The organism is Neorhizobium sp. JUb45 (assembly GCF_004343585.1).
Lineage (GTDB): Bacteria > Pseudomonadota > Alphaproteobacteria > Rhizobiales > Rhizobiaceae > Neorhizobium.
The window spans coordinates 56,258-111,772 of record NZ_SLYW01000006.1 but is presented as its reverse complement, the minus strand read 5'-3'; the positions used below and the strand labels follow the sequence as shown (position 1 = coordinate 111,772).

Here is a 55,515-nt window from a genome sequence, read left to right as displayed (position 1 = left end):
GCAGAATAGGGGATTTCGCGGCGTCCGAAGCCGGCACGATCCGGCAGACCGGGATGAGCACCGATGCCGACACCGTTGGCCTTGGCGAGCCGCAACATACGGGCCATGGTTTCCGGATCGCCGCCATGGAAACCGCAGGCGATATTGGCCGAGGAGACGACTTTCATCATCGCCTCGTCATCGCACAGGCTATAGGGACCAAACCCCTCGCCCATGTCGGAATTGAGATCGATCTTCATTCCATCCTCCCTCAGTTCAGCACCTGCAATGCGCCGCAAACCAGGCGCGCGGTCCGGCGGACATCATCGATGAAAGCTGCTACAGCCTTTTCGACCTCCGCCGCCTGAGCATGCGTCGCGCGGACAAAACGCAGGCGGCTGCCGATACGCGCTTGGCCAAGACGCCAAAGGTCGACCTCGATCACGCCGGCAATTTTTGGATAACCGCCGGCCGTATTGGCATCGGCCATCTGGATGATCGCCTCGCCACTCGGCGGCACCTGAACGACACCGGATACCACGCCGTGAGACCGCATTTCGACTGGCGTCGTTGGCTTGATCGCGTCACCCATCAGGCGATAACCGGTGCGGTCGCTTTGCGTGGAAATCTTCCAGGTCTGCGACCAGAAACGCTCGGCATCCTCTCCGAACAACCCATATTCCCCCGCCGGAATGGCGCGGATGACAAGCGCACCGTCTTCATGGGCAGGATAGACATCGGCAAGCGCAAAGGCGGGATCGACGACAGAGATGCCTGCGGCGGGAAGGTTAAGGGGACTGGAGACCTCCCCCGTTTGCAGAGTGTCACCCGCAATCAGAAAACGTCCCTCTCTGCCGCCAAAAGCACCGCGAAGCGAGGTGCTGCGCGAACCCATTACCGGTGCAACATCGATACCGCCGGCAATGCAGATATAGGCACGAGTGCCAACGCGCGGCTGGCCAAGCTCCAGCACCTGCCCGGCCTCGACCGAAAGCGCACACCAGGGTTGGACCGTACGCCCATCGAGCGAAGCGCCACAATCGGCCCCGGTCACGACAAAAACCGTCGCTTTCGAAAAGCGCAGCTTGAACGGATAGGTCTGGATTTCGAGCGCGGCCGCGCCAGCTTCGTTGCCAAGCAAGCTGTTGCCGATTTTCAGTGCCAGCGGGTCCATGGCGCCGCTGGTGGTGACGCCGATATTGCGAAAACCGGGTCGGCCAAGGTCCTGCACCGTGTTGAACGGCCCTGTCTGGATGATCTCTATCATAGCTCTATGCTCGCTGGCACGAAACGCACCGTATCGCCCGGCGCCATCACTGCGGGCGTGGCGGACATCGGATCGAACATCTGCAATTCGGCGAAACCGATCGAATTCCAGCCATTGGGTCCGGTCAGAACAGCGACGCCCGTCTGCATGCCGCCGATGGTGAGGCATCCCCGCGCCATATTGAGCGACGGTACTGTCTTGCGCGGCATGTAGATGCGTGGGTCAAGTCCGTGCAGGTAACCGAAACCCGGCGCACTGCCGAGAGCAAAAACCCGGTAGGTTCCTTCGTAATGGATGCGCACGACCTCGCGGTCTGACAGGCCTGACCTGTCGCAAAGTGCCGCCAGATCGGTGGCGTGTTCACCACCATAGGTGACGGCGATTTCGATCGTCCGGCCCGCCAGATCGATGCTTTCAGCATGTTCCCAGGCTTCCAGCAGACGCACGGCCAGAGTCTCCGGGTCTTCGGGCGTTACCTTCAAGACGACGAGAAGGTTCGTCATGCCGGGAACGATCTCAAGGACATCACGCCACAGTTCCACGGCACGGGATAGAGCCCAGATCCGTCGTTGCGAAGCGAGGTCGAAGTCGCCGGTCGCCTCGAGAAGAAAGGCGCGGGAGCCGATCGGCGAAACGCGAGCGCCATTGCGGTCGAGCGCGAGTGTTTCAACAGGCTGGGACATTTGGGAGACTGCGGCGTTCATGCTTCTGGCTCGACTTCTGCAATCGGATCACCGAAACCGACGATCGTTCCGGGTTCAACGAGGTGTTGGCGCAGGCATTTCGACGGACCGGCCGAAACGGGCAACAGGATCGGACCGACCTTCAGGAAGCCGACCGTATCGCCTGCAGCAAATGCTCCCGGCGCGCCTGTGCGGGACAGATCGGAAGGCCAGAATTCACCGACCATCGGTGCCGTCACGACGACCACTGCTCCGCCGACATCCGTCTTGCTGGAGCGCACTTGACGCGCATGACCATCGGCCGAACCTGCCACGCGGATCAGCAGGCTCTGGTCGGGCCGGGTGATTTCGATACCATTGATGCCAGCGACCTCAAGTGCGGCGCTCAGCCGTTCGATGATGGCTGGGTCGCTCAGATCCAGCTTGCTCATGCCGCCCCCCGCGTCTTCAGCCATTTTTCCAGATAATGGATATCCGTTTCCCCCTCAGCGAAGGCGGCATCTTCAAAAAGTTCGCGAAGGAGCGGCAGATTGGTGGCAATGCCTTCCAGCCTGAAGGCCGCAAGCGCCGACCGGGTGCGTTGCATCGCATCGGCCCGATCGCGACCTGTGACGATCAATTTCGCAATCAGCGAGTCGTAATAGGGCGACACCTTGTAACCGACTTCAACATGGGTATCGACACGGATGCCCTCGCCTTCCGGCAATTGCAGTGCGGTGATGACGCCCGCCGACGGCATGAAGGTCGCGGGGTCCTCGGCATTGATACGGCATTCGATAGCATGACCCGTACAGGTCACATCGCCCTGCTCCATCGACAAAAACTCGCCCTGGGCAACGCGCAATTGCTGCTGGACGATATCGATACCGCTGGTTTCCTCGGTGACCGGGTGCTCGACCTGCAGGCGGGTGTTCATCTCTATGAAATAGAAGGCGCCGTCCTCGTAAAGAAATTCGAACGTGCCAACGCCACGATAGCCGATCTGCTTGCACGCCGCGACGCAAGCGGCCCCCACAGGGCCGATCAGGGCATCGGAAATGCCGGGCGCCGGCGCCTCTTCGACCACCTTCTGATGGCGGCGCTGCATGGAGCAGTCGCGGTGACCAAGCCAGACGGCATTGCCGTGCGTATCGCACAAAACCTGTATTTCGATATGACGCGGGTGCTGGAGAAATTTCTCCATATAGAGCGCCGGCGTTCCGAAAGCCTTGCGGGCTTCTTCGCGTGTCAGCGACACCGCTTCAAGAAGTTCGGCCTCGGTCAGCACGACGCGCATGCCGCGTCCACCGCCGCCTCCGGCAGCCTTGACGATCACCGGATACCCGATCTCGGCCGCAACCGCTCGGATTGCGTCAGCTTCCGATGGAAGTTCAGCATCGGGTCCGGGCACACAGGGCACACCTGCGGCCACCATGGCGCTTTTGGCGGCGATCTTGTCGCCCATCGTGGCAATGGCGCTTGCATCCGGGCCAATGAATGTCAGACCCGCCTCCTCCACGGCTGCAGAGAAGCGGGTGTTTTCCGAAAGGAATCCATAACCCGGGTGAACGGCACCGGCACCGGTGAGACGCGCTGCCAGCAAGATAGCGTGCTGGTTAAGGTAGCTCTTCGAAGCAGCCGGAGGCCCGATGCAAACCGATTGATCGGCACTTTTGACATAGGCCGCATCCTTGTCGGCCTGAGAGCAGACCACGACAGTCTTCAATCCCATCTCACGGCAGGCGCGCACCACGCGCAACGCGATTTCACCGCGATTGGCGATCAGAACCTTGTCGAAATGCTGGTGCGGCTGCATCACACGATCTCCGCCAGCATGTCGCCGGCTTCGACTTCCACGCCATTGACATCGGTCAGTCGTGTGATCCTGCCGGCACGGGGTGCCGCGATCTTGTTGAAAACCTTCATGGCCTCGATGATGAACAGCGTCTGACCTTCAACGACCTCATCACTGACCTTGACGAAAGGCGGATCGCCTGGTGCGGGGGCGACATGCAGGACGCCGAATATCGGCGCGGCGACCGTGTTCGCTGCATTCGCCGTTTCGCTGGACAGGGCGACATTCTCGATGGCATCGGCACTCGCCGCCACCTTTTCCGGGGCGGCCGAAATCCTGTCGCGAAATATCCGGACGGTAGTATCCTTTTCCGAGACCATCAGTTCGGTGACATTGGAGCGGCCAACGAATTCGATCAGGGTCTCTATCTTTGACAGGTCCATTTCCCGGTCCACATATGGGCTGCACGGATGGCCGCCGCATGGAGCAGGCGACCATCGATCACAGGCCAATGGGTAACATAGCCGACCGGCTAATGGGGTCAGACGAAGTTTTAATGGAGTTGGTGTGAAGCAGGCATAGGGTTCCGCTGTTGAGCCATAACGAACCGTCGCCCTTACATTCACTTGGCCAAATGGACGCGATAAAAATTATTTCCAGACGGGAGGGGATTGATCGCTAATAGATACGCGCGGCGTTGATCTCGACTAGTGCCGGACGAATGTGGTCAATCCGCACGATATCGCAGCGCATCCACGAGCAATGCGAATGCAGGTGATGCAAGCCGACGACTGGGATAATAGAGGTGGTATCCCGGAAACGGGTCGCACCAATCCTCCAGAACCTGGATCAGGCGGCCGTCCCTCACGAGGGGACCGAGATGATCGTCAGGGAGGCAGGTCAGTCCTATTCCGCCGAGGGCGGCGTCAATGATCATCGGCACGTCGTTGCAAACGAACTGACCATCGACCCGGACATTGACCGGCCGCCCTTCCCGTTCGAACTCCCAGGTGTACAATCCACCAAGGGTCGGCAGGCGCAGGTTGATGCAGCGATGCTGAGTAAGATCCTGCGGGGTTTGCGGCTTCTGGTTCTTCTTGAAGTATTCCGGTGATCCGGCAACTACCATCCGTAGTTCGGGTCCGATGCGGACGGCAATCATATCCTTCTCGATACTCTCTCCCAGCCTGACTCCTGCATCATAGCGCTCACTGACGAGATCGACGAAACGCTGCTCTATCGAAATCTCCACGTTGATGCCCGGATAGTCGGCCAGGAGTTTCTTCACGGCGGGCATGAGGATTGTCTCGGCCGCATGCCTGCTCGACGTGATGCGGATGTTGCCTCCTGGACGCTGTCTCATCGCCGACAGCGCATCCATCTGATGGCTGATCTCGTTGAACGCTGGCCGCAAGGTCGACATCAGTTTTTCGCCCGCCTCTGTGGCGACGACATTGCGCGTGGTGCGGGTCAGCAGGCGCACGTCCATCCTTTCCTCGAGCCGCCGGACCGTATGGCTGAGGGAGGACTGAGACGTGCCCATCAGCGCCGCGGCTCTGGTGAAGCTGCGCTCTTCGGCAACCGTCAGGAAGGCAATCAGGTCGCCAAGTTCATCGCGCTTCATTCATGAATCCAGGATATAAGTACATGCCGGACTTACCATCTAATTGGAAGACCAATCCAGCCTTAAATCACTCCACACGACGAGGTGATCGCCAGTTGATCAGGATCTGAGTCTTGCTGACGTCGACCTGATCGCAACACGCGAATGGAGACTGGATATGAAAAAGCGCATCCTTGGAACCTCAGGCCTGGAAGTCTCGGCTCTTGGCTTCGGCTGCATGGGGCTGGACTTCGGCTACGCCAGCAAGCTCAGCAAGCAGGAAGGCGTCACGTTGATCCGCCAGGCGGTCGAGCGCGGCGTGACATTCTTCGACACGGCCGAGATCTACGGGCCCTTCACCAATGAAGAAATGGTGGGCGAGGCCCTCTCACCCGTGCGGGAACAGGTGTTGATCGCCACCAAGTTTGGCTTCAAATTCGAAGACGGGAAGCAGGCAGGATTGAACAGCCGCCCGGAAAACATCAGGAAGGTGGCGGACGACAGCCTCAGACGCCTCGGCGTCGAGGTGATCGACCTCTTCTACCAGCATCGCGTTGATCACAACGTCCCGATCGAGGATGTAGCTGGAGCGGTGAAGGATCTCATCGCAGCGGGTAAGGTCAGGCATTTCGGCCTTTCGGAACCGGGCGCGAATACGGTGCGCCGTGCGCATGCAGTGCAGCCCGTGACGACGCTCCAGAACGAGTATTCGCTCTGGACCCGCGGTGTGGAAACGAACGGGATCCTCGAAACCTGCGAGGAGCTCGGCATCGGTCTCGTTCCCTACAGTCCCCTTGGCAAGGGCTTCCTGACAGGTGCCATGTCGAAGGACAGCAAGCTCGGCGAGGGTGATTTCCGCAATATCCTGCCGCGCTTCACACCCGAGGCGATGGAAAAGAACCAGGCACTGGTCAATCTTCTCAAGTCGATCGCAGCCGAAAAGGGCGGCACGCCGGCCCAGATCGCCCTCGCCTGGCTCCTCGCGCAGAAGCCATGGATCGTCCCGATCCCCGGCACGACCAAGCTGCACAGACTTGAGGAAAACCTCGCGTCTGTCGATGTCGAACTGACGGCAGCCGAACTCGCCCGCATCGAGCAGGCTGCTTCTGAAATCACGGTCGAGGGTGAGCGCTACCCCGAACACCTGCTGAAGACCACAGGCCTCTAATCCCTGAACATCAAGAGTGGGTGGCACCCTCGGTGCCGCCCATGTGATGCCGAAAATCCGGAAAGCCATTCACAAACATGACATCCCCAGTACAGGTCGGCTCCGAAGACGGCGTAGCCGGCACCTCTATGGAAACCGCTGGAGCACGCTGGCACGTACTTGCGCTTCTGAGCGCGCTCATGGGTTTCGCCTCGATCTCCACGGATTTCTACCTGCCGGTCATGCCTGATATGGCTGCCCAACTCGGCGCTGACGCGGGTTCGATCGAATACACGATATCTGGTTTTCTGATCGGCTTCAGCCTCGGGCAACTCTTGTGGGGGACCGTCAGCGACAAGTATGGTCGCCGGATACCCGTCGCCATCGGTCTCGTCCTTTTCATCATCGGGTCCATCGGATGTGCCACATCCGGCTTCGTCCAGACGATCATCTTCTGGCGAATCCTTCAGGCGCTTGGCGCCTGCGCAGGTGTCGTCCTCGCGCGCGCGATGGTTCGTGACCCCTATCAAGGTCCGCGAGCGGCTCAGATGCTGTCGACACTGATCGCGGTCATGGCGATAGCGCCGCTTCTTGCCCCGATCTTGGGCGGACAGATTGCCGCCATCGGCGGATGGCGGTCGATTTTCTGGACACTCGTCGCGCTCGGTTCACTCTTGCTCGCCGGAATGTTCACGCTTCCCGAGACGCTGCCCGTCGAACGGCGACGCACCGATCCGCTTTCCAGCGCCTTCAAACGCTACGCTCAGCTTCTGTCCCATCGCAAGATCCTCGGCTACGCGGGCACCGGAGCGTTCTTTTAAGCCGGCATGTACGCCTATATCGCCGGAACGCGATTCGCCTTCATTACCTATCATGGCGTTCCTTCGGAAAATTACGGACTGCTGTTCGGGGCCGGGATCGTCGCCACGAACCTGATCAATGCTCGCCTCGTCCATCGCTTCGGGATGAACCGGATCATGTTCGCCGGCACCACCATCGCGACCGTCTCCGGCCTCGTGCTTGCCGTCAATTCCTACAGTGATTTCGGCGGACTCTGGGGGGTGTTCATACCCCTGCTGGTTTTCGTCTCGGCGACGGGCCTGATCGTTGCCAATTCAATCGCGGGCGCCATGGCGGACTACCCGGAGTAGGCTGGCTCCGTTTCCTCCCTCGTGGGCGCAGTCCAGTACGGAAGCGGCATGCCGGATCCGGTCTCGTAGGGGCTTTCGCCAACGGCACGCCATGGCCCATGGGCTGGGTCATAGCAATCATGGCGGTCGGATCGACCCTGTGCGCATGGCTGGTGACCGCGCTTCATTCAAAACATGAAATCGGAGAAGTCAAATGACCGGAACTCCTCTCAAAATTCTGAGTGTCGGTGCGACGGGCAGCATCGGGAGACTCGTGGTGCCCGAGGCCTTGTCGGCCGGGCATTCCGTCAGGGCACTGGTTCGCGACACGCGCAAGGGGCGAGCGCTCGGCGACAACGTCGAACTCGTGCTCGGTGACCTGAGCGAAAGCGAAAGCCTCAAGGCGGCAGTCGACGGTGTGGCTGCCATAATATTCACCCATGGCTCCGATGGAATGGGCAAGCTCGGTGCCGAGCATGTCGATTATGGCGGTGTTCAAAACATTCTGTCGGCGGTTGGATCGCGGCAGGTCGCGATCGCTCTCATGACCGCCATCGGCGTGACCAATCGAACGGGCAGCTACAATCAGACGACCGAGGCGCATGACTGGAAGCGCCGCGCCGAGCGCCTCGTACGCGCTAGTGGCCTCCCCTATACGATCATTCGCCCCGGATGGTTCGACTACAATGATCCTGATCAGCATCGGCTGGTTTTTCTGCAGGGCGACGAACGGCAGTCCTGTACACCCGCGGACGGTGTGATCTCACGCATGCAGATCGCCCAAGTCCTAGTCGGGAGCGTCACAGACACATCCGCCCACTGGAAGACGTTCGAGCTTGTCGCGGAACACGGTCCTGCCCAGGAAAGCCTGACTCCGCTGTTTTCAGACATCGACCGCGACAGGCCGGGCTCGCTGGATGCGGTCCGGGACGTCGACAACATGCCGCTCAGCGAAGAGCCCGCAAGGGTTATGTCGGATCTCGACGCCGTCCGGGCACGCAAGGCGTCCGCCTGAAACATCAAACACGATCAACCATCGAAACCTGACTATTGAAAGGACCAGAACCATGCTGGCAACAATGCTCCATGGCCCGGGCGACGTACGCTGCGAGGAGGTCACCGAGCCCAAAATCCTCAAGCCGACCGATGCCATCATTAAGCTGGCGGCATCCTGCATCTGCGGTTCGGACCTCTGGCCCTACCGTGGTGCGAACGAAGTGACATCGCCACTTGCCATGGGGCATGAATACTGCGGCGTGGTGGTCGAAATCGGCAGCGCTGTGAATACGGTTAGGCCCGGCCAGTTCGTCGTCGGCTCCTTCTGTCTGTCCGACAATACTTGCCCGCACTGCAGGTTCGGCTTCCAGTCCTCCTGCGAACAGGTCGAATTTATGACGGGTGCGCAGGCTCCGTTTGCTCGTGTGCCTTTGGCCGATGGCACACTGGTCCCCACGGCGGAAATGCCATCCGACGACCTGATCCCGAGCCTGCTGGCGACGTCCGACGTGCTTGGTACGGGATGGTATGCGGCGGATGCGGCAGGCGTGCAGGAAGGCTCCACCGCCGTCGTCGTCGGTGACGGTGCCGTCGGACTGATGGCGGTTCTTGCCGCCAAACGGATGGGTGCGGAGCGGATCATAGCCATGAGCCGCCACAAGAGCCGCCAAGATCTTGCACTGGAGTTCGGAGCAACGGACATCATTTCCGAACGCGGCGATGCGGGTGTCGCCCGCATCAAGGAACTGACCAACGGCGTGGGTGCCGCATCGGTGCTGGAATGTGTCGGCACGCAGGAATCCATGTCGCAGGCCATCAATTGCGCCCGTCCCGGCGGCAAGATCGGTTTCGTCGGCGTTCCGCATGGCGTGACCTTCGACGGCCAGCACCTGTTCTTCCAGCAGAAGAGCCTGCTGGGTGGCCCCGCCCCTGTGCGTCGTTTCCTCCCTTACCTGATGGATCTCGTCATCGATCGCGAGATCAACCCCGGCAAGGTATTCGACCTTAAGATCCCTCTTGCAGACGTCGCAGAAGGCTACAAGGCGATGGACGAACGCCGGGCGATCAAGACGCTTTTGCGCTTCTGACCTGCCTGCAGGTCATGCAGCCGATCTGGATTGCGTGACCTTTTGTTCGAATTCATGAACTGGGCGCATAGGGCCAATAGGAATTGCCCATCTAATCTCCTGGGATTGCTCCCCCATCTCTAAATGCGGCCCATCGTGCGACGCGCGATGCTGACTTGCACCACGAAGAGGATTTCTGGATGAAGAACATCGCCGCCAGTATCGCCATATCAACGCTCGCAGCCACTGGCGTGGAGGCTCAGGAAGAACGGCGGCGGATCGCGCCCCCGGCGGTCTATGATGTGGCCCCCGGCCTTGGGCACTTCACCGACAGTGTGCTATTCGGCGAAGTGTGGGAACGGGCGGAACTCCAGCCGCGTGACCGCAGCATCGTCACGGTCTCTGTCTTGGTGTCTACGGGCAAGTCCGCGCAGATCGGCAGTCATGTCCGCCGCGCGCTCGACAATGGTGTCAAGCCTTCCGAGATCGGAGAACTGATCACCCAGCTTGCCCTCTATTCCGGTTGGCCGAACGCGATTTCAGCAGTCCAGGAAGTCAAGAAGGTGTTCGACGAGCGCAAGATCGCTCCCGTGGCGAACAGCGAAGAGGCACGCATCGAGCTGGAGGCAGCAGCCGAAGCGGCACGAACGGCAAGGGTCAACACGACCGTGGCTCCAACCGTGCCGGCTCTCGCCGATCTCACCAACCGGGTCCTGTTCGGCGATCTGTGGCAGCGGCCGGACCTTTCAGCCCGTGACCGCAGCCTTGTCACCATGACTGCACTTGTCGCCATTGGCCAGCCGGAACAGCTTCCCTTCCACGCCAACCGAGCGATGGACAACGGGCTGACACAGTCGGAAGCTTCGGAAGCCATAACCCATGTCGCATTCTACGCCGGGTGGCCGCGCGCCATGTCCGCCGTTCCCGTTCTAAGAGCCGTCTTCGAAGCTCGCGCTGCGAATGCCCAGCCGACATCGACTGATACAAGCAAGGATACATCCTCCATGGATATCAAGATCACACGTGCGAACACGAACCCGGCAGCGGGTCCGGCGGACTATTTCACAGGCGATGTGGAGGTGGGCAGCCGTTTCAGCGCAGACGCTCCGGCGACTGTCAGCGGCGGCGTCGTTTCCTTCACGGTCGGCGCACGCACAGCCTGGCACACGCATCCGGTCGGCCAGACGCTTTATGTGATTTCTGGACAGGGTCTTGTTCAGAAGGTTGGTGGCCCCGTCGAGGCGATCCGGCCCGGAGACGTAGTCTGGATTCCGGCCAACGTGAAGCATTGGCATGGCGCTTCTCCGGATCAGGCGATGTCTCACTTCGCCATTTCAGAATCGGATGAGGGAAGTTCCGTCACCTGGATGGAGAAGGTGACCGACGAGGAATACGCGTCCAAGCCTGCGATAGACTGAGTCGGTATGGAACTGGAGGTCGATGACGAGCTGGACAACTGGGGAAGAAGACGCTTGCTGAAGGCATTGCCTCTAACCGCTGCGGGTCTTGCTCTGTCGGCTTCCGGCACTTCCGCGCAACCGGCGACCAGCCAATCCTCGAGGGCGCTGGTCGCATTCTACTCGCGCACGGGCAACACGGCGGTCGTTGCCCGCCAGATACGTCGTGCGCAAGACGCTACACTTTTCGAAATACAGACAAGAAACCCATATCCGGAAGATTACGAAGCGACGGTGGAGCAGGCACGCCGTGAGACGGCGCAGCGCTATCTGCCAGCCTTGGGAAACTTCGTTGCCGACCTCGGCCGCTACGACCTGATCTATCTCGGTATGCCGATCTGGGGCATGACCGCGCCTCCGGTCATCAGATCCTTCCTACGCGCGCATGATTTTTCCGGCAAGGTGGTGGTGCCGTTTATCACCCACGGAGGTTACGGAGTTGGCAATAGCCAAGAGGTTTTCCGTACCCATCTGCCTGCTGCTACTTTAAAACCTGCCTTTTCGATGGAAGCGGGCCAGGAAAGGCGGACCCTCGAACAGGTTTCCGGCTGGCTTGATCGTGGCTAGCGAGCTCGCCAAAGATAACAACGTGGCTTTAGTGAATGAATGGCCCGACGGGTCTGGAGCGGTTCAAAAACGTCTAGGCACTGATCGCAGTCGGGTGAAATTTCAGTGGTAGGAAACGACTTACGGCCGGAGTTCCGGCTGGCATTAAAGTCTTGAAGCGATGTGAACCTATGCTGCCTACTTTGCCATCATTCTTTTGTCAGACAGGCAGTCAGGTTAGCGAAGTGACGAAATGGTTCCGGTCAGCACTGCGATGGCCAAATATTCACCGCGCCGTCGCTTCGAGCGGACATGGTCGATCGTTGCGTTACGCGCATCTGGTAAGATAGGCAGCATCGCTGCCCCTCGGTTGCGTAGCCTTTTCCCACAACCGAAGGAAGATGTCATGGACGAGATCCCCGGCGGTTGCCCTGCAGCCGATGCGCCAGAAAATCTGGCGCTCAAGCCTGTCATGTTCGGCAGCATACAACTTGGCAATGTTCTCGTAAGCTATGGTCATGGGAAGAGGCTGGCTCGCTTGCACAAAAGACACCCTTGCTACAAAAGTCGTAGAAGCCTTTCAACCTCAATAGTTTAGATCAATTCTACTGCGCCAAGCACATCGCGCAAACCCTTCATTTCGCAGTGATGTTTTAGCAGTCGAATTCGCCCGTCTTTGCCCTGTTGCATATTTTTCGCCGGTTTGCACAGGTTCGTAGGAGAGCATGCTTTTGCCCCACCGTTGCGAAGATGCGACACGTCTTAAAGCAGATGGCCAAGACCGAATGCCAGAAGCCAAGCACCTGACACGAGCGTCACGACATCTATCATCGTCCTGAAATGATGATCACGAAGGCGCGCCACGAGGGGACGGATCAGGAACGTCCCTGCCATCAGTGCACCGCCGATGACGACGCCCCGCAGCATGTTTGTTACCGTCATGGCGCCGAATTCCCGGAAGCTCACGATCTTGGCGGCTTGGACGAGAAGCGACGCGGCCGCTTCCGTTGCGATGAAGGCGCCGCGTACAAGGCCGAAGGCCAGGAATGCCGGGACGCTCAGCGGACCCGTCGAAAGGAATATCCCGGCCAGGAAGCCGACCACGGCGCCGGTCAATGCCAGATGGCCGATCCCGGCGGTTGAAAATCTGGCCGTGGCCATGCGGCGGATCGGCACCAGCGCCATGATGAACAGGCCGAGCATCGCTTCCGGCCATCCCGCCGGCAGGTGGATGAGCGTATAGGCGCCGAGCGCTGCGGCCGGCATGCCGGGCAGCGTGTAGGCGAGCACCGCTTTCCAGACGATCGACCGCCACCAGGCCAGTGCGCGCGACAGATTGGCGAGAAAACCCGCCACCGCCATGATCGGGATCGCCTCGACCGCGCCGAACATCGGCACCAGAACCGGCAGAAGCAGAAGGCTGGCTCCGGTGCCAACCAATCCGCTCAGCGCACCTGCGGCCAGAGCGACGCTCAGAAGGACGAGCCATTGATCCAAAGGAATGTCCTTTTTCGATCCGCTTCAGCTGGGAAAAGCGTCGTTCAACTCGGTGATCGCCTCGTAGGTCGGCAGCGAGACGGGGCGATTGCCGACAAGGAAGAAGAGCTTTGCCGATCTCTCCGGTTCGTCATAGGCGTTCACGGCTCCTGGAGAGACGTACCCACAACACGATGGGACCATGACAGGCCCGTAGCATCGCCTTATGTTCACCCGCAAGGCTGCGCACCGCCTCCGTCAGTTTCCGGTCGCGGAATGCGAACTGTATCGACATAATCGAGCATATGGGCAAGCAGTGCCTGACCGTATCGAGGCAGCTGCTCGCGACTTCTGACGCAAAGATAGAGCTCCCTCTCTGCCCACGCATCCGCAATCGGCAAAATGCGGAGGTTCATCATACGGGAATAACGCATCGCAGCGGTTTCCGGAACAATACCGATTCCCACGCCGCTCTCGACAACACGGCACATTGCCTCGAAATTTTCGACACGCATCCGTATCGTTGCGCGCCGACCGAGTTCGGCCGCAAGCCGCCGCAGGAATTGCGACAAGGCCACATTTTCGTTGAGCGCGACGATCGGACAGTCAAGAATGCTCGTGTAGGCAAGCGGCCCTTCAAGTTGCGAACCCTCGGGAGCGATAACGGCCAGCCGATCCCGCACAAATGGCCAGACCTCAAGACCGGTCATGTCTGCCGACGCCGCCACGATGCCGATATCCGCTTCGCCATTCCTGAGTAGGTTGACCACTTCGAAACTTGGCTTGTCCTTGACGCTGACGACGATGTCGGGGTTATCGGTGAGAAACCGCCCGAGAATCTGCGGCATATGCTCGGACAGCATGTTCGTATTGGAAAGCAGCCTGATGCTGCCTCCGCGCCCCTCCGCAAACGCTTCGAGCTCCACTTCCAGCTTTCTGGCACCGTCAAGCACCAAACGTGCATGACGCGCGAGCATGTCACCGGCGAGCGTTGGCCGGATGCCCCGCCCGGTCCGCTCCATCAGCGGAAGCCCGAAGCTGACTTCCAACTTGCGCAGCCGCGCGCTGACCGCAGCTACGACGATATTGTTCTGCAAGGCCGCTGCGGTCAGGCTTCCGCCCTCGACGGCCGAGAGAAATATCCTGAGATCCGTGAGGTCGAATTTCATGGCTTTAAGCTTTCACAGTTGGTGAAGGCTGTTTTTACGACAAACTGACTACACAAGCTATCTTTCGCGGCGCTATGACACAAATCAAGTCGCGCCGTGACACATCGACACGCCTCAGGTTTAATCCTGAACCCGTTAAACAAGCTTTTTGTTCAAGAATTGCTTCAATACGAGTGGTATTTTCCCGATTTGCCAGCTCGGTTCGCGACGATGAAGATCGGCCCGGCGTGTGGGAGGCACGTCTGGAACCGTTATTGATTGTTCATGCTTGATGAAAGCACAGGGATATATGCCTAAGCCTCCTGTCTTGCCCGGTACTTATTTCGGGAGCACTTTGTTTGCGCCGATTTCCGCTTCAATCCGCCCCGCGGTTCTCTGTCTTTCGGCGCTGGTCGCAACGGCCGGCGCGAGCTTCGCGGATGAGACTGCCGATCTCGTGGCGCGCGGTCGTCATCTTGCGACGGCGGCCGACTGTGCCGCCTGTCACACCGCGCCGCATGGCGGCACACCCTTTGCCGGCGGCTACGGCATCGACACGCCGCTCGGCAAGATCTTTTCGACCAATATAACGCCCTCGAAAACCGACGGAATCGGCAATTACAGCGAAGAGGACTTTTCGCGTGCCGTGCGTGATGGCGTTGCCAAGGACGGCAACCACCTTTACCCGGCAATGCCCTACACCGCTTATGCCAAGATCACCGACGCCGACATGAAGGCCCTTTACGCCTATTTCATGCAGGGCGTAAATCCGGACGATCACAAGCCGCAGCAAACCGAGTTGCCCTTCCCGTTCTCGATCCGCACTTCGATGGCGGTGTGGAACCTGCTTTTCCTCGACAAGACACGTTTCGAGCCCAACCCCGCAAAATCCGCTGAATGGAATCGCGGCGCCTACCTGGCCGAGGCGCTGGAGCATTGCGGGACCTGTCACACTCCACGCAACGGTTTCATGGCGGAAGATACCGGCCAGCCGTTGGCAGGCGGCGCGATCGGCCCATGGTTTGCGCCCAATATCACCTCCGACAAGGTTGCCGGCATCGGTGGCTGGTCGGATGGTGATCTTATCCAATACCTCAAGACCGGCAATGTCGCCGGCAAGGCCCAAGCTGCGGGTCCGATGGCGGAAGCCGTTGAAAACAGCCTGCAATATCTGCCAGACGAAGACCTCAGGGCGATCGTCACCTATCTGAAGGACGTGCCGGCCGTAGCCTCAAGCGACCAGCAGGCGCGCGATACATATGGCGAGCCATCGACCGCAATCGAGGCGTCCCTGCGTGGCCTGCCGGGTCAGGCGCGGGATGAAAACGGCTATCACATTTTTAGTGGCAGTTGCGCCGCCTGCCACCAACCGGAGGGACAGGGCAACAATCATTATCCGTCGCTGTTCAACAACACCGCGACCGGCGGCGACCGCCCAGACAACCTGATTGCCACCATCCTCTATGGCCTGCATCGGACCACGGCCGAAAACGTCGCCTTCATGCCCGCTTTCGGACCTGATGCTGCTTACACCGACCGTCTTTCGGACAAGGATATCGCCGATGTCAGCAATTACGTGCTGGCCAATTACGGCAACCCGGCTGTCAAAGTGACCGCGACCGATGTCGCCCGGATCCGCGACGGCGGCGAGAAGCCACTGATCGTTAGGCTGGCACCGTTGGCAGCCCCCACCGCAATCGTCGGTGCCGTCATCGTTCTGGCGCTGGTCGTCTGGTTTGTGCTGCGTCGCCGTTCGCGTCCGCTTGCGGCCTGAACGACAACCATCGCCTTCCCCTTTCCGCATTGATCGCTCCCCGGAGATCCTAATGCCTATCGATACCAAATCAACGGCCGCCTTCGGCCAACCCGTCTCGCGCCGCGGGCTGCTGCGCACCACGGTCGCGATTGCCGGCCTGGCGCTTACCGCTGATCTTGCTGGCCCGCTTTCGGCAACCGCCGCTGACGATGGTGTGGTGTCCTTCACGCAATTGTCGGAATTCCTCACAGGCTACTCACTGGATCCGGTTCTCGGCGCCCGCTTCCTTGCTGCGCTGAAGAAACGCGACGGTGACCTCGATGCCAGCATGGATGCATTGTCCAAGCTGATTAGACAATCCGGCGTGCCGAACATGGATGGCTTTCTAGCGCTGACCGGCACCGAACCGGCGCTGACCAAAACAGCCACCAAGATCGTGTCCGCCTGGTATCTCGGCGTCGTCGGCGAACCGGAAGATGCCGAGCTAATCACCTATGCCGAATCGCTGATGTATCGCCCGACCAAGGGCCTCCTTACCATCCCGTCTTATGGTCCCGGCCCCAACGCCTGGGGACCGAAGCCATGTAGCAAGATCTGACAGGAACAAAGACAATGGCTAACACATCCTATGATGCGGACCTGATCGTCATCGGCTCGGGCGTCATGGGCGGCATCATTGCCGCCAACCTCGCCAAGGCCGGTAAGAAGGTCATCGTTCTGGAGGCCGGTCCGCGCGTCAACCGCCGCGAGATCGTCGAGACCTATCGCAATGCGCCGGTGAAACTGTCGCTTGCCAATGCCAAGCTGCAGGGCGCCGGTTCTCCGTTCCCGAGCCTGCCGCATGCGCCGTCTACCTATGGAGATTACCTGCAATACGAGGGTCCGGTGAAATACAACACCTCCTACCTGCGGGTGGTTGGCGGCACCACCTGGCATTTTGGCTCGGCGCTGTGGCGGATGATCCCGAACGATTTCAAGATCCAGTCGCTCTACGGCCGCGGTCGTGACTGGCCGATCGGTTACGCCGATCTCGAGCAATATTACAACAAGGCTGAGCTCGAACTCGGCGTCACCGGCACCGATGGGCAGGACGAAAGCGGTCAGGGCGGCGGCCCAATGCCGCCACGCTCGATGCCCTTCCCGATGAAGCAGCTGAACTCCTCCTATATGTTCGACACGCTTTCGGAAAAGCTTCTCATTGGTGGCTTCAATCCGGTTCTGGAACCGCATGGGCGCGCCTCGCGCCCCTATGGCAACCGCCCGGTCTGCGCAGGCAACAACAATTGCAATCCGGTCTGTCCGATCGGTGCCAAATATGACGGGTCGATGCATATCGACGAGGCCGAACGCCATGGCGCCAAGCTGCTCGACAATTCGCCGGTCTACAAGATCGAGGCCGGTGACGACGGCAAAATCACGGCCATCTGGTACAAGAAGCCGGACAATTCCGAACATCGCCTGACGGCCAAATATTTCGTACTCGCCGCCTACGGCATCGAATCCGCAAAACTGCTGCTGATCTCGACTTCGGAACAATATCCGAACGGCATTGCCAACTCGTCCGATCAGGTCGGCCGCAACCTCATGGACCATACCGGTATCAGCATGAACATGCTGACCAAGGAGGACATGTGGCCGGGCGAAGGCCCGACGGAGCTTCTGGTCTATTTGAACCAGCGCGATGGCGAATTTCGCAAGGATTACCCGAGCTACAAGATCAAGGTGCGCAACACCGTACCGACCGCGCAGATGACCGAAGGTTTTCTGAAGAAGGGTATTCTCGGGTCCAAGCTGGATGAACAGATCCGCAAATATTCGGCCCGTTCGCTCAATTGGGCGATCGATTTCGAACCGCTGCCTTTGGCCGAAAACCGCGTCACGCCGTCGAAGACCAAGTTCGACGCGCTCGGCATCCCGGTTCCGGTTCTCTATTATTCGGTCACGGACTACTGGAACGCCGGCCGTGACCGCGGCCTGCAGGATCTCAACAAGATCGCCGAACTGCTGGATGCCGAAGTCCTGTCGACCGACGTGAAATGGCAAAACCGTCAACATGTCATGGGCACGACCCGCATGGGCGATGACCCGAAGGATTCGGTCGTCGACCGCGATTGCCGCACGCATGACCATCCCAACATGTTCATCGCCGGAACCAGCGTCATGCCGTCAGCGTCGTGCATGAACCCGACACTCACCGGAGCCGCTCTGAGTGTTCGGATCGCCGAGCAATTGATCCGGGAATTATAGACGTTAAGCCAATTTTGGCGTCATCCATACCCTAAATGAACAGCATCGGAGAGCCGGCCTCTGGTCACGGCGCTCTGATGCCGGTTGGAAAAATTTCGACTTGATCGGATCCACCCGAGCAACTGCGCAAGGACACCAAGCTCTTGAAAGGATAACGGACCGCTATCCGTTCAAGCTGTCGGTGCGGTTGCTTGGCGTGGCCCTATCCTCGCAGGCGAACGATCAGGGCCAAGATGGCGATGAGGATCAGTCGCAACTGGATTTCGGGATGTAGGCAGAAACGAAAAAGCCTGCGCGGGAGGAGTGCGCAGGCTTTTCGAAATCATTGGACACCGGCTGGGAGGAGGAGTGCGGCTATCCGTTCAGGCCACCCTTGGGAGGAGGAGTGGGCCGCCTGAAATACGAAGCTCTGTGGGAGGAGTTACATCGCTTCGTTGGAATTGTTATATACGATCCCTCACGCCGGGTTAGAGGCTGTGTCGCAGCCCACCTATACGCGGTGCGCAAATCTGGAAACTCGTCTGTCTAATTTCGAGCCGTTAGGCACGGAAACGGTCAAAGGCGGTCAGATACATGATGGGCGGATCTCCTTTCCGGATATCGGTAGATTTCGGTGCACAGATAGTGAAGCTCGTCGGCAAGATCGGGTTGATCCACTTCGACCCACCATGACTTCGGCCGTCCTTCCCCTCCATCCGACCACCGGCAAGCGACAGTTCATTCGCATCCGCTCATCGGATCGGCGCTTTCGAGATATTTCAATTCAGCCGTTACTGCATCTGAATATCTTAAGTGTCTGATCAAGATTCGATATCTCTCGTCGCACCTAACCGAGTTTTACATTTTCTGATTTCGAAACGTAATGGTGCTGCCATATGAAAGCACCTCATTCGGAACTGAACATCAGCGCTTATGTTTGCCGATCAGCTTTTCCATCATCGTCAGCTCTTCGGCTGACAGGTCTTGCAGCGGTGCCCTTACCGGACCAGCATCGAAGCCCTGTAGGCGAACACCGGCTTTAACCGCGGATACCGCATACCCTTTGGATCGATTGCGGATCGCCATGAACGGATAAAAGAACTCGTTCAGGATCGTTTCGCATTTCGCCCGCTCGGCAGCCCGCAGCGCCTTGTAGAATTCGATGGCGAGGCCCGGCACAAAGTTAAAGACGGCAGACGAATAGGTGGTGAAACCGGCGCCGAGATAGGCTTCAGCAAATAGTTCCGCCGTCGGCATGCCGCCGAGATATGTCAGGCGATCGCCCATCTTGGCGGTGACCTGGCGCACCAGGCCGATATCGCCCGTACCGTCCTTGAAGCCAACGAGGTTTTCGCATTCGTCGCAGAGACGCGCCAGCGTATCGGGCTGGAGAACGGAATTGTCGCGGTTATAGACCATCACGCCCATGCCGGTCGCCTGGCAGACAGCCTTGATATGCCGGTAGAGACCTTCCTGCGGCGCATCGATCAGGTAATGCGGCAGAAGCAAGATGCCGTCACCGCCGATCTTTTCGACCGATTTTGCGATCGAGACGGCAATGTCGGTGCCGTAACCGCAGCCGGACACGATCGGCGTTTCGCCGGCGGCTTCCTTGGCAACGCGCACGATCTGAGGGATTTCCTCCGGCGACAGCGAGAAAAATTCACCCGTGCCGCCGGCTGCGAACAGCGTGGTGGCTTCGAAACCGGACAGCCAGTTGACGTGTTCGGCATAGCTTTTCGGGTTGAACTTTCCCTCGGCGTCGAAATGCGTCACCGGAAAGGACAGCAAGCCCGCGCCCAGCGCGTGTTTCAGGTCTGAGGTCTTCATGTTTCAAGCTCCTTGGCGTGCGGCAGTGATGATCGCCGCCGTTTCGATATTTGTGGCAGGATGGGAATCCCAACTCAGTCCCTCAGCGAAGCGACCATGGCGCCGAGCCGGTCGCAGGCACCCTCCAGTTCACGGTCGGATGCGGCGATCGACAGGCGGATGAAACCGGGCGCGCCGAAGGCGGCACCGGGCACGCTGGACAGGCCGAACTGCTGCAGCAGATGCGCGGCAAAGGCCGGGTCGTCGGCAAGCACTTGGCCTGTCTCCGTCTTGCGGCCGAGCAGCCGCTGAATACCGATGAAGGCGTAGAACGCACCGTCCGGTGGCGTGAAATCGACACCGTCGATCTGCGCCAGACGATCGGCGACGATTTTGGCGCGGCCGGCAAATGTCTGAGCGCCCTGCCCGACAAAAGCCTGATCGCCGGTCAGCGCCGCAAGCGCTGCTGCCTGCGCAATGGTCGAGACCGAGGTGACGCTCTGCGACTGCATCTTGTTCAGTGCGGCGATCAAGGCCTTGGGCCCGGCGGCATAACCGACGCGCCAGCCGGTCATGGCATAGGCTTTCGAGACACCGTTGACGATCAGCGTGCGGTCGCGCAGCTCCGGGCAGGCCTGCGCGAAGGAAACGAACGGAACGTCCTTGAGCAAAACGTGTTCATAGATCTCGTCGGAAATCACCAGAACGCGCGGATGACGGGCCAGCACTTGGCCAAGCGCCTGATATTCCGGCGCAGAATAGATGGCGCCGGTCGGGTTGGACGGCGAGTTGAGCATCAGCCAGCGGGTTTTGGGCGTGATCGATGCTTCGAGCGTTGCCGCATTGATCTTGAAGCCGGCCTCGGGTCCGCAGGACACATAGACCGGATCACCGCCATGCAGCGAGACGATATCGCCATAGGATACCCAACACGGTGTGGGGATGATCACCTCGTCGCCCGGCTCCAGCGTGGCGAGAAAAACGTCAAACAGGATCTGCTTGGCGCCATTGGCCACCATCACCTCGTCGATCGTGTATTCGAGCTGGTTTTCACGGCTGAACTTGGCGACGATCGCCTGCCGCAGGCTGTCCATGCCGGCCGCAGCACCGTAGCGCACGCGTCCCTTGCGGATCGCCTCAGCGGCGGCTTCCGCCACATGTGCGGGCGGCTCGAAATCCGGCTCGCCCAGCGACAGGTCGATGATGTCACGGCCTTCCGCCGCCAGCTTTTTTGCCGCCATCGCAATGGCCATGCTCGGCGACGACTTGATGCCGGCCGCACGCGTGTTCTCGAACGTCATATCCAAAGTTCCCGCAAAAACAGTTGGTCGGGACCGGCGGGGTTTTCCCGCCGGCATCCGCTCTGGTCAGCCTTTCGGCGCGTAGTCGAAATCAACGTCTCGCTGCGCCGCGGCCGGATCACGCTTGTCCGGCGCACCGTAGCCGCCGCCGCCGGGAAGCTGCAGGATCAGCCTGCGGCCGGCCGGCACGTATTGACGCCCCTTGGTCTGAAGACGCGTGCCGTCGTCAAGAAGGACGGCACCAGCTGCACCGTTCTCGCCACCCTCGCGGCCGCGCGGCGGATGATCGACGCGGTCGAACATGGCATTGAAGTGCATTTCGTGACCTTCGGTCGTGGAGATTTCCACCACCTGGCCGAGACCGCCACGAAACTGGCCAGCACCACCGGAACCGTCACGCAGTTCCTTGCGCCAGAAGATCACCGGGCCGACATGTTCGGTGGCCTCGATCGACATGGAATGCACGCCGCTCGGGAAAGCCGTGGCACTGAGGCCGTCGAGCGTCGAGCGGGCACCGGCGCCGCCGCTGTTGAACAGCAGCACCTCGGCCCGCTGGCCGCGATCGGAAGGCGCCTTGTCGCCTTGCAGCGGGCGGACGCTGACATGCAGGTTCCACAACGCCCCTGCTCCTTCCGCCGGCACCTTGCCGGGCAGCATCTTGTGCACGGCGCCGAGCACCGCGTCCGGCACGAGGTGGCCGAGCACATGGCGCACCGAAACCGGCGCCGGATGCTGGGCATTGAGGATGCAGTTTTTCGGTGCCGTTACGCGGAACGGCAGGAGCGAATAGTGGTTATTTGGAATATCGGGTGCGATCGCAACCTTCATGCCGTAGCATGCATAGGCCGCCGAATAGATAATCGGGCAGTTGATGCCTTTCGGGCTCGGCGGCGAGGTGCCGTCGAAGTCGGCGAGGATGTGATCGCCTTCGACATCGACACGCACCGCGATATCGATCGGCGAACCGTAACCATCGACCCGCATCGTGTTGGAATAGGAGCCCTTCGGCAGCGCGGCGATGCGTTCAATCGTGGCGTCATAGCTGCGCTTGAAGATGAATTCGCCCAGTGTCTCCAGATCGGCGAGCTGGAATTCCTCCATCATGTCCATCAGGCGGCGATGGCCGATCTCGTTGCAGGCCGCCAGCGAATAGACGTCGCCGACCACCTGATGGCTTTCGCGCACGTTGTTGTGCAGGATGTTGACGAGATCCTTGTTGACCTTGCCGCGTTCCGCAAATTTCATGATCGGGACAAAAATGCCCTCTTCGTAAACTTCATTGGCATCCGGGCCAAAACCGCGGCCGCCGACATCAACCACATGTGCGGTGCAGGCAAAGTATCCGACCAGCGCACCGTTACGGAAGCTTGGTGAAACCACCGTGAAGTCGTGAAGGTGACCTGTGCCCTTCCAGGGATCATTGGTGATGTAGACATCACCTTCAAAAATGTTCTCAGGCCCGATATCGTGGATAAAATGGCCCACTGCCTCGGCCATGGCGTTGACGTGACCCGGTGTGCCGGTAACCGCCTGGGCGATCATCAGACCACCACGGTTGAAGACACCGGCGGAGAGGTCGCCCGATTCACGTACGCTGGTCGAAAAGGCGGTGCGGATGAGGGTGACGGCCTGTTCTTCGACGACGGAGATCAGGCGGTTCCACATGATCTGCATGTGGACCTCGGAAAGTGCGTTGGTTTTCATGTCAAATCCTCCGTTGAAGCGCTTTGCTTGACGCGTATGAGCAGGCAGCCATCGGCCTGCATGATGACTTCGCGGCTGGCGGTGATGATGGTCGAGGTCTCGCGTTCGGTGATGACGGCGGGGCCGGGTACGAATTCGCCGCTCTTCATGTCGGCACGCGAAACGATCGATGCCGTCTGGAAGCTGCCTTCCTGCACATCGAAAATTTCGCGGGTGCCGCGCACTTTTGCCGCGTTCGTCTTCGCCGTCCGGCCGATCCGATCCGGCGGAGTAACCTTCGAGGTTGCTCTCAGCGACCAGCTGACGATCTCGACATCGAGGCCATCGATGACGCGGCCAAAAAAGTGCTCGTACTGTTCGTCGAACAGTTTTCGGAAAAGGTCGCCATCGGCATCCGCATAATCGCGCACATCGATCGTCACCGGCACTTCCCAGCCCTGGCCGACATAACGCATGTATGCGATGCATTCGAGATCCGGGTTAGCTTCGGGCGAACCGGAGCGCACGAAGGAGATTGCCTCGGCGCTTAGCTCGGCAACCGTCTGGTTGATTGCGGCGGCATCGAAGCGGCTGAGGCGGCTATAGGCGCTGCGTACACTCTCAAAACCGAAGGGCGCCCGCAGAAAGCCGATGGCTGAACCGACACCGGCCCCCGGCGGGATCAAGAGATCTGCCATGCCGAGCTTTTCGCACAGCCGCGCGGCATGGATGGGTGCCGCGCCGCCAAACGCGATCATTGTGAACTCGGAAAGCTCCTTGCCGTTTTCCACCGCATGCATACGGGCCGCATTGCTCATGTTCTCGTCGACAACTTCGCTGAGGCCGTAGGCGGCCGTGGCGATATCCGTGTCGAGTTTCGATGCGAGGTCCGCATCCATGGCCTTGTCGGAAGCGGGGCGGTCGAGCTTCATCGCGCCACCGGCAAATTCGTCCGGATCGAGGCGACCAAGGATCAGATCTGCGTCGGTGACGGTCGGGTTTGCGCCGCCACGGCCATAGCAGGCCGGACCCGGCTCGGAACCCGCGCTGTGCGGTCCCACGCGGATCTGGCGCATGCTGTCGATTGTCGCAATCGAACCACCGCCGGCACCGATTTCTACCATTTCGATCACCGGGATCGAGATCGGCATGCCGCTTCCCTTCTTGAAGCGCCAGGTGCGGGCCACCTCGAAAGTCTTGGACGTCTTGGGTGTCTGCTTTTCAATCAGGCAGATTTTGGCGGTCGTGCCACCCATGTCATAGGAAAGCACCTGGTCGAGACCGTAGCTGCTGGCGATATGGGCCGCGAAGATCGCGCCGCCGGCCGGGCCGGATTCCAGCAGGCGTACCGGAAACTCGATGGCGCTTTCGACGCTGATGATGCCACCACCCGAATGGATCATGAAAACCGGGCAGCGCGTGCCCTCTTCGGTCAGACGACCGACGAGACGATTGAGATAGGATGCCATCAGCGGCTTGACGAAGGCATTGGCGCAGACGGTATTGAAGCGCTGGAATTCGCGCATCTGCGGCGAAACTTCCGACGAGATCGACACCGAGATGTCGGCTTTCTTGGCGAGCAGACGGTCGCGGACGACCTTTTCATGGGCGCCGTTCAGATAGGAGTGGATGAAACCGATGGCGACGCTGTCGTAGCCGGCCGCGATGATGGCGTCGCACAGCGCGTCGACTTCTGCGAGATCAAGAGCCTTCAGCACCGAACCATCGGCGCCGATACGCTCATCGATGACAAAACGTTCGTTGCGCGGCACCAGCGGTGCCGGCAGCACGATATCGAGATCATACTGCTCGAAACGGCTTTCAGTGCGCATTTCGATGACGTCGCGAAATCCCTTGGTGGTGATGAAGGCGGTGCGGGCACCACGGCGCTCGATCAGCGCGTTGGTGGCCAGCGTCGTGCCATGGATGATCGTATCGATCTCGGAAAGGTCCACTCCGGCCACTTCCGCGACTTCGCGAACCCCCTTGACGATCGCGTTTTCGGGATAAGAATAATCGGTCAGAACTTTGATCGAATGGAGCGTGATGCCTACCTCCATCGCAACGTCGGTGAAGGTGCCACCGATATCGACACCGACCCTGATCTGCTTGCCATCTTTCGCCATTGTCTGTCTCATGCTCCGTAAGCGAGCTATTGTTGCGCCCTGCCTGAAAACCCGGTTTTCGGCGTGCAGAGGCCTGTCCCCGCCCGCGCGAAGCGGCGGGGGCCAAAAGCTCTTCAGTTGTTGATGTTTGTGCCGTCCTGCGCGGCCGCGGCTGGTGACCGCGCAGGGCCTTGGCGCTGTTATTTACTGCTTGCCTGTGAAATCGACGCCCGGCAGCGTTGTCGGAAGTTTCGCACGGTCTACGCCGATCCACTTCTTGTAGAGGGCGTCCAGCGTGCCGTCAGCGGTATGGCGGGCGACGAAATCGTTGAGAAAATCGAGCATTTCCTGGTCACCCTTGCGAACAGCCATGCCCTGGAAATTGTCGGAAACCTTGTATTTGCGCCCGAACTGCGCATCGTTGCCGGTCTCCTTGATGACGAGACCATAAGTGACACTTCCCAGAATGGCATCGACCTGACCGGACAGAAGCGCCTGAACGGTCGTCGCGTCATCATCAAAGCGCTTGATCTGAGTGTCTTTCGGCGCAACCTTGACCAGCAGCGGTTCGAAGGCACTTCCGCGATTGACGCCGATCACGAATTTCGAGAGATCCTCGTTTGCCTTGATATCCGCATCCGTCTTGCCCCAGACAGTGATGTCGTTCGACGAATAGGGAATGGCGTACTGGATGACCTTGGCACGCTCCTCGGTAATCGTCATCGAGGGGACGAGGAAGTCGACATTGCCGTTGACCAGCAGCGGAATGCGGTTCTGGCCGGTAATGCGCTCGAATTTGACCTCGACACCGAGCTCCTTGGCGATCAGCTTGGCGATATCGATATCGAAGCCGTCATTTTCGCCTTTCGCACCGATGAAGCCCCACGGGAACTGGTCCATCTGCACGCCGATCGTGGCGGTACCCTTGGCCTTGATTTCCTCCGGCGTCACCGCCAGTGCGGCTGTCGCAAAGGAGGTTGCGGCCAGAAGCATGGCGGCAAGGCCGCCCAAAACTTTCGAACGCGAAACGGTCAATGCTGTATTGAACATATGGTCACCTCTGGTTGGTTTTTTTGGCATGCGTTCTTGTTTTATCGCGCGGTGTTGAGACGCCGCTCGATGCGTGCACTGCAATAGGTCAGGGGTACGCAGATGATGAAGTAGATGAGTGCGACCGCCCCGTAGACCTGCAGCGGCTGAAACGTGATGTTGGCCATCAGCTGACCCGACCGGGTCAGTTCCGTCATCCCGAGCAGCGCGGCCAGCGCCGTGCCCTTGATCAGGTTGACGAGAAAGCTGATCGTGGCCGGCAGACCGATGCGGAATGCCTGCGGCAGGACGACATCCACCATCCGGTGCATGTAGCCGATGCCGAGCGCGCGGGCCGCCTCGCTCTGGCCATCCGGCACCGCCTGGATGCTGCCGCGCCAGATTTCGCCGAGAAACGCGCTGGTGTGAAGCGACAGGCCGATGGTCAGCGCCACCCAGACATCCACCTTGAAGCCCAGGAGCGGCAGGCCGAAATAGACGAAGAACAGCTGCACCAGCAGCGGCGTGCCCTGAAAGATCTGGATATAGGTGGCCGTCAGGATGCGTAGCCATTTCCATTTGCCGGTGCGGCCGAGTGCAACGGCGAGACCGAGCATGCCGCCGAAAAAGAAGGCGAGAAGTGAAAGCACAACGGTCCAACGCGCGCCTTCAAGCAGAAAGAGGAATTCTCCGGAACCAAACTGACGGATCATCGCAGTGCCTCACTTTGCCGGATAGGAGAAATAGACCCGGCCGATCATGCCGAGAGCGATTGAGAAGAACTGCGACATTGCCAGGTAGATGACGCCGAGCGTGAGATAGATCTCGAAGCTGCGGAAGGTCTGGGAATCCAGCGTCTGGGCGAAATAGGTCAGTTCCTCGGCAGAGACCGACGACATCAGGCTGGAATTCAGCATCATCAGAATGAACTGGCTGCACAAAGCCGGATAGACCGCCCTGATCGCCGGCCGGAACACGATGAACCGGTAGATATCGATCGCATGCATGCCGAGCGCCCTGCCCGCCTCGAACTGTCCTGGTCGTATCGACTGGACGCCGCCGCGCACGATCTCCGCCGCATAGGCCGCACAGTTGAGCGTCATGGCTAGGATCGCTGCCTGTTCGCCGCTCAGCCGGATGCCAAGTGCCGGCATGCCGAAGAAAACGAAGAAGACCTGCACGAGGATCGGCGTGTTGCGGATCAGCTCGATATAACCGATGGCGATGGCCCGCAGCGCCTTGTTCTTGCTCATCCGCATCATCATGAAGACGATGCCGAGGCTGAGGCCGAAGACCATCGACAGGGACGACATTCTCAGCGTGCCGATGATGCCGTCGAGAAGCGATGGCCATGCGGCAAGGACGGGGGTGAAATCGAAAGTATAATTCATCAGCCGCGCCTCAATGATTGAGAATCTGGCCAAGGAAAGTCTTGGTGCGCTCATGGGCAGGATTGCTGAAGAACACGTCCGGCTTGGCGCTTTCGATGATCTCGCCGCGATCCATGAAGATGACGCGATGCGCGACCGCGCGGGCGAAGCCCATTTCATGCGTCACGCAGATCATCGTGATGCCGTCATCGGCCAGCGAGATCATCGTGTCGAGCACTTCCTTGACCATTTCCGGATCGAGCGCCGATGTCGGCTCGTCGAACAGCATGATCTGCGGATCCATGCAGAGCGCCCTGGCGATCGCCACGCGCTGCTGCTGTCCACCGGAGAGCTGGGCGGGGTATTTTTCGGCCTGCTCGGCAATGTGCACCCGATCCAGATGACGCATTGCCTTTTCCTTCGCCTCGGCTGCGGACGCCTTGCGCACGCGGCGTTGCGCCAGCATGCAGTTCTGCAGCACCGTCAAATGCGGGAAAAGATTGAACTGCTGGAAAACCATGCCGACATCGCGACGGATGTGATCCGCATTGCTGCCCTTCTGGCTGAGCGTGGTACCATTGACGGCGATACTGCCCTCCTGGATTTCCTCAAGATGATTGATGCAGCGAATGAGGGTGGACTTGCCCGAACCGGATGGACCGCAAAGGACGATATGTTCGCCGCGACCGACCTCAAGGTCGATGCCCTTCAGCACCTGCAGGTGGCCGTACCACTTGTTGACGCCGCTCATGGCGATGGCTTTTTCCGACATGCTGGTCCCGTTCATGGCCAGTTCCCCTTTTTTGTTGTCAGGCTTTTGGTGCGACTTCGAAAATGGCATCGACCTCGACCGACGATCCGCGCGGCAACGATCCGGCGCCGAGTGCCGTGCGCACATGGCGACCCTTGCCTCCAAAAACCTCCACCAGAAGATCGGAGGCGCCATCGATCACAGCCGGATGACCTTTGAAATCCGCAGGTGCATTGACGAAACCGCGCAGTTGGACGCAGGCGACGACACGATCAAGATCTCCATCCAACGCCGCCCTCACCCGCGCAACAATGTTAAGCGCGCAAAGGCGGGCGGCCTTGTAGCCGTCCTCAGGCGAGATCTCCTGTCCGACGACACCGACATAATGCTCGACACCATCAATCCTGGGGATCTGGCCCGATACGAACAAAAGGCTTCCGACGAGCCTATGGGAGATGTAGTTTCCTGAAGCCGGGGCAATTGAAGGCAATACGATGCCCCGCTCGGAGAGACGTGCGGCGACGACACTCATAGCAGCTTTCCATCTGATTTTATTGAACGCGCCGTAAGCGCGAACCACGTTCCCGGAACAAATCGCCATACAATTTTCTCAGGCTGGTCGTTTGTTCACTTCTTATGCCCTGAGATTATTGAAATACTATCTCTTGTCAATATCCATTCTAGTGATGGTATCTCTTTGTCGACAACTCAATGAGATGCGGCCTAAAACATTGTTTTAAATGAATTATTTCACGGCATCACCACCGGAATAACGCCCGCAGGCAGCGGACAGCCAAAATTATATTTTTTGAGAAAAATGGATTAGCCGCTGCAATTCAGACGGAAAACCCAAACCAAATTCAGGAGTGCGCACTCTTTAAAGGAATTTGTCAATTGGGAGGTAGCATCACTGCGCCAAGTCGTGCTACCTTAAGGTGATTTGACAAACATACGCACCGACCGCGCGTGACGATACGGGTGACTTTTGGATACATTGACTGGCCGCACCATACGGGCATTAAAGACCCACATCAGCGACAGCCAGCTTGCAAAGGGCTTCAAGCTCGGGTCGCTCAGCCAGCTGTCGCAGCAGTTTGGCGTCAGCAGAACGGTTATTCGCGAGGCAGTATCGGCCCTGCGGTCGGATGGCATCGTCGAGGCACGCCATGGCGTCGGCGTATTCGTGCTGGAGCCGCCACGCGCGGAAACGGACGATCCCGGTACATTCGATGCGGATGTCGCACTTGCTCCCCTGTCTCGTCTGAAAACATCGTTCATGGATCTGCTTGAACTGCGCATGGCCTTCGAGGTGCATGCCGCAGGGCTGGCGGCCGTGCGGCGTTCTTGGGCGCAGGAATCCAACATCTGGAATGCAGCACGTCAGTTCGAGGCATCGCTGGATGACGATGCCGCCCTCGATCACCTCGATTTCGTTTTCCACCGTTCAATCGCGGAAGCGACCAACAACGGCGCCTTCATCGAATTTTTCAGCCTCATGAGCCTGCAGATTTTGCCGCAGCCGGCGTTCTCGAAAGAGTTGAATCCGGCGCTGATCACTGGTGACTACGTCCAAAACACAGTTATGGAACATCGGGCGATCTGCGAAGCAATCAGCACAGGCAACTCGGAGAAGGCCCGGGAAGCGATGCGTGCGCATCTGAACAGAAGCCATTTACGCTACCGGGGATTTTCAGACGGGACGAGTTCTCCGCTTAGCAATATAGCGCAAGACGAATGAGGCGCGTGTGCAAACCTGCTGGTGATAGTGTGATAGGTATGGTCTTGAAGAGATATGAACCGGTCACCCAGGTGGTTCGTGAAACATGTCTGTAAACAGCGAATAGTTGATGATCTAAGGAGATACAGTGACTACGTAGTCCCTGACGATCCTTGACGTAGCAGAGAACCAGGCGGATGCACGCGTGCGCTGTTGATGAAAATCAAAAGCTGCTTGATCTGAGAACACTTCCTCGACACGCCAGACGGAAGGATCTTCCGTCTGCGACACTTCAAATGAGAGACAACCCGGTTCTGCCTTCGTCAAGAGCAGATGATCCGGAAGATACGCTTTGACGATCTCGACCTCCTCGGCAGTCGTGCAACGCAGAAAACCAGACAGCCGGACTTGGTTTACTAGGTTATCCATATTCATTCTCCATTCCGAGATTTGAAGGCGGAACATATAAATACCGCGTTAGATTGCGGTACCATGATAGCGAGGCGGTGGGGCCGGAAACTGAAATATCTTTGGGGCGAAGATTGGCCGTTCGTCGCCATCCTATCCAAGTGTGGACGTGAACGCCCCGCCATCGAGCATAAGATTCTGTCCCACGATAAAGCCCGCATATTGGCTACAGAGAAAAGCCGCGGCCGCACCAAACTCCTCTGACGTGCCGAACCGGCCTGTCGGGTTGCGCGCATGTGCTTCCAGCCGAGCCTCATCAATGCTGATGTTTCGTTCTGCGGCAGTCCTCTTCAGAAAACTCGTTGTACGATCGGTCTCATGTGAACCGGGAAGAAGATTGTTGATGATAACGCCGTGCTTTGCCACCTGCCTCGCCGTTCCTGCGACAAACCCGGTGAGCCCGCTGCGTGACGCGTTCGAAAGCCCCAGTTCGGGGATCGGCGATTTTACCGATGCCGAGGTGATATTGATCACCCTTCCCCATTTCCTGGTGATCATCCCTGGCAGGACCCCTTTCATCAGCAATATCGGCGTCAACATGCTGGCATTGAGGGCATTCAGCCAGTCATCCTCCGCCCAGTCTGACCAGAGGCCCGGTGGTGGGCCACCTGCATTGGTGACCAGGATATCCGGATTCGGTTCCGCTTCCAGGAGCGCCTCGCGGCCTTCCACGGTGGTGACGTCGGCGACGACGATTTGAACCTCGGACTTGGTTTGTTTTTGGATGTCATGCGCCGTTACCTTGAGTGTTTCACGGTTTCGGCCGTTGATGGTAACGATGGCGCCGGCCTCCGCAAGCTTCTCCGCAACGCCTCTGCCAAGCCCTTTCGAGCTTGCGCAGACGATTGCCCGTTTGCCAGCTATTCCAAGATCCATTGCACGTTCTCCGTCTATCTTTTGGCCGTCTGGGCGATTGCTTCGACCGCCTCGACGAGATGAGAGACCTCATCCTCGGTATTGAGGTAGCTCACCGAGGCACGAGCAATTTCTTGCAAGCCACGCGCGGTCATGTCGTATGGCGTATAGGACACTCCGTTCGCACCGATATTTATGCCTTTTTCGGCGAGGCTGTTTCTGACGCTCGATGCTAAGATTCCCTCCACTGTGAACGAGACTAGCCCGGAATACGTCGATCCGAGATCATGCAATTCGACCCCGGGAACAAGCCGTAATCGCTCCCTCAGCCTTCCTGAAAGCATGCCGATGCGATCACGAATCTCCGTTACACCTACCTCCGACGCAAGTGTGATCGCCTCGCCCACGCCCATCAGCGACGCGACTGACGTCTCGGCTGTTTCGAACAGGCGCGCGTCTGATCGCAGTTGTGGCAAGCCATTAATGAGCGGACCAGAGCTTACGTCCACAAAAGGTGGGTTTAGGTGGTGCAGAAACCCCGACCGTATGTACAATAGCGCGGTGCCCCGCGGTCCGCGCAGATGCTTCCTCCCTGCGGCCTTGAGCACGTCGCAACCGACTTTTGCAACATCGATCGGGATCTGACCCAGCGCTTGCCCGGCGTCGACCATGTAGGGAATACCAGCGGCTTTGGCGATTTTGCCGATGGCTTCAGCATCATTGATCAGACCGCCGTTTGCTGGGAGCCAGGTCAATGAAATCAGGCGTACCTTATCATCGATCATGGCAGCCAGCGCATCCGCGTCGACACTTCCATCTTGGCGGCACGGGATGACGTCAATGCGGGCGCCGGCACGACTTACTGCTCGCTGCATCGTTGCGACATTGCCACCCCATTCATGCCGGCCGACAAGAATGCGATCGCCTTGGCGCAGAGGCGGCAAGGCCGCAAAGACCATGCCCCACACAGCCGAGCCCGACGAGCCGAATGCGATATCGGTTGGCTCGGCCCCGATCAGATTTGCCGCATTGAGGCGTATGGTTGAGATATGATCTGCAACGATGGCCGCAGCCTCCATCGGGCCTCGTGATGCTTCCAGCGTCAGGTGCCTTATCACAGCATCGGTGACAGTCTTCGGGGGAAGAGATGCGCCTGCATGGTTGAAATGGACGCGTTCAGCGCAGCCCGGGGTGGCGGCTCGCAAGCTCTGGACCCTGGTATTTGTCAGCACTTGCTTTCCTCTAGCTCAACAATCGCGTCGATCTCGACAGCGGCTCCGGCGGGGAGAGAACTCATTCCGAGTGCGGCTCTTGCATGTTTGCCAGCCTCACCGAAGACAGCAACCATCAGGTCGGAAGCGCCATTTGCAATCCGGGAATGGTCCTCAAATTCTTGTGTTGCAGCAATATAGACCCTTAGCTTGAGGATACGCCGCACGGATGAGAGCGAGCCGTCTGTGTTGGCTGCGATCTGGGCGAGAATATTGATGGCCGCCACGCGTGCTGCCTCGGTGCCCTGCTCATCCGAACAATCCTTTCCGAGCGTTCCAGCAACGACTTCGCCATTGGGAGCCTTGCTGATCTGGCCGGATATGAACAGGTGATTGCCCGCTCGCGTTACTGACACGTAGCTGGCGACCGGCGCAGTCGGAGCTGGCAATTCAATCCCGAGGGTTTTCAGCTTTTCGCGGATGGATATCGACATATGGTTCTCCTTTTCATCCCTCATGGAAGAAATCGAAGCCATCGGCCAATTCAAAGCTTTGCGCTGTGCGATCTAAATTGCTAATGTCAGGCAGACCATCTTTCTGAGGCAAGTCAGAATTGCGAAGCTCTCCGTTTCTTCCTCCACTCCCCGCTCTCAGGGTATTCCAGGCGGTAGCCCGCAGCTTAAGCTTTCGGCTGGCTGGTGAGGAGCTGCTGATCACGCAAAGCGCCGTCAGTCACCACATCAAGCAGCTCGAAACCGCATTGGGCACTCGGCTTTTCCAACGAAAAAGCAAAAGCATCGAGTTGACTGAAGAGGGTGCGACGTTTCTGTCGACTGTGGATCATGCATTGTCCCTGCTGGCGAAAGGAACGGCAGAAGCACGGTCTCGATCTGGCCGGACTGCCGTGCGTGTCAGCCTCCTCCCGTCCTTTGCTGCGAACTGGCTGGTCAGCCGCCTCGAGCGGTTTCAAAAGGAATACCCGACTATCGATCTCGATCTGGACCCGACACTACGTGTCGTGGACGTCAGGCGTGGAGAGGCAGACGTTGCCATCCGTTTCGGTGACTTCAGTGCAGACAAACAGGGAGGCATCCATCTCCTCAACGAGGAGCTGTCGCCTGTCATGAGCCCGGTTCTCTACGGAGACGGGTTGCGGTTCCAGTCTCCCGATGATCTGCTTTGTCAGCCTATTTTGCAGGCGAGCAGCGGGCTCGAGTGGAAGTTGTGGAGTGGGAACGCACGCCTCTCCATTGATGAAGCAAAGCAGGTGCGCCTGACCGATTACAACATCGTTCTGCAGGCAGCGCTGGATGGCCAAGGCATTGCCATGGGCAGAAACCTGCTCATCAAGGAGCATCTGCGGCACGGGCGTTTGATTAAACCGCTGCCAATAAGATTCAGCTCAGAGAGGGCGGCGTATTGGGCCGCATATGATCCAAATTCAAAGAATGTAGCCATTATCGAGGCATTCGTGGCCTGGCTTAAAACTGAACTCCAGTCGTAGGCCTGTGGCTATTCGCTGGTTAAATCTCGGCGAGACAGCAAGCGTATCCTTTATTCACGGGACGACAGGCGGGTTCTCACGATCCTATGAGTGCTAGGGGCGATGTTTCCGAGTCATTGCGCGAACTATCCGCTCAAAAATGAATTGTAGGTTCGTTGTCAGGTCAACCGAAGGCTTGAGGCGTAATCCAGCGTTTTCCACGTGTATCGGGCAACCGGTTATCTCTGCTCGTACGAGCCGAAGCCTTCCATCCAAGCAGTGTAATTTGCAGCGCTCTGAAGGTCATTGAGATAAGGACAGCTTAAAGCATGGGCCCCTTGGAGGGCAGCATCGGCTCCTTCGCGAAAGGCTGAAATGACCTCCACTTCGGAAATCGAAATCTGAGGAATATCAACCGCGGCGTCAGGTCTTATCCTCGGACAATGCGGCGTCATAGCACTGCCAATTTGCACGCCATTTTTCATAGCTCGCTGCCGTCAGTTTGCTGTTGTGAGCTTCTACCGGCATCATAATTAGGCGGCGTTTCTCAAACGTCCATGTCACGGGAGTTTTTGATGTGGAAGTTTCCACGAGACATCGGTCGTTTGACAGCGTGGGCAGACAGGTAGGCAAGATACTAACCGACATTGCTCGTGACGAATTCATCGGTACTTCCAATGCAAGAATCATCGTCAGGGTGCGCGACAAGCAAAGCAACTATGTCGCCAAAGGTCGTCTTTCCTTTGAAACCGACTGGTGAAATCAGGTTTGATCCCTCGCATCCAAGAACGCGTGAGCGGCGATCACCTGCGCAGAGTAGCGGTCTGCATCGTCGTTGCCTGTTCCGGCAATTGAACCAGTGATCTTAAAGTCTGGTACTGACCAACACCATGCTGCAACGTAATTGCCATTGGAGCCCTCTGCCCAAACTTCGGCGCGCTTGTCGCCCTCATAAAAGCCAAACCACCGTTCCGACCCTGGCGGCTGAAGCCACCTAAAACCGCGATGGGGCAAAAATGAAATTCCTGATTCGTGAATGCAGTGACATCCGCTACAGTAGTGCGGATGTTACTGATATAACATTTGGCATCCTGCTCAGTACGTTAACGTACCGATTGATCGAAATCTGTGATCCACCGGTAGCGACAGGCTGCATGAGCGTCTAGCACTGCTTATGGTGATTTCAAGTGCTTGCGCCCCACCGTCGCCCCAGACCGATCTCCCAACTACACGAAATCCAACCACCGGACATGAGAGCAAGATCTGCTTGGACAGTGATAATGACCGCCATACAGCGGCTTTTGATCAAATCAATACGGTGAGTTGTTGGGGTATAGAAGACCGACTCGGGGCCGGAGTTGCCGCAGGTTGGCTGCTATCTTCTCGGGATCATCACCCTTGCCTGAACGGTATGGACCAGCGATCAAAATCAGCACGGTTTATCCTCCAAGGTAGGGCTAGCGGCAGTAAAGATGTTCAGCGCGGCGTACTGCAATAGCATGATTGTTTTTGCGTCCCGGATCATCCCAGAAGAGACCATATTCAGCGCCTCCTCGATGGAAATCTCAAGAACAGCAATATCTTCCCCCTCCTGCTCGTTGCCGCCGCCCTGCCCTGCGCGATCACCGGGTTCGTATTCTCCCACGAAGAAGTGAAGCCGTTCGGTCACAGAACCCGGGCTCATGAAGGCATCAAAAATCTGCCGAACCTCGCGCACGCGGAACCCGGTCTCCTCTTCGGTTTCCGCCCTAATCCGCGTTTCAGGCTCGGCGTTATCCAGTAACCCGGCCGGTGCCTCGATCAGCAAATCGTCGTGTCCGTTTACGAACGCCGGATAGCGAAACTGTCTCGTGAGGATCACCCTCCGCCGAACGCGGTCGTAGAGAAGGATCGTTGCTCCATTCCCTCGGTCGTAGGTTTCGCGCGACTGCTGTTGCCAAGTTCCGTCAGCTCGACGGAAGGAGAAGTCAGTCTTCTTCAGTATGTACCAATCGTCAGACAGTACGGTGACCCCGTTCACGCGGACACGATCCGAAATACTCATTCAATGCTCCAGTTTCTCAAAACAACATTTGGATTTTCGTAAATTTTCGTGCAATATCGTGCAGAGTCAAGGATTATTTCGCGGATGAACCATGCTGACGGCTGAACGAAAAGCGCTCATACAACGGGTTTTACAGCGGGATGGCCGCTTGATCGCCAAGTCGTTCAGTCAGGAGATCGGGATTTCGGAAGACACAATCCGGCGCGATCTGCGCGAATTGGCAGCAGAGGGTTTGTTGCAGCGGGTCCATGGTGGAGCGCTTCCTGCATCGTCGGCTGAGGCTGACTTCGCATCACGTCAGGCAATAGGCGCCTCTGCCAAATCGTCCCTTGGCCGCGCCGCTGCTCGTTTGATTGCGCGAGGTCAGATCGTCTTCCTGGACGGGGGCACCAGCAACATACAGTTGGCTCGCCAAATCCCGCTTGATCTCAGAGCGACCGTTATTACACACAGTCCAAGCATCGCCGTGGAATTGGCGGGACATCCATCAATCGAAGTGGAGATGATCGGCGGTCGATTGTTCAAGCATTCAATTGTTACCGTCGGATCCACGAGCGCTGAGGCCATCGCACGCATTCAAACCGACATTTTCTTCATGGGCGTAACAGGCCTGCACCCCGAGATAGGCGCGACAACAGGCGATGCAGAGGAAGCGTCGATCAAACGACTGATCTCCCGACAGGCAGGGGAGACGATCGTGATAGCCACCAAAGAAAAGCTTGGCGCGGCATCGCCATATCAAATCGTTCCCATGAGCGAGATCACCACGGTCATTACTGAGGGGCAAGATGAGTCGGGGCAGCTTGATCAGTTCAAGTCAGCTGCAGTTACAGTTGTTGAGGTCGACGACTAAGACGCGACCGCCCGCCTCACTGCTTCAAGAAACCAATGATGTGCGGGGTCATGGGGTCGCCGATCATGCCAATTCATGGTGAAAGGAAAGGGAGGGAGTGAGAACGGCGACTAGAGGACAATGAGCCCAATGCTCTGCTGGCGATCGTGAGAATTAGGTCTGTGCTGGATACCAAATTCTGAGCGACACTCCAGTGGGGAAGCGTCAATGCAATTTTCCGCGAAAGCCCCAAATGGCAAGCGCGACGTCTATCTCGTTGTCGCCAAGCTCCTTCATGGCCACCAGAATATGCGGACGCTGCTGGTAGGTTTCCATAGTCAGTTTGGCCGACGCATCATCGGCCACCACGCAGACAGACCGCTGTTCAAACAAGACCGAGCGCTTGGAATTCGGGGAGTTTTCGGGAGAAACACCGAGCGCCAAATCCACTTCGCCGTCCATCATCTGGCGGACCATGCCTCTTCGGTCAGAATGTGTGACAACGAGAGATACGGTCGGCGCCTCGCGCCGTAGGAGTGGTATAAGCCTTGGCAGAAGAACGGCCGAGCCGAAACGTGCTTAAGTGCCGCCTGCATCTCGGCCACAGAACATTTTGGCGCTCGGGAAGCCGACTAAACAAGCAGGTCGAGATGCTGTAAGTACTCACGGTACCAGCCCCTCAGCGCATTCTTGGTGGGATAACCCAACCGGCGGATGGTCGCGTTAAGCCGCCTACCGAGCCGGATACAAAGCTCAACCGCTCGTAGTCTGCCCGCGTAGGAATACATCAACTACCTCCTGGTGGTCCAAGTTCTCGCACCCCGCCGAGTCAGTTTTCAGCGGCAACCAAAAGTCCACCTATGCGTGCAATCGCAATATTAACGAAGTGAATAGAAATTTTCATCAACAGATATACGTTAGATCCGAATATGAATTGAAATGCTTATCATCAATTGACCGCCAACACCGTATTTTACTATACAATAAACGACGTATATTTACCTTATCTCGATTATAGGCGATGATTCTCTGCGAAGCCCTACCGCTAGCTCTCCTAAGGTTCAAATGTCCCATCACGCTGCGAAGGCCTCACGAGAATCCGATTGAAATAGCCGCGGGAACTCCGATATGCCCGACCTTATGCTTGCCACGGGTCCACGAGCACAACGCCAGTTCCTTGAAAATCCTGAATGTTGCGCGTCACGACCACATGCCCGTGCACGAGCGCTGTGGCGGCAATGATTGCATCAGCTTCGTTGCGGCGATCAGGAACGTGTAAGTGAGCGCAGCGCGTCGCAATTGCATCATCGATAGGTATGATCCGCTCAGAAAACTCCGGACGAACCCGGCTATCCATCCATGCCCGCAGGCGAGAACTCTGCGTAACGTCACGAAGTTGAATGTCGAGTATGCCGCGCTCAAGCTCTAGAATTGTGATCGCAGAAATATACAAATCACGCGCTTCCTGCCCGCTTATCCACGCCGTCACGTTCGGATCTGCTTTACCGTCGCCCACCTTCCGGAGTTCGGAAACGACGTTTGTGTCGAGCAAATATTTCAAGACAGATCGACTTCGCGAGCTGCTATGATCGCTCTGGGCGGATCGAAATCGATGTTCGACAAGCCTGGCATTGATAGGACATCGACAAGATTGTGACGTTTACCTGTCAGGCGCTCGAACTCACCATACGTCATCAACACGTGCGAAGGCCGGCCTCGATCGGTAATAACCACTGGTCCCGTCTCCGCAGCCTTTTTTGCTCTGCCGACATCGTGGTTGAATTCCCGGCTGGTCAAGCTGCTGGTACCCATATGCGCCTCTATGTAGGAACGTATCTACATATAGCGCTCTCGCTTTCGATGCGCAATGCTCTCAATGCACTTCGTGTCCCAACTTGAGCTTTTAAGCTCTTGAAAGTGTTGGTTTTCGTCCGGATCTGATCCGCTCTTGCGTTTCCAAGCGATCCGCTCCTACTAAGAAAACCTCGGTCGATCAGTATCTTGACACTCTTAAATGGCTCAGTACGAGATAGAAAATTGGCTTAAAACTTGCTGAAACTCAACACAGGATGTCGGCGGGCACCAGAAACACGAACTCTCCACGAAGGCAATCAATGCCAGCCAGAACGTGGCGGCCTTCGAGCCGGCAAGCGACATCGTCCAGTCGTAAAGCTTCTTGATCATTGTGGAAGTGCCCCATTGGCTTGGCGGATGTACCGGCCTGCGACCATCCAGCATGATGAAACCCAGGCGAGGCCACCCACCCATCCTGCGATGACGTCGGTCGGGTAATGCACGCCGAGATAGACACGTGTCGTGCCGATCATCGCAATGACGAGACCGGCGAGCGCGAAAACGAACACTCGGGCTCTTCTGTTTGGTTCACGGCGTGCAAGGACGATCGCCATCGAAAGGTAGACGACTGTCGACACCATCGCATGGCCGCTCGGGAAGCTGAGGTCGTTGACGCTGACAAGGTGCGAAACGATATCGGGCCGCGGCCGGGCAACCATCCATTTCAAGGCGTTGCTCAACACCCAGCCGGACAAAACCGACAGGAAAACAAACAATGCCTCCCGCGAGCGTCCAAGGATCGCCAGATAAACGGCCGCCGAAATCGTGATGATCGACAGTACAGTGACGCCACCGAGACTGGTTATATCCGTCGCCGCATGCTGGAGCCAGGAAGGTCCAACGGGGATGGAGAGATTGTCGGCATGGCGAAAGAGCAAAATACCGAGCGTGTCAAAACCAAGCGTCTCCCCTTCGCGAACCTCGCTCGCCAGACGCTGCAGAAAAGCGACACCGACCAGGACCGGCAGCAAAAGATGAAGTGGAGCCTGTCGGTAGAAAGATTTCATCATCTCGACTTGTCCGAATGAATAAGCGCCTTCAGTTGAAAAGACGGCGAAAGTTTTTGAGACCGGTCTGCGGCAACTTGGACCGGCACGGCGGTTGGCCACGGGGAGCAGATGGTTTCCCGATCCGACCACGATGTCGGCAAGGCCCTCTGCAATTGCGTCAGGAACCTGACAGCCACATGAACGCCATCGAGAAGCGCGGCATTCTTCGCCGGCGTCGCCGACCTCTCTCGGGCCGGGGGGGGGGAAACGATGGCTGGGAGTTCAGCATGCTGTCAGAATCGGCTGCCATGCGGCATGACGGAAAAGAAACCTGAAGCCTGCGCCGGACAGGCAGTCGCTTGCGCGGCCCCCGGAAATTTCGCCAATATGGTGCCGGTCGTCCGGGCGTCCTGTCTAATGTGAGGAATATCTAGGATGCAGCAAAGCACAGCCTCTCCTTCTGTCTCCCCGTGTGCAGTAAATGCGCCGAATGCCTTGTCTCTGAGGGTCGATCTGCCGGCAACGACACGTTCCATGGCGATCCGTTTCGATGTGCCCAGGGGTTCCATTCTCGGTGTTCAGGGCCCCTCCGGCGTCGGAAAAACCACCATGCTGAGAATGATCGCCGATCTCGACCGGCATCAAGGATCCGTTCATCTGGGCGATCAGGCCCATACGGACCTGTCCGGCCCGGCCTGGCGACGGCATGTCATGTATGTGGATACCAATGCAGGCTGGTGGGCGGATACCGTGGCAGATCATTTTGATCCGCTGGACGAGATAAAACCGCTGATGGACCGGGTCGACCTTTCGGCGGAACTGCTGACCCGACAGCCGCAGACATTGTCCACCGGCGAACGACAGAGAATGGCCCTGATCCGGGCACTGGTGCGCAAACCGGTTTTTCTTCTGCTCGACGAACCGACATCGGCACTCGATGAGGAAACCACACTGTGGGTCGAAATGCTTTTGTTCGACGCAAGGACTAATGGCACCGGCATGGTCATCGTTACCCACGATGCGGCCCAATCTGCGCGGCTTGCGGACCAGACTTATATCATGCGGCGGGCGTGATGATGGTTTCGCTGACGGTCACCGATCTCGGACTTGCTGCGGCGTTGCTGCTGGCAAATGCCATCCTGATGTCGCAATTTTCCCTTGGCGACTATCGCTCGCTGATCTGGTCTGCGGCGCGCATGATCGTTCAGTTGCTGATGGTCGGAACAGCGCTACGTTTCGTGTTTTCCTACAATCTGACGTGGCTGACGCTTTTGGTGTTCACTGTCATGCTGACCGCTGCAAGTTTCGAAACCGGCGCACGATTGCCGGCGCGACTGGCTGCAGGGTTGCAGCTTGTCATCAATGGAACTTCCATAACCATTTCGACGAGTGTGATCTCCGCCTTCGCTCTCGTCACGGTCTTCGGCTTTGATGGTTGGCTGGATGCAAGGCACGCCATTCCGATCGCGGGCATCATCCTCGGCACGGCGATGAACTCCGCCAGCATTGCGCTCAACACTTTCTTCAACGGCATCGCGCTCGAGCGAAATGCCATCGAAGCGCAGCTTGCCCTCGGCAGAACCCGATGGGAAGCGCTGGCACCCTTGGTGAGGCGATCGATCAGATCGGGCCTGCTTCCGGTCACCAACCAGATGGTTGGTGCTGGCATCATCACCATGCCGGGCATCATGAGCGGCCAGATTCTCGCCGGACAGGATCCGTACGAGGCCGGCAAATACCAGATTTTCCTGATGCTTCTGCTCGCCTCCTGCGGCGCACTCAGCACCTTTGCCTCGGTTCTACTGACCGTTCTGGGAACAACGGATGATCGTCACCGTTTGCGAACCGATCGCCTGAGCTAGAGGTGAAAGCGAACATGTCACGACCGCATAGGCAGAAGATTGAGAAGGCCTAATATTCAAGTCAGATATGCTTTTGCTCTTGAAGGTATCTGCGCCTTTGGCCCGCTGTTGTGATGAGCTAACGTGTTGAAATAACTGATCCGCTCTGTGCTGATGTTGCGGGCGTGAACCGCACCGGGTTTGCGGGAGGCCATTTGGTTTGAGTTATGCGGCCAGCATGGCGTAGTAGCGGTCTTCAGCCTCGGCTGGCGGTATATTTCCGATGGGTTCCAGAAGTCGTCGGTGGTTGAACCAGTCGACCCATTCCAGAGTGGCGAATTCCACCGCTTCGAAGTTCCTCCATGGTCCGCGCCGATGAATGACCTCGGCCTTGTAGAGGCCGTTGATCGTTTCGGCGAGGGCATTGTCATAACTGTCGCCGACACTTCCGACAGAAGGCTCTGTGCCCGCATTGTTCGGACGACGTTGTGTTGCCCCGGTGCTGGCGCAATTGGTGACCGATCACCCCAAATTGGGACTGAACATCTCTTTTAGCGACCGACCCGTCGACTTGATCGAGGATGGCTTTGACCTCGCTGTACGTAACGGGTCAATCGGCGCTGGCAACGGTCTTATCACGCGGACCGTCGAATCTGAGCGCATGACCGTCTGTGCTGGACGCGATTATCTCGAACGGTACGGTCGGCCTGCGTCGCTTGAGGCACTGACATCCCATTGGGCAGTCATCTACAGCCGTGCGGGCAGTATCAGGTCGTGGCAGTTCCCTACGGCAGATGGCAGCCTCACAGAGGTCACGCCGCCTACCCGTTTGCGCCTCGATGATCTCGAAGCCATCGCCGGTGCTGCTACGGCGGGTCACGGTCTCGCGTGGCTTCCGTGCTGGCTGGGTCGGGATCGGCCTCAAGCGGAAACGCTTGAGGCGGTGCTCGGTCATTTGCCGCAGGTTGTCTTTCGGACACATGCGCTTTGGCCGTCGGGGCCACATATGCCGCTGCGCGTCCGTCTAGCACTTGACGCTACTGCGGCGGCATTTGCCGGCAGCACCGAAATCATGCCTCTGCCCGTGAAGTCATAAGGTGACGCCTCTCGGCGGATGTAGCAGCGCCAGTACGAGCTTGAACGTCTGCCAAGAGCTAAAGGCGGCTTTCCGCCTCGCGCCAAAAGCCGACATTGAAGACTCATCAACGGCGATTCAACGTTTTGTCATAGTAACGCGTGGCTGCCTCGACCCTGTCGCCGTTGGCCTGAGCCCATGCGCACAGTGCTTCAAACGGCTCCCGCAGAGAATGGCCCAATGGAGTGATTGCGTATTCCACGCCGATCGGCTGCGTCGGTAGCACCGTTCTCGTGACAAGACCGTTACGCTCAAGTCTCTTCAGGGCATCGGACAGAGCCTTATGCGTGATCCCATCAAGACGCCGTTTGATTTCATTGAAGCGCGAGGGTTTGGGGCAGATTACCGTCAGTATCAGGATCGTCCATTTGTCGGCGATCTTGTCGAGCACCGGACGAACCAGCGGCATGTCGCAAAGCGCGCGGTGAGACAGGGCTTCCAGGTCGGTATAGTCGTCCATATCTAGGCTATTCCAGGTGCGTAATTGATATCAGATATCCATCGTATATCATCCCGAGATCATTCAGTGAAAGGATTTACGATGGCTCGAATGGATAACAAGGTTGCGCTGGTTGTCGGTGGCGCCAAGGGTATCGGCTTGGCAATTGCAGAGCGGCTTTCTGCCGAAGGGTCGAAAGTCTTCATCACCAGCCGTAGAAGCGAGGATGTCGAGAAGGCGGCCGAAGGCATTGGCAATGGTGCGACCGGCATCACCGCGGACGCGAGCTCTCCGCAGGATATGGTAGTTGCGGTTGAGAAAGTGCGTGAAGCACACGGTCGCATTGACGCGCTTGTTTTGAATGCCGGTCTCTCCGAGCCCTCGCAGATCGCCGAGATCACGCCGGAGCACTTCGATCGTCACTTCGACGTCAACGTCAGAGGGATGGTGTTCGGCCTCCAGGCAGCCCTACCCGCAATGGCAGAAGGCAGCTCGGTCGTCCTCGTCGGGTCTATTGCCGGAAACGCGGGATATCCGGGCTACGGAACTTACGGCGCCACCAAGGCGGCCGTTCGGGCCTATGCCAGAGCCTGGACGGCAGAACTCGCGCCCAAAGGCATCAGGGTCAACGTCGTCGCACCCGGCCCAACGGATACGGAAATGATGGCTTCTGTCGCGGAGGACACTCGCGCGGCTATTGTCGCCCCGATCCCGATGGGCCGCATGGCGCGGCCTTCAGAAGTGGCTGCTGCCGCCTTGTTCCTGCTAAGCGATGATGCCAGCTACATCGCGGGTGCTGAGCTGTGCGTCGACGGCGGGCTACAGCAAGTCTAAAATGCATTCGAAATGGTGTAGTCGACTTGAAGTGTTCGGGTACACCAGACACGCTTATGACGGGCGAGAGAATGCGCTCTTAGAAGCCCACGTCATTGCTCTATGGATGCAAGCCATTGGCGTCATAGGCCGGCTACTTACCGATGTATGCCGCCAATTCATCGGGTGTCCCGTTCGGGAAGGCGTGTTTCAGGAACTCGAGGAAAGCCGACACTCGTGCGCTGAGTAGTCGCCGGGACGGGTAAAGAGCCCATAGGGCGATTCCTGCCCCCTCGACATCACCCAAATGCCGCAAACTTCCGTCGGCCAGATCGTTGCTTACCAAAGAGATAGGAAGTCGTGCGACGCCGACCCCGGCGCGCACGGCATCCCGAACCATGATAAGTGACGACAAGGCGAGGACGGGATCGACCCTGATCGTTTCGGAGCCTTTCGCTCCTGAGACGTTCCAGACCTGCTGACTGCCGGCCCCTCTTACTACGCCGGGTACTGCGACGTCCCCAACCGGACTGGAAAAATCGGGGCTGGCCACAACCACCAGCCGATCATGGAGAAAGGCGCGGCCGACTAGGGATGCGTCTGGGGCGGGATTTACGCGGATAACGAGATCATAAGCTTCCTCGATCATGTCGACAGCCCGGTCTTCGTTCGTGATTTCCAATCTCACTTCGGGATACTTCAAGGCGAACCCGGCGGCGATCTTGCCCATGGCGGTCTGAGAGAACAGCAATGGAGCGCTAATCCGGAGTCGTCCCCGAGGCGTGTTCCCGCCGGAAGCGATGGCGGCGGCAGTCTCGTCGATCTCCGTCAGCAGGGCACCGATCCGCTCGTGGAGAGCCCTGCCTTCTTCGGTGAGTTTCAACATCCGTGACCCGCGCTCGAACAAGCGCAGACCGAGGCTGGCCTCCAATTCAGCCACGCGTCGGGACAGCGTCGCTTTAGGTCGTCCTGCGGCCCGAGCGGCTCTGCCGAATCCCCCGTGTCTCGCGACAAGGACAAAGTCGGAAAGTGAAAGAAGGTCCATAGCGTTCCACCGGTGAGACGGAAGGTCTATATTTACAATCTATTGGATCGAAAGTGAACCACTCATATTCGGGGTGTCTTCAAGACACAAACAAAACACGGAGAACCTGAATGACCATTCTAGTTACAGGCGCAACGGGCAATATCGGCCGGCACGTCATCCATCAGCTCGTTGCCCGCAACGCCGATGTCCGCGCCCTTGTCCGCGATCCCGCGAAGGCGAATTTTCCGGAAAGCGTTACCGTCGCCCAAGGCGATCTTCTGGACGTCGACGCACTTCGCAACGCAATGTCCGACGTCTCGACACTGTTCCTGCTCAACGGCGTTGTCGCCGACGAGTTCACGCAGGCGCTGATCGTGCTCAACGTGGCCCGCGAGGCACGAATCAAGCGTCTCGTCTATCTGTCGGTGATCCACAGCGACGTCTACGTGAACGTGCCGCACTTCGCTGGCAAGTTTGGTGTGGAGCGCATGATCGAACAGATGGGCTTCGACGCTACCATTCTGCGTCCTGCTTATTTCATCCAGAACGACATCACCATCAAGGACGTCATCTCGGGCTACGGCGTCTACCCCATGCCGATCGGTTCACGGGGCCTCGCAATGATCGACAGCGCCGATATCGGCGAAATTGCCGCGCTTGAACTGCTGCGCCGCGCACAAGCGATCGATCCGCTGCCCACTACGCGACTCAACCTCGTTGGTCCCGATACCCTGACTGGCGAAGATATAGCTGCCATCTGGTCCGAGGTTCTCGGTCGTGAGATCTCCTACGGCGGCGGCGACGTCGAAGCTTTCGAACAGAACCTGCGTACCTTCATGCCGAGCTGGATGGCATATGACATGCGCCTAATGAGCGAGCGCTTCATCAGCGACGGCATGCGCCCTGAGGACGGAGACGTCGAGCGCCTTACCAATCTTCTCGGCCGCCGATTGCGCTCCTACAGGGATTTCGCCGTCGGCATCTCAAAGTCCGCATAAGCTCTTATCATCCAAATTTTCGAGACAAGGAATCACATCATGATCTATTCGACCGCCACCGTTTCCGTAAATCCCGAGGGCGAGTTTCCTCTGACCCGCGCCCAAGCCTGGGCAGGGCTTGAACTCAAGGCCCGCGACGCTCGGCTATTCCTGCCGCCGGGTCTGTGTACCCGATGCGACGTGGTAGAAGAAAGCGCCACACACTTCGTCCGCGAGGCGACTATTGCCGGGGCCGATCTACGCGAGATCATCTCGCTGGAAACCGAAAGGAAAGTAACATTCTTTCAGGCAACCGGGCCACGCGAAGGGGCGATCGTCAACGAACTCTTCGAGGACGCGACAGGTGCGCTGCAATTGCGCTTCTACTGCTATCTCGGCCTACACGGCAAGGAACCCAACGGTCCGGAGGAGGAGCGCGACCAGGCACAGTTCGACAGTGATCAAGGCTACAAAGCTGCCCTTCTCTCGACACTCAAGCGAACCCGCGAATTAGTCGCTAAAGGCAAGGTCTGAACGTCCAACATCAATGTCGTTCGCGGGACAGCCATCGACAGGAATCGCCGGACAAGCTCAATGGATGACCATCAGTCAATGGAGGCACGTCTGCAGGTCGCGATTGGTCGAGCCTTGCAACGGTGTCAATCCCGCCTTCTTCCGCCATTTCGACCGTCGAGTTAACCGAAGGCAGCTAACCACGCCTCGCCATTTTGACGCAGTCGCTTGTTAGAGCCTTCGTGGAGATCTTCCGGGACCAAACACCTAGGATGCCACTCCAACATTATACGCCAAAATAAGGCTGTTGATTAATGACCCAAGAAAAAGAGACAGGCTCTGGGGCGTTCCAAGTGGAGGCCCAACGACCAAGATCCATATGGCAGTGGATGCTCTTGGCCGACCATTGAAGCTGGTCCTCACACCACGCCAAGTTGGTGATGCGCCGCTTGCACCGGCGCTTCTCGACGAGCTTTCGCCAAACCGTGTACTCGCTGACAAAGCCTAAGATTCAATTGCTCTGCGAAACCTCATCGCCGACATGGGCGCTGAAGCAGTAATCCCGTGCACGTGGATGCGGTGAATGTCGATTGCACGAAAACACGTTTGTCAGCCTCAGCAGAGGTCGTCACGATACGACTTCCGATTGTTGCCGGAACAACAAAGCGTGAGCCCGAACAAAACCTCGCCTGTTTGCTTGAGAGATTTCGCTGCTGCTTCATATAGCTTTGCAGGCAAGGCAGGTTGCCAAACAATCGGCAGGTTTTTACGGAGCATGATCATGAATGTTACGCGTCTTTGCGATCAAACCTGGTCGGCTCTGCTGGATGAACGGGACGGAAAGCCGTCGCAATGGCCGGCATTTGCGGATGTCGCTGCTGGTGAACTCTATCGCCCGCTGGCGCGAAGGACCGGCCGGCCAATGGTCATCGCACAGGTCGGTCAGTCGCTTGACGGCCGTGTCGCAACACTGAATGGCGATGCCCGTGACCTGTCCGGGCGCGATGGCTTCAACCATCTCCATCGAATCCGGGCGCTTGTCGATGCCGTCGTGGTCGGTGTCGGCTGCGTCCTGGCGGACGATCCGAGGCTGACCGTGCGCAATGTCAGCGGGCCAAACCCGGTCCGCGTCGCCATCGATCCCAACGGGCGCATCCCGCTCGGCCTGAAATTGCTCAATGACCAGTCGCGGACCATCATCGTCCAAGCGGACGATATCGCCCCGAGGCACGATGTCGAGACGATCACGCTGTCACGCAATGCCGCCGGTTTGCTGGAGCCTGCGGATATTCTGGCATCCCTCGTGGCACGGGACCTCACCAGTATCCTGATCGAAGGTGGAGCGACGACGATCGAACATTTCCTCTGTCACGGATTGCTGGACCGCCTGCATGTGTGCATTTCACCGATCATTGTCGGATCCGGGCTGCCGGGATTGAGCCTGCCGCCGATCAAGGCATTGTCGCAGGCACTGCGCCCGCGCGTCACCACCTATAATCTGGGAAGCGACATCCTTTTCGATTGCGATTTCCGAGCCGGCGCGACGCCCGGGTTAAACGCGGTCGCGGCCAGCGGCGTTGCTGCGGAATAGGCTCTCATATCGCTTCGGCCGGCAGAAGCGGTCATCGCAGGGCGAGCATGTCCCAGTGGCCGATCTCGCAATTGCTGTCGGCATGATCGAGCCGATAGTTGCGCCAGTCTTCCACCACGGCATGATCCACCAGCCCCGTTTCGGCAGCGGCTGTCGCCATGCCGATGATGAACTGCCGCTGCAGTTCCACCTCGCCGGCGCCAAGCCGCCAAGGACTTTTGCCAGTCAAAACACGAAAGCCGTTTGTCCGAAGGATATCGCGCAACACGCCTTCCGCCACGGGCCCGAGTGCCGGCCCGAACCCCTTGTCCCGCCTCTGGTGCATGTTGAAGGCGTTGACGATGCGGGCATCCGCCACGTGGGCGTGATCCCATATGCACCGTCCGTCAAAGTTCAGCGCCGTGTAGAAACCGCAGTCCCGCTTATCCAGCGAGGATACCAGCATGTGCAGAAACGTCGACGAGACCAGATCGAGAAGTGCGGATGCCGTCACCAGTCGTGCCCGTTTGAAAAGCTCCGGTGATGGTTCGCCGAGATCGGTCTGTACGCAGTCAAGCGTCATGCCGTTGTGGTTCCTGCTTGCGGCTTCGGCCAGAAGCAGGGGATCATTGTCCACCAACTGCCATTGCCATCGTGTCGCGGCCGGCAAGAAGGCCCGCAGTGTCGAGCCGGTGCCGCAGCCGAGATCGACGACGGTAACCGCATTGCCGCCGGCATCGGCATATGCGGTCGCGTTTTGCAAGAGTCCGGCGTCGCGCGCGGCATGGTCCGCCGGTTCTCGCAGGTCGAGCCAGCGTGTTTCAAATCCGCTCATCCAATATCCTTCAGAAAATCCGACAGCGTCGCAGCCGTCATCGGCCAGTCGGGCAAGCAGTGTCCAGCAGCAAGAGATCCGTCGGCAAAATCCCGTCTCCTATATGGCGCGTCGATCAGGCCCGCCAGAGCATCAGCAAATCCGGACACGTCGCCCGGCGCGACCAGAATACCCGCGCTTTCGTCCACGACATCGGGAATGGCGCCGCCACGGCAGCCGACGATCGGCAGGCCACGCACCATCGCCTCCGCGAATGCCATGCCAAAACCCTCATATCGGCTCGCAAGCGCAAAAATGTCGGCGCGGTCGTATTCGGCGGCGACATCCGCGATCTCACCGGTGACGGTGATCCGGTCGGCCAAACCTGCCTCGACGATCTGCTGCCGCAGGTCATGCGCGCAGGTGCTATCCATCCTGTCACTGCCAACGATCCGGCATCGCCAAGGCCTGTCGGCAATACGGCCGAATGCCGATACCAGCGTGGCGTGATCCTTGCGCGGCGTCAGCGAACCGACCGACAGGATCTGCAACGCGTCGTCGCCGCTGCCGCGCGCCGGCGGCGCCTTTTCTGTTCCCGGCACGGCAACATGGATACGCTCGACGCCAACACCGAACTCCGCGACCAGTGTTCGTGCCGTTGCCGGACTGGTGACGACAACGCCGCGCGTTGCACCAAGCGACGTCCTCTCGCTTTTCCTCAGTTTCACTGCGGTTTCCGCGGAAATGCCGGTCTCTAGCGCCAATGGGTGGTGGACGAGGGCGACCAAGCGCAGCCTTTGGCGCTCGGCAAGCGCGATCTGCGGCATCGCGCCGAAGGCCAGGCCATCCACGACGACGAGCGCATGTTGCGGCACTGCCGCCAACCGGAGCGCCGTTTCCGCAAGCTCCGCGTCGCTCGGATCGGGAAAACCGGCAGGCAGTTGCAGATGGTCGATGGTCCAGCCGAGTAATCGCAGTTCGTACATCATCCGGCGATCATAGCCGTAACCGCCGCTCAACGTGTCGAGATCTCCGGGAATCGCGAAGACGAGATGGCGATTGTTTCCTGTCCCGCTCAAATCGCCGCCTCGTACCAGGCGCGCGCCACGTGGCTTTCATGCAAGGTGATCTTCAGGCGCTTGATCCGCATGCCGCCCGCCCCGAGCCTGCCCGCCTGGATGGCGTCCCGCAACTGGTCGAAAACGTGCTTGGCAAGCACCTCGGTCGTCGTCACCTTGCCGCGAAAGACATCGAGTTCATCGAGGTTCTGGTAGTTCAGCGGCGACAGCGTTTCCTTCAGGATCGTCGTCGCCAGACCGATATCGACGCCCAGCCCGTCCTCGTCGAGATCTTCCGTCATGAAGGCGGCATCGACCACAAAGGTTGCGCCATGCATGCCCTGCGCCGGACCGAAGACCGGACGGGCCAGGCTATGGGCAATCATCATGTGGTCACGGACTTCAACTGCAAACATGCTGTTTCCTTCGGTTCGTCAATAACGGATGCGGTGGCAAAGCGTGCTGGGGTTGGCGAGGATCGACGCATAGTCCCGATCGAGATCGTAAAATGCCGTTTCCCCGGAGATGAGGGTATCCAGCCGGTTGTCGGCAAGCAGTTCGAGCGCCTTTGCCATGCGGCGCGAGAGCGGCCAGCGGCTGCGGCGGTTGGGGGGAACATGACCCACCTGCGAGCAGATAATCGACAGACGCTGGCTATGAAAGCGGCCGCCGAGCGGCACGTCCGACATGCGTTCGCCATACCAGGACATTTCAACGATCCGCGCCTCGAACCCGGCAAGCGAGATCGCTGTTGCAAGGCCGGCGCCACTGGCCGAGGTGTGGATGACGACATCGCGATCGCCGGGGCTAGATTGCGCCTCGACGGCTTTGATGAAACCGCAGCCGAATATTTCGGCAAGGCGCCGGCGGTCGTCATTGACGTCGACGACGGTCACCTCGGTGCCGGGAATGCCGGCAGCGAGATAGGCGGCCAGCAGTCCGACCAATCCGCCGCCCACGACCGCAACTCTGTCGCCGGGCAGAATGCCGGCATCCCATATGCCGTTCACGGCCGTTTCCATGTTGGCGGCCAGCATCGCCCTTGCGGGCGGAACGGATGCGGGCAGGGAAATGGCCATCTGCCCCGGCGCATCGAAAACGTCCTGATGCGGATGCAGGCAGAATACCGTTTCGCCGAGACGTGCCTCCGGCCCGGAAACGATCGTGCCCACGACGGCATAACCGTATTTGACCGGGAACGGGAAATCCCCGTGCTGCAGTGGCGCCCGCATCGTAGCGTATTCGCTTTGCGGCACGGCACCACGGAAGACCAACGCCTCAGTGCCGCGACTGATCGCGCCGAACCGGCTCCTTATCCGCACCTCACCTTCGCCAAGGGGCGGGAGTTCTTCTTCGCGAAACTCGGCGCGTTCCTTGCCTTTCAGCCAGAGAGCTTGCGCTGGAGTCATGTGCCGCCATCCGTTTGCGCCTGTTCGGGAAGCTGCATATCGGTTTCGCGACCGTCACGCGCGGGACGGCGCCAGCGCCGGGCGCCATCGGGCACAAGCGTGCTCAGCACGCGCGGCAGATGCCCTTCCTCAGGAATGGCGAAAATGCCGGACCGGGCCGACCATCTGCCGAAGGCGGCCGAGGCGGTGAACACGGTGAACGGGATGGACAGGCACAGGCCGGCCACCACCGGCATGGCCCAAAGTAACGTTTCGCCTCCCGCCCCGAGATAAATGATCGTGGCAAGCGTGAAGCCGATTATCGTCTGAACGCCCATGGCTTTTGTGGCGGACAAAAAGGAAATGCCAAGCCGGTCGCGGTTCTGGCCGCTCCAGGTGACCGAACGGCCGAGCAGGAGGCCGACCAGGAAAATCGAGACGTAAACGGCCATAATCGGTGCAATCAGCATCGATGCTAATACTTCGATGACGGCTGAAAGGCCGAGCCTCAGCCCGCCGCCATAACTCCTCACGGCACCGCGCGTCAGAAGCACGTCTAACATGCCGGCAAGCTTCGGCGCGATGGAAAGCAGGAAGATGGAGATGAATAGCCAGAAGCCGAGCTGCATGTAGCTGCTGTCAAAGCCGGATGAAACGGCTTTCCAAGCCGCTGCGAATGTCGCGATGATCCAGGCCGGTGGAGCGAGATACATGAGGATTGCCTGCAGAACCTGAAAACGGCTGACCGGCTTGAGACCTGGCTCGAACAGAAAACGCCAGTATTGCATATTGCCCTGGCACCAGCGCAGATCGCGCTTTGCAAAATCCGGCAGGGTGGGAGGATTGGCCTCGAAACTGCGCGTCTCGATAGGAAGAACCCGCACCTCATAGCCGCCGCGCCGCATGAAGGCCGCTTCCAGCTGGTCGTGGCTGAGGATGTGTCCGCCAAGCGGTGGCGCGCCGGGAAGAACCGGCAAGTCGCAATGCGCCAGAAACGCCGACGTCCGGATCATGGCGTTATGGCCCCAATACGCGCCGCAATCGGCCGTCCACCATGCCGAGCCCATGGTGAACGAGCGCATGCCGTGCCGCATGCCGAACTGGAACATGCGCGCAAATCCGCTGGTGGCCGGCACGCCTACGACAAGTGTCTGCATCAGGCCGATTTCGCTGCGCGCTTCCATGGCAGCAGCAAGACGCGTGATCACATCACCTGACATGACGCTATCGGAATCAAGCGGTAGGAAGAAGTCGTAGTCCTTACCGTATTCATGAATAAATTCGCGGATATTGCCCGCCTTGAAACCCGCATTGACCATGCGTCGGCGGTAGACCGGCACTTTGCCGCCCTGTTCCGCCATCTCGGCCGAGAACCGTGCGAATGCAGTTTCCTCGGCAATCGCCACGCATGGATCCGAGGTGTCGCTCAGAACAAAAAAACGGAAATGTCGGTCTAGGCCAGTCGAACGCAGGCTTCGCGTCATGGCGTCCAGACGCGCGAAAACCGGATAAGGGTCCTCGTTTCGCAGAAACACCGTCAACGCCGTCTGCGACGACAGGCTGCGTGGCTGCGTGCCTTTTCCCTGGCGGTAGAAAGAATAGACGCTGCGCGCCGGGTCACCTGGTCCATGCAGGAGAACCAGTCCGATGACGGCGTTCCAGAAACCCAGCACCGTCCATGGCGTGGCGATCAGAAAGCCGCCCAGCATCAGGGCTTCAGGCACATCGATGCCGCCGGGCGAGAGAATGCGGAACACCACGCTACCAATCGCCAGCAGCGTGACCAGATTGAGGGTAAGGACGACAAATCGACGCCATGCGACCGGAAGACCGGTAGAGGATATCGCTTCGAGCGCATGACTGCTCCCATCCGCGTAACGCCGCGCACCGGCGTCGCTGGTAGCGACTGCGTCAGGGGTCGGCTGGCGGGTTTGCAAGTCCATATCCATGCTTTCGATAAGTCGCATTCGTTATGCCAACTAGGCGCGGGGCATGGTTTAACAAGCCGGGCTCACGCGGATATTTTGAAACTCGGTATGTCAGCAAGGAAAGGCCGCGCCATGGTCGTCCTGTTCCGGGGCAAGCTAATTAAATATCGGAAATCACGGCGTTTTAACATGTGCGTGATGTTCGCTTGTGAAATTCAATATTTCTCCATCTCGCCTCATTCGGGCCTCGGATTCCGGCAAGCTTGCCCTACGTCTGGTAGCATCACCCGTGCAGCGCGACTTTGTCAAAATCCGCGCGCCGGAATGTGATCCGAAGGAGACACCATGTTTCAGCCAGCGCCCGCCAGTTTCTTTTCCGCCATTGATCGTTGGCATATCGCCTGCGAAAGGGCGATCTCCGAATTGCGCTATGGCCGACCGGTCTTGATCGAAGCTGAGGGCCGCGACCAGGCCGTGCTGGCGCTCGATACGGCAACGCCGGAAACAGTCGATCGTTTCGCCGTGGTAGCACGGGGCAAGCAGTTGCTGTTCGTCACGCGCGCCCGTTCGTCGGTGCTGGACATCAATGCCCCGTCCGGCGTGTTCTTCGCCATGGATGGTCTTGCCTATGAGGGGCTGACCGAACTTGCCTATGGCCGGGGTGCGGACCGTCTGCCGGCATGGCAACCGGCGTCCGGTGAAAGTGTGACGCTTGAGCGACTGGCACGCGCCGCATTGCTTCTGCCGGCTTTCATCTGTTTTGCGGTAAAATCCGGAGATCAACGCTTCGAGGGTTGTGCGCGCCTCGCCGCCGATGCGTTTGACCATACGCCGGCAGCGGAAGCGGATTTTGCCATCGTGGCGCGAACCCGCGTACCCCTGAAAGGTATAGAGAATGCGGAATTCGTCGTATTTCGTGGAGGGGTGGCACAGCGCGACCAGGTGGCGATCATCGTCGGCAAGCCCGACGTCGCGCGTCCTGTGCCCGTCAGAATCCATTCATCCTGCCTGACCGGCGATCTCTTCGGTTCGCTGAAATGCGACTGCGGTGACCAGTTGCGTGAAGGGCTGCTGCTCCTGGAACAGCGCGGCGGCGGAATATTGCTGTATCTTGATCAGGAAGGGCGCGGAACAGGCATTGCCGCCAAAATGCGCGCCTACGGATACCAGCATCAGGGGTTAGACACGGTGGACGCGGACGCCGTTCTCGGCTTCGAGGAAGATGGTCGCCGCTACGATGCCGCCATTGCCATGCTGACGGCGCTCGGTATCAGTTCGGTGGAGTTGCTGACCAACAATCCGCGTAAGCTTAAGGCGCTTGAAGCGGCCGGTTTCAATGTCCATCGCCGCACACCGGTCATGGGTGTGGTAACGCCCGAAAACCGCAACTACCTTGCCACCAAGGCAAGGCGGTCGGGCCATCTGCTGGATGTGGACACCATGCAGCAGGCGGCGGAATAGAGATGCGTTGGCAGACGACAACGGCAGCAGCGTAACATAACCAATACGGATGAACTGTCGCTATTCATCACTGCTGCCGAAACCGGAAATTTCGCAAGGGCGGCCAAGTATCTCAGCGGCGGGGGTGACCCGCGCCACCAATGCGCTTTGTCGGCGCCCGTTTGTTTACCCGTTCCACCCGTCAATGCCGGCTTACCTACGATGGCAGACTATTTATGAACGCTGCTCCCGCCTCTTGATCCATGGTTCACGTGACGCCAAGGAGGAAAGCGGCTTGGGACGCGTCGGACCCAATGGGGTGCTGCGCGTCTCGGCACCGATCTGCTATGGGTGGCGACGTATCGAGCCGCTCTTCGGCAAATACCAAATGATGTTCCCTAATACCAGCGCACAACTTTATCTGACGGACAAGAGCGATGGCCTTTTGACGCGGAATGCGATTGCGCCATCATGGTTCGAGCGCCGCAAACCGCCAATTATATCACCCCACGGCTTCTGCAATCCCGACGCGTCATCGGCGTATATCAAGTAGTACGGGCGCCCGCGTACGCCGCGGATCTCAAACATCGACCCGGCCTGATGCTTAGGCAGAGCTGACCTCCTTAGACACGGCCCATGTCTGGTGCGCCAGATTGCCCGGCCAATACCGATGGACCGAGCGCCCGATGATATCCACCCAGTGCAGGGAGGCTGTTGGCGCATCCCAATAAGCACCTTCATCCAGCTGGCAGGCCGGCAAGCGCGCGTCGAGAATTCGAACATCCATCATCTGTTTTCCTGAAGCGAGAACATTGC

At 58.7% G+C, this 55,515-nt stretch carries 58 protein-coding genes and 4 pseudogenes (1 of these 62 running past the window's edge); 23 read left to right on the top strand and 39 right to left on the bottom strand.

Annotation, left to right across the window (positions count from 1 at the left end):
- From EDF70_RS21690 to EDF70_RS21660, 7 genes are all read right to left on the bottom strand, one after another.
- On the bottom strand, window positions 1-239 hold the beginning of the coding sequence (locus tag EDF70_RS21690) for a 5-oxoprolinase subunit PxpA (RefSeq protein ID WP_132277828.1). 529 nt of this gene lie to the left of the window's left edge; 239 of the gene's 768 nt are visible here — the first part of the coding sequence; its start codon is at window positions 237-239; its stop codon lies beyond the left edge, outside the window.
- Between the two features lie 11 nt (window positions 240-250).
- Complete coding sequence (locus EDF70_RS21685) at window positions 251-1,246, bottom strand: biotin-dependent carboxyltransferase family protein (RefSeq protein WP_132277826.1); 996 nt, start codon at window positions 1,244-1,246, stop codon at window positions 251-253.
- Window positions 1,243-1,929: a 5-oxoprolinase subunit PxpB gene (gene pxpB, locus EDF70_RS21680; protein ID WP_245519279.1), complete on the bottom strand. Its 687-nt coding sequence runs from the start codon at window positions 1,927-1,929 to the stop codon at window positions 1,243-1,245. The genes EDF70_RS21685 and pxpB overlap by 4 nt, the downstream gene beginning before the upstream one ends.
- Window positions 1,930-1,946: 17 nt before the next feature.
- Entirely contained in the window at window positions 1,947-2,360 is a 414-nt protein-coding gene (locus EDF70_RS21675) for an acetyl-CoA carboxylase (protein WP_132277822.1), read from the bottom strand.
- Window positions 2,357-3,724 carry an acetyl-CoA carboxylase biotin carboxylase subunit gene (gene accC, locus EDF70_RS21670; protein WP_132277820.1) on the bottom strand — a complete coding sequence of 456 codons (1,368 nt, stop codon included), beginning with the start codon at window positions 3,722-3,724 and terminating at the stop codon, window positions 2,357-2,359. Before accC ends, EDF70_RS21675 begins: the two co-directional genes overlap by 4 nt.
- Window positions 3,724-4,146 (bottom strand): biotin/lipoyl-containing protein, encoded by a 423-nt coding sequence (locus tag EDF70_RS21665; protein ID WP_132277818.1) that lies wholly within the window; start codon window positions 4,144-4,146, stop codon window positions 3,724-3,726. Before EDF70_RS21665 ends, accC begins: the two co-directional genes overlap by 1 nt.
- A 284-nt stretch (window positions 4,147-4,430) precedes the next feature.
- Window positions 4,431-5,327, bottom strand: coding sequence for a LysR family transcriptional regulator (locus EDF70_RS21660; RefSeq protein ID WP_132277816.1), 897 nt, complete (start codon window positions 5,325-5,327; stop codon window positions 4,431-4,433).
- A 157-nt stretch (window positions 5,328-5,484) separates the two neighbouring features.
- On the opposite strand from EDF70_RS21660, the gene EDF70_RS21655 reads away from it, so the two are divergent.
- From EDF70_RS21655 to EDF70_RS21630, 7 genes are all read left to right on the top strand, one after another.
- Window positions 5,485-6,474, top strand: coding sequence for an aldo/keto reductase (locus tag EDF70_RS21655; protein ID WP_132277814.1), 990 nt, complete (start codon window positions 5,485-5,487; stop codon window positions 6,472-6,474).
- 179 nt (window positions 6,475-6,653) lie between these two features.
- Window positions 6,654-7,274 (top strand): MFS transporter, encoded by a 621-nt coding sequence (locus EDF70_RS30385; protein ID WP_245519278.1) that lies wholly within the window; start codon window positions 6,654-6,656, stop codon window positions 7,272-7,274.
- A 6-nt stretch (window positions 7,275-7,280) separates the two neighbouring features.
- A complete protein-coding gene (locus EDF70_RS30380) occupies window positions 7,281-7,604 on the top strand; it encodes a hypothetical protein (RefSeq protein WP_245519277.1) in 324 nt (107 codons plus the stop codon).
- Between the two features lie 193 nt (window positions 7,605-7,797).
- Window positions 7,798-8,598, top strand: coding sequence for an SDR family oxidoreductase (locus EDF70_RS21645; protein WP_132277812.1), 801 nt, complete (start codon window positions 7,798-7,800; stop codon window positions 8,596-8,598).
- Between the two features lie 52 nt (window positions 8,599-8,650).
- Window positions 8,651-9,667 (top strand): zinc-dependent alcohol dehydrogenase family protein, encoded by a 1,017-nt coding sequence (locus tag EDF70_RS21640; RefSeq protein WP_132277810.1) that lies wholly within the window; start codon window positions 8,651-8,653, stop codon window positions 9,665-9,667.
- 179 nt (window positions 9,668-9,846) lie between these two features.
- A complete protein-coding gene (locus tag EDF70_RS21635) occupies window positions 9,847-11,064 on the top strand; it encodes a carboxymuconolactone decarboxylase family protein (protein WP_132277808.1) in 1,218 nt (405 codons plus the stop codon).
- Between the two features lie 6 nt (window positions 11,065-11,070).
- On the top strand, window positions 11,071-11,670 hold the full coding sequence (locus tag EDF70_RS21630; protein ID WP_132277806.1) for a flavodoxin: 600 nt from the start codon (window positions 11,071-11,073) through the stop codon (window positions 11,668-11,670).
- A gap of 741 nt (window positions 11,671-12,411) precedes the next feature.
- On the opposite strand, the gene EDF70_RS21620 is transcribed toward EDF70_RS21630, so the two are convergent.
- Both EDF70_RS21620 and EDF70_RS21615 read right to left on the bottom strand, forming a co-directional pair.
- Window positions 12,412-13,146, bottom strand: a complete 735-nt coding sequence (locus EDF70_RS21620; protein WP_132277802.1) for a sulfite exporter TauE/SafE family protein — start codon at window positions 13,144-13,146, stop codon at window positions 12,412-12,414.
- 209 nt (window positions 13,147-13,355) lie between these two features.
- Complete coding sequence (locus EDF70_RS21615) at window positions 13,356-14,294, bottom strand: LysR family transcriptional regulator (protein ID WP_132277800.1); 939 nt, start codon at window positions 14,292-14,294, stop codon at window positions 13,356-13,358.
- Window positions 14,295-14,628: 334 nt separating this feature from the next.
- On the opposite strand from EDF70_RS21615, the gene EDF70_RS21610 reads away from it, so the two are divergent.
- From EDF70_RS21610 to EDF70_RS30040, 4 genes are all read left to right on the top strand, one after another.
- The gene (locus EDF70_RS21610; protein WP_245519276.1) at window positions 14,629-16,047 is read left to right on the top strand and encodes a cytochrome c; all 1,419 of its coding nucleotides are present in this window, start codon (window positions 14,629-14,631) and stop codon (window positions 16,045-16,047) included.
- 52 nt (window positions 16,048-16,099) lie between these two features.
- On the top strand, window positions 16,100-16,627 hold the full coding sequence (locus tag EDF70_RS21605) for a sugar dehydrogenase complex small subunit (protein ID WP_132277796.1): 528 nt from the start codon (window positions 16,100-16,102) through the stop codon (window positions 16,625-16,627).
- Between the two features lie 14 nt (window positions 16,628-16,641).
- Window positions 16,642-18,276, top strand: a complete 1,635-nt coding sequence (locus tag EDF70_RS21600; RefSeq protein ID WP_132277794.1) for a GMC family oxidoreductase — start codon at window positions 16,642-16,644, stop codon at window positions 18,274-18,276.
- 100 nt (window positions 18,277-18,376) lie between these two features.
- A complete protein-coding gene (locus EDF70_RS30040; RefSeq protein ID WP_165932094.1) occupies window positions 18,377-18,550 on the top strand; it encodes a hypothetical protein in 174 nt (57 codons plus the stop codon).
- Between the two features lie 265 nt (window positions 18,551-18,815).
- Here the strand turns inward: EDF70_RS30040 and EDF70_RS30375 are convergent.
- The 10 genes and pseudogenes from EDF70_RS30375 to EDF70_RS21550 all read right to left on the bottom strand — a co-directional run.
- A pseudogene (locus EDF70_RS30375) lies at window positions 18,816-18,981 on the bottom strand (3'-5' exonuclease); the annotation flags it as partial.
- A gap of 198 nt (window positions 18,982-19,179) precedes the next feature.
- Window positions 19,180-20,085 carry a 5-dehydro-4-deoxyglucarate dehydratase gene (gene kdgD / locus EDF70_RS21590; protein ID WP_132277792.1) on the bottom strand — a complete coding sequence of 302 codons (906 nt, stop codon included), beginning with the start codon at window positions 20,083-20,085 and terminating at the stop codon, window positions 19,180-19,182.
- A 74-nt stretch (window positions 20,086-20,159) separates the two neighbouring features.
- Window positions 20,160-21,365: a pyridoxal phosphate-dependent aminotransferase gene (locus tag EDF70_RS21585; RefSeq protein WP_132277790.1), complete on the bottom strand. Its 1,206-nt coding sequence runs from the start codon at window positions 21,363-21,365 to the stop codon at window positions 20,160-20,162.
- Window positions 21,366-21,431: 66 nt separating this feature from the next.
- Window positions 21,432-23,069: a hydantoinase B/oxoprolinase family protein gene (locus EDF70_RS21580; RefSeq protein ID WP_132277788.1), complete on the bottom strand. Its 1,638-nt coding sequence runs from the start codon at window positions 23,067-23,069 to the stop codon at window positions 21,432-21,434.
- Window positions 23,066-25,174 (bottom strand): hydantoinase/oxoprolinase family protein, encoded by a 2,109-nt coding sequence (locus tag EDF70_RS21575; RefSeq protein ID WP_132277786.1) that lies wholly within the window; start codon window positions 25,172-25,174, stop codon window positions 23,066-23,068. Before EDF70_RS21575 ends, EDF70_RS21580 begins: the two co-directional genes overlap by 4 nt.
- Before the next feature lie 183 nt (window positions 25,175-25,357).
- Entirely contained in the window at window positions 25,358-26,203 is an 846-nt protein-coding gene (locus tag EDF70_RS21570; RefSeq protein WP_132277784.1) for a transporter substrate-binding domain-containing protein, read from the bottom strand.
- Between the two features lie 41 nt (window positions 26,204-26,244).
- Complete coding sequence (locus EDF70_RS21565; protein WP_132277782.1) at window positions 26,245-26,895, bottom strand: amino acid ABC transporter permease; 651 nt, start codon at window positions 26,893-26,895, stop codon at window positions 26,245-26,247.
- Between the two features lie 9 nt (window positions 26,896-26,904).
- Window positions 26,905-27,573 (bottom strand): amino acid ABC transporter permease, encoded by a 669-nt coding sequence (locus EDF70_RS21560; RefSeq protein ID WP_132277780.1) that lies wholly within the window; start codon window positions 27,571-27,573, stop codon window positions 26,905-26,907.
- 10 nt (window positions 27,574-27,583) lie between these two features.
- Window positions 27,584-28,339 (bottom strand): amino acid ABC transporter ATP-binding protein, encoded by a 756-nt coding sequence (locus EDF70_RS21555; protein WP_245519275.1) that lies wholly within the window; start codon window positions 28,337-28,339, stop codon window positions 27,584-27,586.
- Window positions 28,340-28,361: 22 nt separating this feature from the next.
- Window positions 28,362-28,835, bottom strand: a complete 474-nt coding sequence (locus EDF70_RS21550) for a RidA family protein (RefSeq protein ID WP_132277778.1) — start codon at window positions 28,833-28,835, stop codon at window positions 28,362-28,364.
- A 453-nt stretch (window positions 28,836-29,288) separates the two neighbouring features.
- On the opposite strand from EDF70_RS21550, the gene EDF70_RS21545 reads away from it, so the two are divergent.
- Complete coding sequence (locus EDF70_RS21545; RefSeq protein ID WP_132277776.1) at window positions 29,289-30,041, top strand: FadR/GntR family transcriptional regulator; 753 nt, start codon at window positions 29,289-29,291, stop codon at window positions 30,039-30,041.
- A gap of 114 nt (window positions 30,042-30,155) precedes the next feature.
- On the opposite strand, the gene EDF70_RS21540 is transcribed toward EDF70_RS21545, so the two are convergent.
- From EDF70_RS21540 to EDF70_RS21525, 4 genes are all read right to left on the bottom strand, one after another.
- The gene (locus EDF70_RS21540; RefSeq protein WP_132278043.1) at window positions 30,156-30,449 is read right to left on the bottom strand and encodes an antibiotic biosynthesis monooxygenase; all 294 of its coding nucleotides are present in this window, start codon (window positions 30,447-30,449) and stop codon (window positions 30,156-30,158) included.
- Window positions 30,450-30,581: 132 nt separating this feature from the next.
- Entirely contained in the window at window positions 30,582-31,364 is a 783-nt protein-coding gene (locus EDF70_RS21535) for an SDR family oxidoreductase (RefSeq protein ID WP_132277774.1), read from the bottom strand.
- Between the two features lie 14 nt (window positions 31,365-31,378).
- On the bottom strand, window positions 31,379-32,575 hold the full coding sequence (locus tag EDF70_RS21530; RefSeq protein ID WP_245519273.1) for an aminotransferase class V-fold PLP-dependent enzyme: 1,197 nt from the start codon (window positions 32,573-32,575) through the stop codon (window positions 31,379-31,381).
- Complete coding sequence (locus EDF70_RS21525; protein WP_132277772.1) at window positions 32,569-33,048, bottom strand: RidA family protein; 480 nt, start codon at window positions 33,046-33,048, stop codon at window positions 32,569-32,571. The genes EDF70_RS21530 and EDF70_RS21525 overlap by 7 nt, the downstream gene beginning before the upstream one ends.
- 119 nt (window positions 33,049-33,167) lie before the next feature.
- On the opposite strand from EDF70_RS21525, the gene EDF70_RS21520 reads away from it, so the two are divergent.
- Together EDF70_RS21520 and EDF70_RS21515 are read left to right on the top strand one after the other, a co-directional pair.
- The gene (locus EDF70_RS21520; RefSeq protein ID WP_132277770.1) at window positions 33,168-34,058 is read left to right on the top strand and encodes a LysR substrate-binding domain-containing protein; all 891 of its coding nucleotides are present in this window, start codon (window positions 33,168-33,170) and stop codon (window positions 34,056-34,058) included.
- Window positions 34,059-34,614: 556 nt separating this feature from the next.
- Window positions 34,615-34,797, top strand: coding sequence for a hypothetical protein (locus tag EDF70_RS21515; protein ID WP_132277768.1), 183 nt, complete (start codon window positions 34,615-34,617; stop codon window positions 34,795-34,797).
- Window positions 34,798-35,392: 595 nt separating this feature from the next.
- Here the strand turns inward: EDF70_RS21515 and EDF70_RS21510 are convergent.
- A pseudogene (locus tag EDF70_RS21510) lies at window positions 35,393-35,473 on the bottom strand (DUF4406 domain-containing protein); the annotation flags it as partial.
- On the bottom strand, window positions 35,467-36,081 hold the full coding sequence (locus EDF70_RS21505) for an NUDIX domain-containing protein (RefSeq protein WP_132277766.1): 615 nt from the start codon (window positions 36,079-36,081) through the stop codon (window positions 35,467-35,469). The pseudogene EDF70_RS21510 and the gene EDF70_RS21505, both read right to left, overlap by 7 nt.
- Before the next feature lie 91 nt (window positions 36,082-36,172).
- Here EDF70_RS21505 and EDF70_RS21500 point away from each other — a divergent pair, with 91 nt between their 5' ends.
- Window positions 36,173-36,934, top strand: a complete 762-nt coding sequence (locus EDF70_RS21500) for a DeoR/GlpR family DNA-binding transcription regulator (RefSeq protein WP_132277764.1) — start codon at window positions 36,173-36,175, stop codon at window positions 36,932-36,934.
- Between the two features lie 204 nt (window positions 36,935-37,138).
- Here the strand turns inward: EDF70_RS21500 and EDF70_RS21495 are convergent, their stop codons facing one another.
- From EDF70_RS21495 to EDF70_RS21475, 5 genes and pseudogenes are all read right to left on the bottom strand, one after another.
- Window positions 37,139-37,468, bottom strand: coding sequence for a LysR substrate-binding domain-containing protein (locus EDF70_RS21495; protein ID WP_132277762.1), 330 nt, complete (start codon window positions 37,466-37,468; stop codon window positions 37,139-37,141).
- 583 nt (window positions 37,469-38,051) lie between these two features.
- Complete coding sequence (locus EDF70_RS21490) at window positions 38,052-38,474, bottom strand: type II toxin-antitoxin system VapC family toxin (protein ID WP_132277760.1); 423 nt, start codon at window positions 38,472-38,474, stop codon at window positions 38,052-38,054.
- Window positions 38,471-38,725, bottom strand: coding sequence for a type II toxin-antitoxin system Phd/YefM family antitoxin (locus EDF70_RS21485; RefSeq protein WP_132277758.1), 255 nt, complete (start codon window positions 38,723-38,725; stop codon window positions 38,471-38,473). The genes EDF70_RS21490 and EDF70_RS21485 overlap by 4 nt, the downstream gene beginning before the upstream one ends.
- A 253-nt stretch (window positions 38,726-38,978) precedes the next feature.
- A pseudogene (locus EDF70_RS21480) lies at window positions 38,979-39,097 on the bottom strand (DedA family protein); the annotation flags it as partial.
- Window positions 39,094-39,777, bottom strand: a complete 684-nt coding sequence (locus EDF70_RS21475; RefSeq protein WP_132277756.1) for a phosphatase PAP2 family protein — start codon at window positions 39,775-39,777, stop codon at window positions 39,094-39,096. The pseudogene EDF70_RS21480 and the gene EDF70_RS21475, both read right to left, overlap by 4 nt.
- 513 nt (window positions 39,778-40,290) lie before the next feature.
- Here EDF70_RS21475 and EDF70_RS21470 point away from each other — a divergent pair.
- Window positions 40,291-40,830, top strand: coding sequence for an ATP-binding cassette domain-containing protein (locus EDF70_RS21470; protein WP_165932092.1), 540 nt, complete (start codon window positions 40,291-40,293; stop codon window positions 40,828-40,830).
- Window positions 40,830-41,618 carry an ABC transporter permease gene (locus tag EDF70_RS21465; protein WP_207908288.1) on the top strand — a complete coding sequence of 263 codons (789 nt, stop codon included), beginning with the start codon at window positions 40,830-40,832 and terminating at the stop codon, window positions 41,616-41,618. The genes EDF70_RS21470 and EDF70_RS21465 overlap by 1 nt, the downstream gene beginning before the upstream one ends.
- A 204-nt stretch (window positions 41,619-41,822) precedes the next feature.
- Here EDF70_RS21465 and EDF70_RS21460 read toward each other — a convergent pair.
- Window positions 41,823-42,068, bottom strand: a pseudogene (locus tag EDF70_RS21460) (integrase core domain-containing protein); the annotation flags it as partial.
- A gap of 1 nt (window position 42,069) precedes the next feature.
- Here EDF70_RS21460 and EDF70_RS21455 point away from each other — a divergent pair.
- On the top strand, window positions 42,070-42,693 hold the full coding sequence (locus tag EDF70_RS21455) for a LysR substrate-binding domain-containing protein (RefSeq protein WP_245519291.1): 624 nt from the start codon (window positions 42,070-42,072) through the stop codon (window positions 42,691-42,693).
- A 106-nt stretch (window positions 42,694-42,799) separates the two neighbouring features.
- On the opposite strand, the gene EDF70_RS21450 is transcribed toward EDF70_RS21455, so the two are convergent.
- On the bottom strand, window positions 42,800-43,192 hold the full coding sequence (locus EDF70_RS21450) for a helix-turn-helix domain-containing protein (RefSeq protein ID WP_132277748.1): 393 nt from the start codon (window positions 43,190-43,192) through the stop codon (window positions 42,800-42,802).
- An 81-nt stretch (window positions 43,193-43,273) separates the two neighbouring features.
- Between EDF70_RS21450 and EDF70_RS21445 the strand changes: the two genes are divergently transcribed.
- The gene (locus tag EDF70_RS21445; protein WP_132277746.1) at window positions 43,274-44,005 is read left to right on the top strand and encodes an SDR family oxidoreductase; all 732 of its coding nucleotides are present in this window, start codon (window positions 43,274-43,276) and stop codon (window positions 44,003-44,005) included.
- Between the two features lie 133 nt (window positions 44,006-44,138).
- Here the strand turns inward: EDF70_RS21445 and EDF70_RS21440 are convergent, their stop codons facing one another.
- Window positions 44,139-45,029 (bottom strand): LysR family transcriptional regulator, encoded by an 891-nt coding sequence (locus EDF70_RS21440; RefSeq protein ID WP_132277744.1) that lies wholly within the window; start codon window positions 45,027-45,029, stop codon window positions 44,139-44,141.
- 110 nt (window positions 45,030-45,139) lie between these two features.
- On the opposite strand from EDF70_RS21440, the gene EDF70_RS21435 reads away from it, so the two are divergent.
- The 3 genes from EDF70_RS21435 (at window position 45,140) to EDF70_RS21420 (ending at window position 48,092) form a co-directional block, all read left to right on the top strand.
- Window positions 45,140-46,009 (top strand): NmrA/HSCARG family protein, encoded by an 870-nt coding sequence (locus EDF70_RS21435; protein WP_132277742.1) that lies wholly within the window; start codon window positions 45,140-45,142, stop codon window positions 46,007-46,009.
- A 39-nt stretch (window positions 46,010-46,048) separates the two neighbouring features.
- Window positions 46,049-46,522: an AtaL-like protein gene (locus tag EDF70_RS21430; protein ID WP_132277740.1), complete on the top strand. Its 474-nt coding sequence runs from the start codon at window positions 46,049-46,051 to the stop codon at window positions 46,520-46,522.
- A gap of 760 nt (window positions 46,523-47,282) precedes the next feature.
- Window positions 47,283-48,092 carry a dihydrofolate reductase family protein gene (locus EDF70_RS21420; RefSeq protein ID WP_245519272.1) on the top strand — a complete coding sequence of 270 codons (810 nt, stop codon included), beginning with the start codon at window positions 47,283-47,285 and terminating at the stop codon, window positions 48,090-48,092.
- 31 nt (window positions 48,093-48,123) lie between these two features.
- Here EDF70_RS21420 and EDF70_RS21415 read toward each other — a convergent pair whose 3' ends face one another.
- The 5 genes from EDF70_RS21415 to mdoH are packed head-to-tail and all read right to left on the bottom strand — an operon-like array spanning window position 48,124 to window position 53,298.
- A complete protein-coding gene (locus EDF70_RS21415; RefSeq protein WP_132277734.1) occupies window positions 48,124-48,906 on the bottom strand; it encodes a class I SAM-dependent methyltransferase in 783 nt (260 codons plus the stop codon).
- On the bottom strand, window positions 48,903-49,964 hold the full coding sequence (locus tag EDF70_RS21410) for a glycosyltransferase family 4 protein (protein ID WP_245519271.1): 1,062 nt from the start codon (window positions 49,962-49,964) through the stop codon (window positions 48,903-48,905). The genes EDF70_RS21415 and EDF70_RS21410 overlap by 4 nt, the downstream gene beginning before the upstream one ends.
- Window positions 49,961-50,359, bottom strand: a complete 399-nt coding sequence (locus EDF70_RS21405; RefSeq protein ID WP_132277732.1) for a 6-carboxytetrahydropterin synthase — start codon at window positions 50,357-50,359, stop codon at window positions 49,961-49,963. The genes EDF70_RS21410 and EDF70_RS21405 overlap by 4 nt, the downstream gene beginning before the upstream one ends.
- A gap of 18 nt (window positions 50,360-50,377) precedes the next feature.
- Window positions 50,378-51,352 carry a zinc-binding alcohol dehydrogenase gene (locus EDF70_RS21400; RefSeq protein ID WP_132277730.1) on the bottom strand — a complete coding sequence of 325 codons (975 nt, stop codon included), beginning with the start codon at window positions 51,350-51,352 and terminating at the stop codon, window positions 50,378-50,380.
- The gene (mdoH, locus tag EDF70_RS21395; RefSeq protein ID WP_132277728.1) at window positions 51,349-53,298 is read right to left on the bottom strand and encodes a glucans biosynthesis glucosyltransferase MdoH; all 1,950 of its coding nucleotides are present in this window, start codon (window positions 53,296-53,298) and stop codon (window positions 51,349-51,351) included. The genes EDF70_RS21400 and mdoH overlap by 4 nt, the downstream gene beginning before the upstream one ends.
- A 306-nt stretch (window positions 53,299-53,604) precedes the next feature.
- Here mdoH and ribA point away from each other — a divergent pair, with 306 nt between their 5' ends.
- Window positions 53,605-54,720 carry a GTP cyclohydrolase II RibA gene (gene ribA / locus EDF70_RS21390; RefSeq protein ID WP_132277726.1) on the top strand — a complete coding sequence of 372 codons (1,116 nt, stop codon included), beginning with the start codon at window positions 53,605-53,607 and terminating at the stop codon, window positions 54,718-54,720.
- Window positions 54,721-55,303: 583 nt separating this feature from the next.
- Here the strand turns inward: ribA and EDF70_RS21385 are convergent.
- Window positions 55,304-55,489, bottom strand: coding sequence for an SMP-30/gluconolactonase/LRE family protein (locus tag EDF70_RS21385; RefSeq protein ID WP_132277724.1), 186 nt, complete (start codon window positions 55,487-55,489; stop codon window positions 55,304-55,306).
- Between the last annotated feature and the right edge of the window lie 26 nt (window positions 55,490-55,515).

Bases quoted from the DNA above. Each gene is read 5' to 3' on its own strand.
- EDF70_RS21685 (WP_132277826.1), bottom strand. From the start codon at position 1,246: ATGATAGAGATCATCCAGACAGGGCCGTTCAACACGGTGCAGGACCTT.
- pxpB (WP_245519279.1), bottom strand. From the start codon at position 1,929: ATGTCCCAGCCTGTTGAAACACTCGCGCTCGACCGCAATGGCGCTCGC.
- EDF70_RS21675 (WP_132277822.1), bottom strand. From the start codon at position 2,360: ATGAGCAAGCTGGATCTGAGCGACCCAGCCATCATCGAACGGCTGAGC.
- accC (WP_132277820.1), bottom strand. From the start codon at position 3,724: ATGCAGCCGCACCAGCATTTCGACAAGGTTCTGATCGCCAATCGCGGT.
- EDF70_RS21665 (WP_132277818.1), bottom strand. From the start codon at position 4,146: ATGGACCTGTCAAAGATAGAGACCCTGATCGAATTCGTTGGCCGCTCC.
- EDF70_RS21660 (WP_132277816.1), bottom strand. From the start codon at position 5,327: ATGAAGCGCGATGAACTTGGCGACCTGATTGCCTTCCTGACGGTTGCC.
- EDF70_RS21655 (WP_132277814.1), top strand. From the start codon at position 5,485: ATGAAAAAGCGCATCCTTGGAACCTCAGGCCTGGAAGTCTCGGCTCTT.
- EDF70_RS30385 (WP_245519278.1), top strand. From the start codon at position 6,654: ATGGGTTTCGCCTCGATCTCCACGGATTTCTACCTGCCGGTCATGCCT.
- EDF70_RS30380 (WP_245519277.1), top strand. From the start codon at position 7,281: ATGTACGCCTATATCGCCGGAACGCGATTCGCCTTCATTACCTATCAT.
- EDF70_RS21645 (WP_132277812.1), top strand. From the start codon at position 7,798: ATGACCGGAACTCCTCTCAAAATTCTGAGTGTCGGTGCGACGGGCAGC.
- EDF70_RS21640 (WP_132277810.1), top strand. From the start codon at position 8,651: ATGCTGGCAACAATGCTCCATGGCCCGGGCGACGTACGCTGCGAGGAG.
- EDF70_RS21635 (WP_132277808.1), top strand. From the start codon at position 9,847: ATGAAGAACATCGCCGCCAGTATCGCCATATCAACGCTCGCAGCCACT.
- EDF70_RS21630 (WP_132277806.1), top strand. From the start codon at position 11,071: ATGGAACTGGAGGTCGATGACGAGCTGGACAACTGGGGAAGAAGACGC.
- EDF70_RS21615 (WP_132277800.1), bottom strand. From the start codon at position 14,294: ATGAAATTCGACCTCACGGATCTCAGGATATTTCTCTCGGCCGTCGAG.
- EDF70_RS21605 (WP_132277796.1), top strand. From the start codon at position 16,100: ATGCCTATCGATACCAAATCAACGGCCGCCTTCGGCCAACCCGTCTCG.
- EDF70_RS21600 (WP_132277794.1), top strand. From the start codon at position 16,642: ATGGCTAACACATCCTATGATGCGGACCTGATCGTCATCGGCTCGGGC.
- kdgD (WP_132277792.1), bottom strand. From the start codon at position 20,085: ATGAAGACCTCAGACCTGAAACACGCGCTGGGCGCGGGCTTGCTGTCC.
- EDF70_RS21585 (WP_132277790.1), bottom strand. From the start codon at position 21,365: ATGACGTTCGAGAACACGCGTGCGGCCGGCATCAAGTCGTCGCCGAGC.
- EDF70_RS21580 (WP_132277788.1), bottom strand. From the start codon at position 23,069: ATGAAAACCAACGCACTTTCCGAGGTCCACATGCAGATCATGTGGAAC.
- EDF70_RS21575 (WP_132277786.1), bottom strand. From the start codon at position 25,174: ATGGCGAAAGATGGCAAGCAGATCAGGGTCGGTGTCGATATCGGTGGC.
- EDF70_RS21570 (WP_132277784.1), bottom strand. From the start codon at position 26,203: ATGTTCAATACAGCATTGACCGTTTCGCGTTCGAAAGTTTTGGGCGGC.
- EDF70_RS21565 (WP_132277782.1), bottom strand. From the start codon at position 26,895: ATGATCCGTCAGTTTGGTTCCGGAGAATTCCTCTTTCTGCTTGAAGGC.
- EDF70_RS21560 (WP_132277780.1), bottom strand. From the start codon at position 27,573: ATGAATTATACTTTCGATTTCACCCCCGTCCTTGCCGCATGGCCATCG.
- EDF70_RS21555 (WP_245519275.1), bottom strand. From the start codon at position 28,339: ATGAACGGGACCAGCATGTCGGAAAAAGCCATCGCCATGAGCGGCGTC.
- EDF70_RS21550 (WP_132277778.1), bottom strand. From the start codon at position 28,835: ATGAGTGTCGTCGCCGCACGTCTCTCCGAGCGGGGCATCGTATTGCCT.
- EDF70_RS21540 (WP_132278043.1), bottom strand. From the start codon at position 30,449: ATGGATAACCTAGTAAACCAAGTCCGGCTGTCTGGTTTTCTGCGTTGC.
- EDF70_RS21535 (WP_132277774.1), bottom strand. From the start codon at position 31,364: ATGGATCTTGGAATAGCTGGCAAACGGGCAATCGTCTGCGCAAGCTCG.
- EDF70_RS21525 (WP_132277772.1), bottom strand. From the start codon at position 33,048: ATGTCGATATCCATCCGCGAAAAGCTGAAAACCCTCGGGATTGAATTG.
- EDF70_RS21505 (WP_132277766.1), bottom strand. From the start codon at position 36,081: ATGAGTATTTCGGATCGTGTCCGCGTGAACGGGGTCACCGTACTGTCT.
- EDF70_RS21500 (WP_132277764.1), top strand. From the start codon at position 36,173: ATGCTGACGGCTGAACGAAAAGCGCTCATACAACGGGTTTTACAGCGG.
- EDF70_RS21485 (WP_132277758.1), bottom strand. From the start codon at position 38,725: ATGGGTACCAGCAGCTTGACCAGCCGGGAATTCAACCACGATGTCGGC.
- EDF70_RS21475 (WP_132277756.1), bottom strand. From the start codon at position 39,777: ATGATGAAATCTTTCTACCGACAGGCTCCACTTCATCTTTTGCTGCCG.
- EDF70_RS21470 (WP_165932092.1), top strand. From the start codon at position 40,291: ATGGCGATCCGTTTCGATGTGCCCAGGGGTTCCATTCTCGGTGTTCAG.
- EDF70_RS21465 (WP_207908288.1), top strand. From the start codon at position 40,830: ATGATGGTTTCGCTGACGGTCACCGATCTCGGACTTGCTGCGGCGTTG.
- EDF70_RS21450 (WP_132277748.1), bottom strand. From the start codon at position 43,192: ATGGACGACTATACCGACCTGGAAGCCCTGTCTCACCGCGCGCTTTGC.
- EDF70_RS21445 (WP_132277746.1), top strand. From the start codon at position 43,274: ATGGCTCGAATGGATAACAAGGTTGCGCTGGTTGTCGGTGGCGCCAAG.
- EDF70_RS21440 (WP_132277744.1), bottom strand. From the start codon at position 45,029: ATGGACCTTCTTTCACTTTCCGACTTTGTCCTTGTCGCGAGACACGGG.
- EDF70_RS21435 (WP_132277742.1), top strand. From the start codon at position 45,140: ATGACCATTCTAGTTACAGGCGCAACGGGCAATATCGGCCGGCACGTC.
- EDF70_RS21430 (WP_132277740.1), top strand. From the start codon at position 46,049: ATGATCTATTCGACCGCCACCGTTTCCGTAAATCCCGAGGGCGAGTTT.
- EDF70_RS21420 (WP_245519272.1), top strand. From the start codon at position 47,283: ATGAATGTTACGCGTCTTTGCGATCAAACCTGGTCGGCTCTGCTGGAT.
- EDF70_RS21415 (WP_132277734.1), bottom strand. From the start codon at position 48,906: ATGAGCGGATTTGAAACACGCTGGCTCGACCTGCGAGAACCGGCGGAC.
- EDF70_RS21405 (WP_132277732.1), bottom strand. From the start codon at position 50,359: ATGTTTGCAGTTGAAGTCCGTGACCACATGATGATTGCCCATAGCCTG.
- EDF70_RS21400 (WP_132277730.1), bottom strand. From the start codon at position 51,352: ATGACTCCAGCGCAAGCTCTCTGGCTGAAAGGCAAGGAACGCGCCGAG.
- mdoH (WP_132277728.1), bottom strand. From the start codon at position 53,298: ATGCGACTTATCGAAAGCATGGATATGGACTTGCAAACCCGCCAGCCG.
- ribA (WP_132277726.1), top strand. From the start codon at position 53,605: ATGTTTCAGCCAGCGCCCGCCAGTTTCTTTTCCGCCATTGATCGTTGG.
- EDF70_RS21385 (WP_132277724.1), bottom strand. From the start codon at position 55,489: ATGATGGATGTTCGAATTCTCGACGCGCGCTTGCCGGCCTGCCAGCTG.